Source organism: Skermania sp. ID1734 (assembly GCF_007489285.1).
In the GTDB taxonomy this organism is placed as follows: Bacteria; Actinomycetota; Actinomycetes; order Mycobacteriales; family Mycobacteriaceae; genus ID1734.
In genome coordinates, this window is the sequence record NZ_VLIY01000011.1 from 115344 (window position 1) to 172151 (window position 56808).

Here is a 56808-nt window from a genome sequence, read left to right on the forward strand (position 1 = left end):
ACCCGCGTTGCCGAGTCTCTCGGCGGCCGCCCGCAGGTCGATCAGTGGGAGATCGCGGCGCTGCACCGCAACCACCCGTCGCACAACGGCGCCTGTGTGCGGTCCACCTGGTTCCGCGTCGACCTGTCGACGCTCGACCGGGCCGTCGACATCTTCAAACTCGGATCGCTACCGGAACTCGAGAGACTCGACGGCTTCTGCAGCGCCAGCCTGCTCGTCGACCGAGACGAGGCCATCGCGGTGTCATCAGTGACCTACGACTCCCGCGCCGATATGGAACGCACCCGCGGCGAAGCCGGAACGATCCGCGAGGCCGGCACCGCCGATGCGGGCGCCGAAGTGCTGGAGGTCTGCGAGTTCGATTTGGTGCTTGCTCACCTGCACGTGCCCGAACTGGTCTGATCTCAGGCGCACGCCGGTGCCAGCGCGTCCTCCAGTAGAGGCTTGCCGACGGGCACCGCGTAGACAACGTCGAGTATCACCGGCTGCGTGCCCAGATTCTGGCCCATGTGCACGTAGCCGGTACCGCTCGGCTCCTCGATGAACTGCCCGGCGTGATAGACGACGGGCGCACAGTCGGGCCCTGGATGGTTGAGGATCCCGGCGCGGACGAATCCGAACACCGGTCCGTCGTGGTAATGCCAGCCGGTGGAACCGCCTGGCGCGATAGTGATTTCACGGACCACCGCGTGGACTCCCAGCGGAAGTAGCGGAATGAGCTCCGCCGGAATCTCACCCTCGATCACCGTAACCGCGCTGATCCCCGACGACGGCGTCGCGTGTGCCACCGGCACGGAAGCGAGAGATCCGATCACCATTGCGACGAACCACATTCTGCGCACCGTCAACGTATACGCCGAATGATGGCGCAAATCTCCCTTATGCGGCGATCGAGGCCAATTCCACCGCGTAATAGCGACGCACCAGCAGATCGACGACACCCTGGTGAGTGCCGATCGGCTCGGCGACGCCATCAGCGCCGATGTCGCGCAGTCGCTGCTGAAAAAGCCCGTGCGCCAAGAGGTACGACGCGACAAATACCCGAGCCGAGGTCAGCGACCGGATCCGGGACACCACATCGGCAACCCGAGGCTCGCCGGTAGCGACATAGCCGACGGCGACCGGGCCGCCTATCCGTTCGCCCAACAGTCCCGCGGCACGATGCACGTCGGCACGGGCGCGCCGATCCGAGGACCCCGCCGCCGCGAGCACCACGGCGTCTCCGCGGCGCCACCCGGCTTCGCGCAACCGCTGCTGCATGGCCCGCGCCAGCGCCGGATCCGGACCGATGGCCCGCGTCACGGTGGCTTGATCGAACCCGGCGACCTCACGTGGGATGTCGACGTGCACGTGGTAGCCCGAGGCCAGGAACGCCGGCACCACCGTTGCCGGTCCGTCGATGTCACGAAGCACCTCAGCGGGCGAGGGCCCGAGCACATCGACGAACGCGACCCGAGTAGAGATACCGCGCGCCGAGACCTGTTCTGCGAGTGCGGCAATCATGTCGACACCGCGTGCGTTGCGGGTGCCGTGTGCGACGAGGACCAGTGTCATGAGCGGAGCTCCTTCGTGAGCATCGCAGCGAGGCACGAGCGAGGAGCGGAGCGAAGGAGCGCAGCGACCAGAATCATCAGCGGAGCTCCTTCGTGAGCATCGCAGCGAGGCACGAGCGAGGAGCGGAGCGAAGGAGCGCAGCGACAAATATCATGCGGACTCCACGGGATTCACTGCCAAGCGATACCCGCGCTTGACCACGGTCTGAATCACTTTCGGCGCGCCCAACGCGGAACGCAGTCGGGCAATGGCGGTTTCGACGGCATGGCAGTCATCGCCACCGCCCGGCAGCGCGGCCAGCAGGTGTTCGCGGGAGACCACTCGGCCCGGCTGCCGCGCCAGCGCACGCATCAGGGCCATCGCCGCCGGGGGCAGGGTCTTCACCTCGCCATCGACCACGACGCAACTGCCGCGAACACTGATCACCCGGCCGCCGGCGCGAATGTTGCTGGCTCGCTGCGGCAACTCGTTGCCGATGTGCCGGGCCAGGGCACCGATCCTGGCTCGCTCGGGGATCGTGGTGGGCACACCAAGTTCCTCGAGTGGCGCGGCGGTTACCGGACCGACGCACGCGGCCAGCACGCGGGTGCGAAGCGCATACAACAGCGGCTCCAACTGGCCGGTCTCCTTGGCGCGGGTCAACATCGACGCGACCGCGGGCGCACTGGTAAACGTCAGGCAATCGAGTGAGCCGGCGGCAGTGAGATCGATGAGCCGGTCCATCGCGGCCGGGTCGGCCGGTGGAACCCACCGATACACCGGCACGGCCACGACTTGCGCACCGGCACAACGCAATTCGTCACAGAAGTCCGGAACGGGTTCCCATTCGGTGGTAGCCCCATGCAGCTGCACCGCGATGCGCAGGCCGTCGACGCCCTCATCGAGCAGGCGATCGAGCACCTCTGCAGATGATTCGGACGCCGGGGACCATTCCTCGCGAAGGTCGGCAGCGCGGATGGCGCCCATAGCCTTCGGCCCGCGAGCCAGCAAGCGGGTGGATCGCAGCGCGGCGCGCAGGTCCTCGGCCAACCCCCAGCCTTCTGCCCCCTCCATCCAGCCACGGAATCCGATTCCCGTTGTGGCAATGGCGATATCGGGAGGATCGGTGATGATGTCCTGCGTCGCCCGCGCCAGTTCACTGTCGTCGGCGAGCGGAATGATGCGGATTGCCGGCGCATGGATCACCGTGGCGCCACGGCGGGTAAGCAGCGCGGCAAACTCTTCGGCGCGGCGGGCCGCGGTGACGCCGATCGAAAAACCGGCGAGCTGACTCGGCTCCTCCGTCACGGGCTCGTCCCCGCACCTGCCGTCCGGAACGCACTGTGCACCTGCACGACTCCGCCCCAGACCCGTACGTCGTAGACCGGCAACCGCACCGAGGGATCATCGAGGCAGCGGCCGTCGACGAGCGAGAACACCTGCTTGAGCAGCGGCGAGGCTACCGTGGGTTCCCCGGCGCGGTCACCGACGATCCCGCGCGACATGACGGCCGCGTGACCGAACGGATCGATGTTGCCGACAGCGTGCAGGGTGCCGTCTTCCAGCAGGAACAGCGCGACTTGTTCGCCACTGCGCAAGAGCACCGCCACGCCGCAGCCGGGGATCAGGCGCCGCAGCGGGCAGGCGGAGGTCCATTCGAGGCGGCCATCGCTGACTGTGCTGCGCCGCGCCTGGCTGAACGCGTGCAGCTTGGTATCGATAACCTTGCGATTCGGCGCGGTGATGACAGTCATGACAGATACCTCCCTTTCGCAATCAATTTCTACGGGTGCTGCATTTCCCCGGCGTTACGGCTGTGTGCCACTGCATTACTTCTCCGCCGGCATTGCGGGCATCCCCATCAGGACGGGCACCTTGCGCGGACCGGATTCGTCGAACGTGACGGTCGGGTCGGCGACATCGGGGGCGTTGACGAAGGAGACGAAGCGGGAAAGTTTCTCCGGATCTTCGAGCACACCGGCCCACTCGTCTTTGTAGTTCTGCACGTGTCGCGCCATCGCCGCTTCGAGGTCGGCCGCGATGCCCAGGCTGTCCTCGCACACAACGGCTTTGAGGTGATCCAATCCGCCGTCCATGGCCTCGAGCCACGGCGCGGTGCGCTGCAGCCGGTCGGCCGTGCGGATGTAGAACATGAGGAAGCGGTCGATGTAGCGGACGAGCGTCTCGTCGTCGAGACCACCGGCCAGCAGGACGGCATGCTTGGGCGACTGCCCGCCGTTGCCGCACACGTAGAGGTTCCAACCGTTTTCGGTCGCGATCACGCCGACGTCCTTGCCGCGCGCCTCGGCGCATTCCCGCGCACACCCGGACACGCCGAACTTCAGCTTGTGTGGTGAACGCAAGCCGCGGTAACGCAATTCGAGGTTCACGGCCATGCCGACAGAGTCCTGCACGCCGTAACGGCACCAGGTCGATCCCACGCAGCTCTTGACCGTGCGCACCGACTTGCCGTATGCCTGACCGGATTCCATGCCGGCGTCGACCAACCGCTGCCAAATGGCGGGCAACTGCTCAACCCGCGCGCCGAACAGGTCGATGCGCTGCCCACCGGTCATCTTGACGTAAAGGCCGAAGTCGCGGGCGACCTCGCCGATGATGATCAGCTGTTCGGGCGTGCATTCGCCGCCCGGCATCCGCGGCACCACCGAGTAGGTGCCGTTCTTCTGGATGTTGGCCAGGAAGTGGTCGTTCGTGTCCTGCAGTGCCGCCTGCTGACGGTGCAGGACGTGGTCGGAGTCGGTGGAGGCCAGGATCGAGGCGACCACCGGTTTGCAGATGTCGCAGCCAGATCCCTTGCCGTACTTGGCGATCAGCGCCGAGAAGGTACGGGTGTTGGTGGCTTGGACGATCTGGAACAGCTCGGCGCGAGACTGTTCGAAGTGCTCGCACAGGGCCTTGGACAGCTCGACGCCGGACGAGGCGAGAAGCTGCTTGATGGTCGGCAAACAACCGCCGCAGGTGGTGCCGGCATTGGTGCACGCCTTCACCTGCGCGATGTCGCAGGCGCCTTCCTTGATGGCACCGCAAATGGCGCCCTTGGTGACGGCGTTGCAGGAACAGACCTCGGCCTCGTCGGGAAGTGCTGCGGCGCCGACCTTTTCGCCTGCAGGCGAGATGAGCGACGCGGGGTCACCCGGCAGCTCCCGGCCCACCAGCGGCCGCAGCGTGGCGTATGCCGAGGCATCGCCGACCAGGATGCCGCCGAGCAGGGTCTTCGCATCGTCGGAGACGACGAGCTTGGCGTAGGTGCCCTTGGCCGCGTCGTTGAGCACCACCGACAGCGCGCCGGGCGATTCAGCATGTGCATCACCGAAACTCGCGACATCGACGCCGAGCAGTTTCAGCTTGGTGGACAGGTCGGCGCCGGGGAACTCGCCCGCGCCGCCCAGGAGCCGATCGGCCACGATTTCGGCCGTCGTGTAGCCCGGGGCCACCAGGCCGTAGCAGCTGCCCTCGACCGCCGCGCACTCCCCGATTGCGTAGATGTGCGGATCGGAGCTCTGCATGGCCAGGTCGGTCAGTACGCCACCGCGCGGGCCGACGTCGAGACCGCAGTCGCGAGCCAACTGATCTTGCGGGCGAATGCCTGCCGAGAACACCACGAGCGAAGCGTCGATGACCGAGTCGTCGGACAGGGTGACCTGCAGCGCCCCGTCGGTGGCCGCGATCGACGAAGTGGCCACGCCGGTGTGCACATGCAGGCCGAGCTTGCTGACTAGGCGCTCGAGGATGGCGCCGCCACCCTCGTCGACCTGGACCGGCATGAGCCGCGGCGCAAACTCGACGACGTGCGGGGTCATGCCCAGCAACCGCAGCGCATTGGCCGCTTCGAGACCGAGCAGTCCCCCGCCGACGACGACGCCGACCGCGCCCGGACCGGCCGCCTCGGCCGCCGCCCGAATGCCGTCAAGATCCTCGATGGTGCGGTAGACGAAGCATTCCGGCAGGTCGTGGCCCGGTACCGGCGGCACGAACGCGTACGAACCGGTGGCCATGACGAGTGCGTCATAGCCGATGACCTCACCGACGGACGTGGTGACCTTGCGGGCGTCGCGGTCGATCGACTCCGCTCGCTGACCGAGCCGCAGATCCACCAGCGAGTCACCGGCGTACTCGTTGCCCGGTAGCGCCAGCGCGCCCGGATCCCAGGCACCGACGTACGAGGACAGACCGACTCGGTCGTACGCAGGGAGCGTCTCCTCGCCGAGGACGACGATGTTCCACTGGCCGGCCTCGTCGCGGGCGCGCAGCGCCTCGACGAACCGGTGGCCGACCATTCCGTGGCCGACAACGACAACTGTCTTGGTAGTCATGACTCTCCTCGTGTTGCTGCTGGGGCGGTCAGGCTGAGACCGTGACCGACTCGCCGGCAACTTCGTTGGAAACCACGGACTTGGGCGAGGGGGTGCGCAGGAAGACCGCCCAGGTGACCGCGGCGCACACCACGTAGAAGGCCAGGAAGACCCAGAACGCGCTGGTGGCCGAGTGTGCGGGGCCGGTGTAGGAGGCGCGCAGCACCAGGTTGATGAACACGCCACCCGTCGCTCCGATCGCGCCGGCCAGGCCGATGAGTGCGCCGGACATGTTGCGCGACCAGGCCGCCTTTTCCGCGTTGTCGAGGTGGTCCAGGCTCTTGGACTTGGCCTCGAAGATCGACGGGATCATCTTGTAGGTCGAGCCGTTACCCAGCCCGGACAGCACAAACAACGCGATGAAGCCGACGGCGTAGGCGGTCATGATGGCCCCGCTGGCACCACCGTGGTGGCGGTCGTCGATGGTGCCCGCAATCACCAGCACCGACGCGGCCAGCATCATGGCAAAGAACGTGTAGAGAGTGATCTTGCCGCCGCCGATCCGGTCGGCCAAGCGGCCGCCGAGTGGGCGCGCGATGGAACCGAGCAGTGGTCCGATGAACGCGATCTGCGCGGCGTGCAGTGCGGCCTGGGCCGGCGTGTCACCACCGGCGAGGTAGTTGATCTGCAACACCTGACCGAAGGCGAAGCTGAACCCGATAAACGATCCGAATGTGCCGATGTACAAGAAGCCCACCGCCCAGGTGTGCCCGTACCGCGTGGTCTTGAGCATGTAGGACAGGTCGGCCTTCTGATTACGCAGGTTGTCCATGAACAGCGCGCAACCCACAGCGGCGATGCCGATCAGGACCAGGTATACGGCGCAGACGATCGACGGCGCGGTGTTTCCGATGGTCGCGATGACGAACAGTCCGATCAACTGGATCACCGGCACGCCGATGTTGCCGCCGCCCGCGTTCATGCCCAGCGCGAAACCCTTCAGCCGCTGCGGATAGAACGCGTTGATGTTGGTCATCGACGACGCGAAGTTGCCGCCGCCGACGCCGGCGAACGCCGCCACCAACAGGAAGGTGGTGTACGACGTGCCGGGGTGGTTGACGAAGTACAGCGTCAGCAGCGTCGGTACAAGGAGCGCCAGCGCGCTGAAGACCGTCCAGTTGCGACCACCGAACTTGGCCGTGGCGACGGTGTAGGGAACCCGCAGCACGGCGCCGACCAGCGTGGGAACAGCGACTAGGAAGAACTTTCCGGCCGGGTCGATGCCGTAGACGTTCTGCGGCATGAACAAGACCATTACCGACCAGATCGACCACACCGAGAAACCGACATGCTCGGCGAAGATCGACCACACAAGGTTGCGGGTGGCAATTTTCTTGCCACCCGCTTCCCATGCAGCCACATCTTCGGCATCCCAGTGCTCGATGTCGCGGTTGCGCGTAAGCAGGTTCATGGCTGCAACGGTAAGGAACCGGTATTGCGCCGATGCTGCGTCAAATGACCACAGCGTCAACGCATTCTCACGAAATTGCGGTGGATCGGGTGAGGGATTACGAACGTGTTTCCGGCAGGTAATGCAGGGCGTTAAACCGTGTCCTCCAACACACGCGGCTTGCACGCGGCCCAGCCCGAGACGACCACGACGACAACGGCGGCGAGCAGTATGCCGAACGACGGCAGCCAGCTCCCGGTTTGATCACGCAGGATGCCGAACAACAGGGGTCCGAGGCAGGCCACCGTGTAGCCGACGCCCTGGGTGAAGCCGGACAGAGCGGACGAGCCCGACTGCGTGCGGGTGCGCAGGTTGATAAGCGTCAACGACATCGGGAACGTGCTCGGCCCGAGGCCCAGGATCACCACCCACACCACCGGTGCCGCCATCGGTGCCCACACCAGACCGGCGAAGGCCACCAGGTAGGCGACCGCGCAGGCTGCCACCACCGGGAACGGATTACGCATCCGCGCGCAGAAGATCGGCGCGGTCAGCGCGGAGAGCAAGCCAAGAAACGCGAACAGCGCGACCATCGTGCCGCCGAAGGCCCGGCTGGCGCCGGCGTCGACCAGTATCGCCGGCAGCCAGGTGAACATCGAGTACGTGATCAGCGACGTCATGCCGAACAACCCGGCCATCCCCCAGCCCAGCGACGATCGCCAGGGCCGGATGCGGTCCCGTCGCGCGGAAGTCGCCGTGCGGTCGAGCACATCATGGCCGCGCCGATCGGCGAGGACAAACAGCCACGGAAATGCGGCGGCGAAGCCCAACAACGCCCACATGCCGATCGAGATCCGCCAGCCCGCCGCGTCCGCAACCGGCACCGCGACCAAGGCCGGCAGCACGGTGCCCACCTGAACCATCGTGATGTACATCGAGCTGAGTAGCGCCAGTCGGTCGGAAAAATAGCGTTTGACCAGCGGCGGCAAGATCACGTTGCCGATGCCCATGCCGCCGAGCGCCATGCCGGTGAACACCACCATCGTGGCGGTGTCGCTCGTGAACGCGCGGGCCAGCATGCCGGCACCGGCCAACAGCATGGCCAGCAACGCAGTGCGTTCGAGACCTATTCGCGTCGCGATTGTGGGCGTGAGGAGCCCGAATGCAGCGAACATGGCCGTCGGCATCATGCCGAACACGCCGATCACTGCGTGCGAAAAACCGATGTCCGCCCCGATTTGCTCGGCGAGCGGCGTGAAAGCCGTGACCGCGACGCGCAGTGTGAGCGCGGAGGAGACGATGGCGAGGAAGACAAGTACCCGTCCGGCAACCAGCGACCGACGTTCGATGACGTGCTGGCGGGCGGGCATCGTTCGAGTGTCCTGGGCGACCGTCATAGTGAGAAATCATAGGATGACCGGATGATAGTGGCAATCCGGTGTAACCTGCCTCTCATGCAACACGTACGGCGCACGAGCTTGATTGCGCAGGTCACCGAACTGCTTCGGGAGGAGATTCGCGCCGGACGTTGGCCAGTCGGTTCACGGATACCCACCGAGCCGGAGTTGACCGAGCTGACCGGAACTGGCCGCAATACCGTCCGCGAGGCAGTGCAGGCCCTCGTCCACGCCGGGATGCTGGAGCGCCGGCAGGGGTCAGGAACCTATGTCATCGCAGCCAGCGGCCTCGGCGGGACGCTGAGCAGCTATTTCGCCGATGCCCACGAACGCGACGTGCTCGAACTGCGCCAGGCCCTCGACACCACGGCCGCCGCGCTCGCGGCCAAACGACGCGACGACGACGACATAGCTCGCCTGCGCGAACTGTTGGATCTGCGCAACCAGGGGTGGGACCGCCCGGAGGCCATTGACGCCGACGTCGCGCTCCACCGCGCGATCGTCGCGGCCAGCCACAATGCTGTTTATCTCGAGTTCTACGACTCACTGCTCCCGGTCATCGAACCGGACGTTCGCGAGCGGACCGCGAGAACGGGAGAATCGTTCGACGCCGAACACGCCGCCGTCGTCGAAGCCGTGATCGCGGGGGATGCCGAGGCGGCAGCCCGGGCGGCCCGCTGCTTCTTCAGCGAGTTGCTCGCGCAATACCCCGGTTAGGCGGGCGCGGGCGCGTCGGTGGTGCGTTCGAGCGCAACGGAAAACCGACGTAGTGGACACATTCCGCCGCCACGGAGTGCGAAACCACACGACACTCGGCATGCAGCGGATTTAATGTCGACGTGACTGGGACCGTTACCACTTCCGATCGCGGCCCAGCCGCAAAAGGCAAGCACCGCCGCACCGCCGTTGCGGTGAAACAACCCGTTACGGCGGAGCAGGCCAAGGACCGCCTCCTCGACGTTCCGGCCATCGACGGCCTGCGGGCCGTGGCCGCAATCATGGTCGTGGCAGTGCACGTCTGGGAGGTCACCGGCGGCCCGAAGTTCAACAACGGTGCCGCGCTCAACATGACCTTGGGATGTGTCGTCGCCGTCGATCTCCTCTTCATGATCAGCGGCTTCGTGCTGTTCCTGCCCACCGTGGTGACCCGCCGGTTCGGTGACGTGCGGCGCTTTGCGTTGCGCCGCGCTGCCCGCATCGTTCCGCTGTACTACGTAGTTGTCATTGCCGTCGTCGTAACGCTGCCGCTGCTCGCGGGCCCGATGGTGACGGCCTTCTCCGCCGGCGGCGGCTTCGCCTCTCTCGCGCTGCACCTGCTGTTCCTGCAACATTCCGTCGGACTCGAACTCGGATACCCCGAAGGTTGGGGAGCGGTCGCTGTCCTGTGGACGCTGCCGATCGAAGTGTGCTTCTACGTAGTGCTACCGATCATCGCCGTTCGCTTCTTGCGAAAACCCCTGCTCGGGCTGGCGATATCCGCCGCAATCTCACTCGCCTGGCGCTATCTCGCGGTGAGCCACATCGGCCCGCCGGGCCGCATCTATGACGTCACCAAAGTCATGGCACTCGAGCAGATTCCGAGCTTCGCCTTCCAATTCGGCATGGGCATGTATTGCGCGTACCTGTTTGTCTGGTTGATGAAGCGCCGGGCGCCGTGGATGAGATACGCCGCGATCCCTGTGGGCGCTGCCGGGCTCGCGACCGCACTGTGGCTGATGAACCGCTGGGGTGCGCACATGCTCGAACCCAATGCGGCATACTTCCGCGAACTCGTGGTGCTGCCCATCGCGGCACCCTTTGCCGCGATTCTGCTGTCGGTTTCGCTCGGCCCGCGCTGGATGCAGTGGCCGCTGACGAACGCACTGTCCCGCTGGCTGGGCCGGATCAGCTACGGAATCTACTTGTGGCACATGCCGATCGGATTTCTGATCGTCAGGAACTTCGGCGCCGCCCGAGAGCTGGGACGGGCGTCCTACTTCGTCGAGGTCTTCGCACTGGTGCTCGTCGTGACGATCGCCTTGAGTTCGGTCACGTATCTTGTCATCGAGCGGCCGGCTATCGACTGGGCCCGAACAACCGCCAAGCGCTGGTTCACCTAAGACCTAGGGCCTCAGAGCATCAGCCGCACCAGATCCGCGGTGCGCGCCAGCCCCGGAAACGCCTCTGCTGTCGAGCGCGGGTGCAGGGCATGGACGGCCAGCCGAAACATCAAGGCGCGCAGCACCATCTGCGGCCATTCCGGTAGGTCGTCCCAGCGTTGCAGCAATCCGTCATCGGCTCCGCCCCAGGCCAACGCGTCGACCACGGCAACCCCGGCGGCCCACGCCGGTGGGCGCCAGTAGGGCGTGATGTCGGCCAGACCCGGCGGCATCGACCCGGAGAACAACACCGTGCCGAACAGGTCGCCATGCACCAGCTGCGCAGGAGACTGCACGGGCTTGCGCAACGTCGCCAACTGCTTGATCAACTCGACACTGTGTTGCGCGTCGGGTGACGTTGCCTCGAAGCCGCCGGCCGCACGCACGCTGCGCAGCGGAACCGGTTCCCACGCCGCACGATCGGCGGCGACGAAGACGTCGACGTCCACCCACGGCGCCACCGGTGCCTGAGCCAGGAAACGCGGCCGCTCGAGCTGCGCTGTCGCGTTGTGCAGCCGCAACGACACCGACACCACCTCGTCGTGGCGCGGCTCCGGCGACCCCTCGACGTAGGTGTCGGCGCGCCATCCGGACACCACATACCGGCCGTCGGTGGCCCGCACCGGCCGAGCCAGGCGAACCCCGTCCACCATGAGCGTCTCGCGCACTTTCGCCGACCAGGCCGCGCGAGCGTGGTCGGCCACCGGCGAAAGCACCACGTCGCCGCAGCGCCAACCACCGTCCCACTCGGCACCGAGCGATACCGGTTGGACCGCCCGCAAACCGAAGGTCGACAGCACGTGTTCCGGAGGCTCAGCAGACGTCACGTGGTCAAACTACCGCCGGTAGTGCTGCGTTTCTTCCATCGACGCGCCACCGCGGCCGCTCGAGGTGTGAACGACCGTGCTGGTTGGTATGCCTCGCTTGACGAGTCTGTACGAGGAGGTCCAACACCGATGACGGTCGTCGCGCGCACCGTTGACAACTATCCGACAAGGTCCGCGGGAGCCACGGGGTTCAGATCCCGACGCGACAAGACGGTGTGGGGAAGCTCGGGCGGACCGCTCGACCAGTCAGCCATCTCGGCCTACGACGCGAACGGCTACGTCATCGAGCGCGCGTTGTTCTCGCCGTCCGAAATCGCAGGGCTCACCGACGCGCTCACCGACCTCAGTCGAGACCAGCGGATGCTCGATGACGACCGAACCGTCATCGAGCAAGCGTCGATGCAGGTGCGATCCATCTTCGAGGCGCACAAGATCAGCGCGGACGTAGACGCGGTGGTCCGCGACCCGCGCATTCTCGGTGCCGCCCAGCAGATTCTCGGCTCCGATGTGTACGTGCACCAGTGTCGAATCAACTACATGCCCGGCTTTCGGGGCACTGGCTTCTACTGGCACTCCGACTTCGAAACATGGCACGCCGAGGACGGAATGCCCGTGCCGCGCGCGGTGAGCGTCTCAATTGCATTGTGCGACAACTACCCCTTCAACGGCGGCCTCATGCTCATGCCCGGCTCGCATCGCACCTTTGTGCCGTGTCGTGGTGAGACCCCGCGCGACAATTACCGCACCTCGTTGCGGGAGCAGCGAATCGGCGTTCCTACCGAACCGGAAATCACCGAATTGGCGCGCCGCCACGGGATCTCACAATTCACCGGCAAGGCCGGCGACACCTTGCTGTTCGACTCCAATGTGATGCACGGCTCGGGCAACAACATCACGCCATTCCCGCGGTCGAACCTGTTCATCGTGTTCAACAGCGTGCACAACGCGCTGCAGGAGCCGTTCGCGGCACCGGCGGCGCGGCCCAACTACATCGCCAGCCGCGACTTCACACCGGTACGCCGTCAGTAGACGGGCAGGCTGTTGTCGATCTGGTTGGCCCAGGCGATGACTCCACCCTGCAGATGCGTCGCGTCGGAGAACCCTGCCTTCTTCAGCGCGGCCAACGCCTCCGCCGAACGCACACCGGTCTTGCAATGCAGCACGATCGGCTTGTTCTGTGGCAGTTCCGCCAGCGCCTCGCCGGACAGAATCCGGTCCTTCGGAATCAGCCGGGCGCCGGGCAAGTGCACGATGTCCCACTCGACCGGCTCCCGCACGTCGATGATCTCGATGTCCTTGCCGGCCTCGAGCATGTCGTGCAACTCGCGGGCGGTGATGGTCGAGCCAGCGGCCGCGGCACGTCCCTCATCGGACACCACACCGCAGAACTCTTCGTAGTCGATGAGTTCGGTGATCGGCTCGCGGTCCGGATCGCGGCGGAGCTTGATGGTGCGGTAGCTCATGTCGAGGGCGTCGTACACCATCAACCGGCCGAGCAGCGGTTCCCCGATCCCGGTGATCAGCTTGATTGCCTCGGTCACCATGACCGAACCGATGGAGGCACACAGGATGCCCAGCACGCCACCTTCCGCACACGACGGCACCATGCCGGGCGGCGGGGCTTCCGGGTAGAGGTCGCGGTAGTTCAGTCCGCGCCCGTCGGGCGCGTCCTCCCAGAACACCGAAACCTGGCCCTCGAAGCGGTAGATCGAACCCCACACGTACGGCTTGCCCGCGAGCACGGCGGCGTCATTGACGAGGTAGCGGGTGGCGAAGTTGTCGGTCCCGTCGAGGATGAGGTCGTACTGGCGAAACAGCTCGACGGCGTTGTCCGGCTCCAACCGGAACTCGTGCAGCCGCACGTCGATGCCGCTATTGATGTCGTGAATCGAGTCTCGGGCACTCTCGGCCTTCGGCCGCCCGACATCGGACTCACCGTGAATCACCTGGCGCTGCAGGTTGGAAGTATCGACCTCGTCGAACTCGACGATGCCGATGGTGCCCACCCCGGCGGCCGCCAAGTACAGCAGCGCCGGCGACCCCAAGCCACCGGCCCCGATGACCAGAACCTTCGCGTTCTTCAGCCGTTTCTGCCCGGTCACACCGACATCGGGGATGATCAAGTGCCGGCTGTAGCGCGCGACCTCGTCGCGGCTCAATTCGGCGGCCGGTTCGACCAGTGGCGGTAACGACACGTCGGCTCCTTCACGTATGTGCACTCTGCGCCAGCTACAACGCCGGGCACGCAATCAATCTTCCCGTTGGCGGTGTGCCTGCGCTAGCCGCGCGGCAGTGCCAACATATCCGCGCTAGCCGCGCGGATAGGGCCACGGGTTGTAGCGGCAGACCTTGCCGTCCATCGGAACGACGCCGGTCGGGTCCAGCTTGGCGATGTCGTCATTGGCCGTGCCGAAGGTCTGCTCCATCATCACCGGCGCCAACCCGCCATCCGTCTCGCACGGCTGATGCCCGTAGCCGATCGCGTGGCCCACCTCATGGTCGATCTCGTACTGCCGGTAGGACCCGATATCGCCCTCGAACGCGACCGCGCCCCGCACCCACCTGACTTCGTTGATCACCACCCGGCCGATTTGGCCGTTGTAGCAGGACGTGTCGACCGGGATGTCGTAACCGCAGGCTTGCTTGGTTGTGTTTTGCGACGTCAGCGACACCCGGAAGTCGGGGTTACCGGTGTCGATCCGACGGAACGCCACCCGATCGTCATGAATCCAGCTCTTGGGGTTCGCCAGCGTCTCATCGACCATCCGGGCAAACGCCTCGTCGCCGCCGAGACCGGTCATGTCGATGCCGTTTTCCACCTCGACGGTGTAGGTGAAGACGCGCACGGTACCGCGACCGACCTGACCCGTCGTTCCGGGCACGATGTGCCAGTTCCCGGCTCCCGACACGGTGAACGGACCGCCGCCGGGCAATGCCACCGACGCGATATCGGCGCCGAACTTGCCGTCGCCCTTGGGCGGTGCATCGAGGATGTCGGTGCTGTGCGTCTGCGCATTGAGCGAGCCGAGACCGGGCAACTCGTCGACCACCGAGTCCGATCCACCGCCGCCGCGGAGCGCGTCGATGACGACCAGCACGGTGACGACGAGCAACACCGGGATTGCGTAGGCGCGCCAGCCGTAGGCGGAGGCGAACCGGCCCAGGCGCGTCTGCCGTTTGGCGCGGCGCTCGGGGCGCTGCGAGCGGGCCCGAGCCTCTTCGCGGCTCGTCGGATCCCATTGCGCGCGCAGCGGTTGGTACGCCCGTTCCGCATTGGCCCTTCGCGACGCCGCGTCGCCGGGCGGCCACCGGTCCTCCTGATCCAGGGCACCCGAGGACCGCGCGCCTGCGCGTGGAACGCGCCGGTTGTCTCCGGTGTCCTCGGTCACGCTAAACAGAATCTCATAGTCGCGGCATCGACCGCTCCGGCGCGCCGGTTGCTGCGCCATGCCCTCAGCCTCGGCGAGTATCGTGCAGGCATGACCCAGATCGCAGCCCGGACGCCGTCGGAACGCCAGGCTGCGGCGCGTGCAGCCGCCGAGCGGCCAGCGTCACCCCGGCGCAGTCCGCGGTTGCCGCGCGACGAACGGCGTCAGCAATTGCTCGCCGCGGCAAGCGAGGTTTTTGTCACCCGCGGCTACCACGCCGCCGGGATGGACGAGATCTCGGAATGCGCGGGCGTGAGCAAACCTGTTCTGTACCAGCACTTTCCGAGCAAGCTCGAGCTGTACACGGCGGTGTTGCAGAACTATGTCGACATGCTCGTCGCGGCGGTGCGCCAAGCGTTGCGGTCAACCACCGACAACCGGCAGCGGGTGCGCGCGGCGGTGCAGGCGTTCTACGACTTCATCGACCATGAGGCACAAGGCTTCCGGCTGATCTTCGAGTCGGACGTGATGGGCGAACCGCAGGTCGAGCGCCGCATCGAGCAAGCCACCGAGGCCTGTGTCGACGCCGTCTTCGACTTGGTGAGCCAGGACTCCGGCCTGGACCCCTACCGGGCCCGGATCCTTGCCGTCGGCCTGGTCGGCGCGTCCCAGTGCACCGCCCGCTACTGGTTGGACGCCGACCGGCCGATCCTCAAGGAACAGGCGGTCGAAACGACGGTCTCGCTGATTTGGGGCGGCTTGTCGCACGTGCCGCTGCAGCACCCCTGAGTTCGTAGGCTCAGAGAGCCGCGAAGCCCACCCGGCCGCTCACGGACGCGCCGATCTCCACGTAGGCCACCTTGGCCGCCTGAATGATGAAGCGGCGACCTTTCTCGTCGGTCAGCGCCATGACGCCGTTGCCGGTGTTCAAGGCCTCGGTGACGATCGCCTCCACCTCTTCCGGTGACTGCGCGCTGCTGACCAGCAGTTCACGCGGGCTATCCACAATGCCGACCTTGACCTCCACGGCCAACCTCCGAACGTCATCGATCAATTGCTCACTTGGTGACAGCTCAAGGCTAGTCGAGCGCGATCGGGCCACCGGCCACCGCGGCTGCGCTGTGGGCGAACATCGCCCGATGAACCGGCTCAGACCAGACCCAGCACTGCCATGCGATCGGCATGACTGCGCTGCATGCGATCGAACAGGGCAATGATGTTGCTGAGGTCGCCCGTGGCGGTGATGACGAGGTCGGTCAACTCCTCGCGCTGTGCGAGCACGAACTGGGCCTGCGTGATGGCCTCGCCGAGCAGCCGCCGGCCCCACAGCATCAGCCGGTCCTTGGCCCGGCGGCTCGACGCCACCGCGTGACGCACCTCGTCCACCACGAACTGCGAGTGACCGGTTTCGGCAAGCACATCGCGAACGATCTCGGCCACTTCCGGCGCCAGCGCTCCCGCGATCTCACGGTAGAAGTCAGCGGCGATGCCGTCGCCCACGTACAGCTTCACCATCGACTCTTGCCAGGTCGAGGGGTTGGTCGAGGCGTGATAGGCGTCCAGCGCGCGCACATAGGGCGCCATCGAGTCGAAGACATCCAGCCCGCGTTCGGACAGCGCGCGCTCCAGGGTCGTGAAATGGCCCATTTCCGCGGCCGCCATCTTTGCCACCGCCACCTTGCCGCGCAGCGTCGGCGAAAGCTGCGCCTCCTCGGCCAGCCGGTAGAACGCCGAAATCTCGCCGTAGGCCAGCACGGCAAAAAGCTCCGGAACACCGGGGTGATCGGGGGCGATGGCGGGAGTCAGCGACGCGGACGGAGTGGCATCCATGACTATCAACACTAGCGGGTCGCGATGCGCGGGAACGCGCCGATCACAGGCCTCGTGAACGCGCCGATTCGCAGATCAACGGTACCAACCGGTAGCATTTACTTGGGTAGCTGTACACCGCTAGCTCGGGTGCTCTTCCAGTAGCTCGTCAGGCGCCAGATCGTCGGCTACCCGGACATTGTGCGCGCACTCTTGTCGCCTCGATCCGAGCCGCTGTCGAATGAACGGCCGGCCTGATACGGATTCGGGGCTGGACTTCCGTCGTGCGCGCGAGGACGAGGAAGGCCATTCCCCTGAGCAAGATAACTATCGACCAAGAGCCCGGCGTTGCTGAAACGTTTCTGGACGCCCAGCTCGACAGCACTCACTCTGCGCCGACATTCACCGAGCTCGGCGTTCACCCCGAAATTTCCCGCGCACTGAGCGAAATCGGCATTCACCGGACGTTTGCTATCCAGGAGCTGACGCTGCCGCTGGCGCTGGCCGGCGAAGACCTCATCGGCCAGGCGCGCACCGGGATGGGCAAAACTTTCGGATTCGGCGTGCCGCTGCTGCACCGCCTCGCCACGGAAGCGACGCCGGACCCGCGAACGCCGCGCGCGTTGGTCATCGTGCCGACTCGTGAGTTGTGCATCCAGGTAAGCGACGACCTGGTCAACGCGTCGAAGTACCTCGACATCAACGTCGTGTCCATCTACGGCGGCCGGCCGTACGAGGCCCAGATAGACGCGTTGCGCAGCGGCGTCGACGTCGTGGTCGGCACGCCCGGTCGGCTGCTGGATCTGGCCAATCAAGGCCACCTGGTCCTCGACCGGGTGGGCGTGCTGGTGCTCGACGAGGCCGACGAGATGCTTGATCTCGGCTTCCTACCGGACATCGAGCGCATCCTCGGGATGCTGAGAGAAAACACCGGCGACCAGCGCCGCCAGACCATGCTGTTCTCAGCCACGATGCCAGGACCGATCATCACGCTGGCGCGAACATTCCTGACCCGGCCCACGCACATCCGGGCCGAGGAGCCACACTCCTCCGCCGTTCACGAACGAACGACGCAGTTGATCTACCGGGCGCACGCCCTGGACAAGGCCGAACTGATCGCTCGCGCGCTGCAGGCACGCGACCGCGGCGCGACGATGATCTTCACCCGCACCAAGCGCACCGCGCAGAAGGTCGCCGACGATCTCAAGGAGCGCGGTTTCAAGGTCGGCGCCGTGCACGGCGACCTCGGTCAGGTGGCCCGTGAGAAGGCGCTGAACGGCTTCCGCAAGGGCAAGATCGACGTTCTGGTGGCCACCGACGTCGCGGCGCGGGGTATTGACATCGACGACGTCACCCACGTGATCAACTACCAGTGTCCGGAGGACGAAAAGACCTACGTCCACCGCATCGGGCGGACCGGTCGGGCCGGACGCACCGGTACCGCGGTCACGCTGGTCGACTGGGACGACCTGGCCCGGTGGGAGACCATCGACAAGGCTCTGGGCCTCGACAACCCGGAGCCGGTCGAGACGTACTCGAGTTCGCCGCACCTTTTCAGCGACCTCGACATCCCCGCCGACGCAACCGGAACGGTCCGGAAGCCGAAGCCGGCAACCGAGTCCGACGGCGAAACGGTCACGGCCGAGCGCACTCCGCGTAAGCGCAATCGCAAGCGCACCCGGGGCGGCAAGGCAGTCGAGCGGCCGGGCGATACCGCTGCCGACACCGGTGCGCCGAGTGCCGAGGCAACCCCGGACTCCGATGCCACGCAACGTCCAGCGCGGCGCCGTCGCCGACGCAAGCGCTCGAGCAGCACAAACGGGAGCGCGGAGAGCACGGCTACCGCACAGGTCGCGGTCGCCGAGTAACCTCGCAGGGTGCTTGCCCCCGAGCGCCGCACGCGCACCGACATCGCTGTGGCCGTGGCCATCGTCGTTGCTTTGGCCATTGCAGCCGTGACGATCTGGCTGCACAGCGACGCCCGGGGCACCACCTCGATCACCGCGTCGACACCCGCCAGCCCGCTCCCCTCGGCCGCGAGTGTCCCGACCTCGCTGACGCGCGCCTGGACCGCAACAAGTGGCGCCACCGAATCGCCGATCGCGGTCAACGGGGTGGTCGCCACCGCAGACGACGGCACGGTCACTGGCCGTGATCCGCGGACCGGCAAACAGTTGTGGAGCTACCAGCGCAACATGCCGCTGTGTGGGGCCATCTCCGCCTGGGCGACCGTCGTCGCGGTCTATCGCGACCGTCGCGGCTGCAGCCAGGTGACCGAACTCGCCGCATCGGACGGCTCCCGTCAGGCCTCACGCAACAGCGATGCCGACAACACGGTGCAGCTGTCCACCGACGGGACCTATGTGCTCGCATCCGGTCCGACCCGCCTGGAAATGTGGCGCTCGGACCTGGTCCGCACCGTCGAATACGGCCGGGTCGACGCACCGGTCAACCCCAAGTCGCAGCCGCGCACCGGTTGCAAGCACACCTCTGCCGCATCGAGCCCGAGCCGGCTGTGGGTGCTCGAGCAGTGCCCTAACGAGCCGGTCGAGCGGCTGACCGTTCTCAATCCGGCGCCCAAGGACGCCACCAAGCCGGAGGAATACACCTCAACGATGCTGGTGAACCTGTCACCTGGCGTGCCGGGAGCGCGCATCCTGGTCGCGTCGGAGGACCGCGTGGCGATCTACCTGCCCGGCGATGGCCACAGCGGCACACAGAGCATCGGCGTCTTCGACAGCACCGACAACGAGGTGGCGCAATATCCGGTCCCGCCGATGTCGGCCGACGCGACTGCCGCAACGGTAGGCACGGCCCAGACGCTGTGGACGGGCAACGCGGTAATCGCTTGGGACCCCACCCAGCTCGCCTCGGTGTGGACGTTCAACGGCGCACTGGGCCCCGGTGCGTTGATGGCGGGGCGGTTGCTGGTTCCCGTGGCGGCGGGCATTGCCGTGCTGGAGCCGGCGACAGGTCAGCAGATCGGCCTGATACCCCTGCACCGCGACAAGGCGTCGGGCCCGATCACCACAGCCGTTGCCGGTTCGATCGTCATCGAGCAGCAGGGCAACCAGGTCACCGCCTGGCGCCCGGCCAGCTGATCAGTTACTCAACGCCGCGAGTGGGCGAAGCTTGGCACCGTTGCGCCAGTGATCGACAAGCTGCTTGGCCAGATCGACATATGCTTCCCCGCCCTTGTTCTTCCGGCCGGCGAGCACGGTCGCGCCCGAGGCCGTCGCCTCGGCAAATCGAATGGTGCGGGGAATCGCCGGGGAGAGCAACGATAATCCGTACCTGTCCGAGACGTCCGCGAGCACATCGCGGGCATGCGTGGTACGCGCGTCGTAGAGGGTGGGCAGCGCGCCGAGCAACTGCAGGTCCGGATTGGTGATCTGCTGAACCTCTCGCACCGTGCGCAGCAGTTGGCCGACACCGCGGTGGGCCAGGGTCTCGCACTGCAGCGGCACCAGCACGGCGTCAGCGGCCGTGAGCCCGTTGAGCGTCATGATGCCCAGCGAAGGCGGGCAGTCGATCAGAATGACATCGAATTGCTCGCGCAGCGGCGCCAGCGCCCGCTTGAGCGCGAACTCGCGACCCGGCCGCATCAGCAACACCGCATCTGCGCCCGCCAGATCGATCGTGGCAGGCAGCAGGGTGACGCCGTCGGAGGTATCCAGCAGAACCTCTTTGGCGTGCATGTCGGACGTCAGAACGTCGAATACCGACTTCTCGAGGCGGTCCGGGTTGTGCCCTAACGAGAAGGTCAGACAGGCCTGCGGATCCAGATCAACCACCAGAACGCGCTGATCGAGGGCGGCCAGCGCCGCTCCGAGGGAGGCCACGGTGGTCGTCTTCGCGACCCCGCCCTTCTGATTCGCTACCGCGAGAACCCTTGTCACGGCCCCGATCCTCCCCCAAAAACCGCAATCCGGCGAGTGTTAGCTTTCAGCTAGCGATTCACCCCTCGGCGTTCACCCCGCACATGTGCACGACAGGCGTCATGATGGAGCGATGAACGAAGCGGCCCGACTGGTACTTATCCGGCATGGAGAAACCGAATGGGCGCGGTCCGGCCAGCACACCGGCCGCACCGATATTCCGCTTACCGCCCGCGGCGAGGAACAGGCCCACCTGACCGGCAAGGCCATCGCCCGACTCGGTTTGCGCAATCCGTTGGTGATCAGCAGTCCACGGCAGCGCGCGCTGCGCACTGCCGAACTCGCCGGCTTGACCGTGGACCGGGTCTGGGACGACCTCTGCGAATGGGACTACGGCGAATACGAGGGCCTGACCACTCCGCAGATTCGGGAAACGGTGCCGCACTGGACCGTGTTCACCCATCCGTGCCCCGGCGGTGAAACGGCCGACGCGGTGCAGGCCCGCGCGGACACGGTGCTCTCGGTCGTCGAACCGCAACTCGCCAACCGCGACGTGATCCTGATCGGCCACGGCCACTTCTCCCGGGTCCTCATCGCCCGCTGGAATCATCTGCCGGCCAATGAAGGGCGACGCTTCGCGATGGCTGCCGCGGCGATCACGGTGCTCGGATACGAACACGGCGCCAAGCAGATTCAGATGCTCAACTGCACGCCCGAGGGATGATCCGGCGCGCCACCCCGGCCGACGTGACCGCGATCGTCGGCCTCGTCGAAGAACTCGCCGAGTACGAGAAGGCCCGCGATCTTTGCCATGTGCGCGCTGAGCAACTGCGCGCCGCATTGTTCGGCCCCGAACCGAAGGTCTTCGCCCACGTCGTCGACATCGCCGGCGAGGTGGTGGGCACCGCGATCTGGTTCTTGAACTTCTCCACCTGGGACGGACTGCACGGGATCTACCTCGAGGACCTCTACGTCAAGCCCGCCTTCCGCGGCGCCGGTTATGGGACGGCACTGCTGCGGGTCCTCGCGCAGGAATGTGTCGAGCGGGGCTACAGCCGGTTGAGTTGGTCCGTGCTCGACTGGAACACGCCGTCGATCGCCTTTTATGAGTCGCTCGGCGCGCAACCGCAGGATGAGTGGACGGGATACCGGCTCAGCGGCGCGGAGCTGCGCAAACTCGGGTCGCGCTAACGGTCGCCCGGCTGGCCGGTGGTGTCGCTGGCGTATTGCTGCGCCATCCAGCGGGTGGCCGGCGGCGAAAACAACAGGACGAGAATGGCAATCACGGCCACGGCAAGGATCGCACCGAAAACCGGCTGATGGGAATCCGTCAGCAGCGCCCACGCGACCGGCAGCAGCAATATCTGGGCCACCACCGCGATCGTCCGGCCCCAACGGTGCGCCCGAAACAGCCCGACGCCGGCAGCGAGGACCGCACCGCCGAGCACGGCGAACCAGACGGCGGTGCCGTAACCGCTGATCTTTGATTCGTCGTGACCGAGCAGCCCCCTGATCACCAACACCACTGCGACCCCCACGGCGACGGCGCCCTCGGCAGCCACCAGCGCACCGGCCCACCGAACAGGTTTCGGGGCGGCGACGGACGATGTGGCGTCGTGGGTTGGCGACTGGGACACGTTCAACAGACTAGCTGCCAGCTACGCTGATGCCCCGTGCGTGCGCTGCTCATCGTCAATCCGAACGCGACCTCGACCACACCTGCGGCTCGAGACCTGCTCGCACATGCGCTCGAGAGCCGGTTGCGGCTTACCGTCGCGCACACGTTGCACCGCGGGCACGCCGGCGAACTCGCCGCCTGGGCCGCCGCCGAAGGCATCGATCTGATAGTCGTGCACGGCGGCGACGGCACGGTCAACGAGACGGTGAACGGATTCCTGCACGCCCCCGATTTCAGCGCCGACCATCCCGCCCCGACCGGCTGGGTGCCGCAGATAGCGGTGCTGCCAGGTGGTTCGGCCAACGTCTTCGCCCGTTCGCTCGGCATCGCGGCGGATCCGGTGGTCGCGACCAATCAGCTGATAGACCTGCTGGCCATGAACCAGCGCCGCCGCATCGGGCTCGGCTACGCCGACAACCGGTGGTTCATGTTCAACGCCGGCATGGGACTCGACGCGATGGTGTGCGAGGCGATCGACCACGGCCGCAACGCCGGCCGCACCGCCACCCCGACGCGGTACGTGGCCACCGCTGTGCGCACCTTCTTCCAGACCAAACGCCACGAACCGACTCTGACGGTTGCGCTACCCGACCGCGAACCCGTCAACGGCGTGCACTACGCCTTCGTGTCCAACGCGAGCCCGTGGACCTATCTCAATTCCCGGCCCGTGCACACGAACCCGGGCACGAGCTACGACAGCGGCCTCGGCGTCTTTGCCATGCGCACCATGGCGGTGCTGCCGAGCCTGCGCGTCTCGGGTCAGTTGCTGAGAGTTGGCGCACAACCCTCCGGCCGCCGACTGCTCCGGATCGACGACACCGACCGCGTTGTCATTCGGTCCGCAACGCCGATCGCGCTGCAGATCGACGGCGACTACCTGGGACAACGCGAAGAAATGACGTTCCGCTCGGTGCCGAACGCGCTCGAGGTGATGGCCCCGCCGACGCCCGAACCGGCGCAGCCAAAACCATGAAATCTCGCCAGAGGTAGTGCAAAAGCGCCGTGGACAGAGTAAAAAGGACGACGGACTTCAGCAGGGGAGCCTAACAAAGTGAGTTTCCCCACGGTGCACCGAATATCTATTGACATCTACTGTGTTCGTGAAAGCATTCACAAGCAATAGTGCGGAAACCTTGGGTCCGCGCAGGTAAACGCTTGCGTACATGATGGTGCCTTCTTGGCACCCGGTTAGGAGCAGAAGGAATGGACTGGCGCCACAAAGCAATCTGTCGCGACGAAGATCCGGAACTGTTCTTCCCGGTGGGGAACAGCGGACCCGCGCTCGCGCAGATCGCCGATGCCAAGCTGGTCTGCAACCGCTGCCCGGTGACCGCCGAGTGCCTGTCCTGGGCTTTGAAGTCCGGCCAGGACGCCGGAGTCTGGGGCGGTATGAGCGAAGACGAGCGCCGCGCCCTCAAGCGCCGCAACGCTCGCACGCGGGCGCGCAGCACGGTCTGACGGAAGCATCCGCAAGGCCCGGCGCGATCGAGTGCCGGGCCTTTTTCATGCACGGGCCTCGCTCGTCGACCGCGCTACGCGCGGCCTCCTCGTCGGCTCGTGTCCAATTTTCGGCCTCGCTCGTCGACCGCGCTACGCGCGCCCTCCTCGTCGGCCGAGCGGCACGCGGAGAATGGCGTCCGTTCCGCCGTCCTCCCCCGGATGCAGGCCGACCGAACCATTGAGTTCGGCGTTGACCAGCGTGCGCACGATCTGCAGACCGAGCCGATCGGACTGCTCGAGGCTGAACCCGCTCGGCAACCCGCGGCCATCGTCGTGGATCACCACGTCGAGCCAGCGCGCCGACCGCTGCGCCTTCATGGTTACCGTGCCATCCTCGCCCGGGTTGAAGGCGTGCTCGATGGCGTTCTGAACCAGCTCGGTCAGCACCATCACCAGCGGCGTCGCCCGCTCGGCCGAGAAGACGCCGAGACTGCCCTCGCGGCGGATCTTAACCGGCGTGTTGACCACGGCAATGTCGGCCATCATCGGCACCAGCGCATCTACCACGCTGTCGAGATCGACCTCCTCGTCAACCGACAGCGACAGCATTTCGTGCACCACCGCGATCGAGGACACCCGGCGCACCGACTCGGTCAGCGCCACCCGCGCTTCCTCATTCTCGGTGCGGCGGGCCTGCAGCCGCAGCAGCGCGGCGACCGTCTGCAGGTTGTTCTTCACGCGGTGGTGGATCTCGCGGATCGTGGCGTCCTTACTCAGCAACGCCCGGTCACGCCGTTTGACCTCGGTGACGTCGCGGACGAGGATTGCGGCGCCGTCCAGCTTGCCGTGCGGCCGCAGCACCAAGGTGCGTAGCAGCACCGTCGCCCCGTGCGCGTCGACCTCCATCCGCCTGCCGCTGCGCCCCGCCAGCGCCTCCCGGATGTCGGCGGCGACCTCCTGTGCGTCGAAGGGATCGGTCATGAGCGAGCGCGTAGTCTCGGCCAGATCCTGGCCCGCAAGGTCACTCGTCAGGCCCATCCGGTGATAGGCGGACTGCGCATTCGGACTCGCATACACCACGCGGCCATCGGTATCGAGCCGGATGAAACCGTCACCGGGACGCGGGCTCGAATGGGTGGCCGCGCGGTCCTCTGGCATCGGAAAACTGCCGTCGCAGATCATTTGGCACAGGTCGTCCGCACACGCCATGTACGCGTGTTCCAGCGTGCCCTTCACCCGCACCCGCTCGGCTTCGGTGTCGCGGCTGAGCACGGCGATGACGTCATCGCCGCAGCGGACCGGAATCGCGTTACGCACGAGCGGAATTTCGGCGCCCAAGTTCGCCGGGGATGGGCCACCGACGATGTCGCCGTCGATAAGCGCCTTGATCACCTGCGGATGTTCCGAATGCGAGGCGAGCGTGCCGACCATGTCCGGGACGATGACGGTCGGCGAAGTCGTCGGCCGACACTGTGCCACGCAGACCACGGGATTGCCCTCGCCGACTGGCCCGGAGCCGACCCAGAGCAGAAGGTCGGCGAAAGACAGATCGGCGAGCATCTGCCAGTCCCCCACGAGCCGCTGCAGGTGGTCCACCGCGGCGCCCGGGAGGTCGGTGTGATCGGCGAGCAGTTCGCTCAGCGTCGACATGCCAGCGCCTCCGGACTAGCTGATGACCGCAATCAGGTCGCCTTCGTTGATGACATCGCCGGGTTTGACGTCGACGGACGACACCGTGCCGGCCACCTCGGCGAGCACCGGAATCTCCATCTTCATCGACTCCAGGATCACCAGGGTGTCTCCGATCCGAACGGCATCGCCGACGTTCACGCTCACCTGATAAACCGTCGACACCATCTCGGCGCGTACGTCCTCAGCCATCGAGCCGCCTACCCTCTTTCGAACACGCAGCCACTGTCTCCTACAGCCAACCACACGTGAAAGAATGGCTCGCAACAGAAGGGAGACTTACGTATGGGTAAGCGCGGTCGTAAGAAGCGTTCGCGTCGCAAGAACGCAGCCAATCACGGCAAGCGTCCAAACGCATGACGCGAAATCGCCCCGCACCCTCGAGGAGTGCGGGGCGATTTTTTTCGCCTAGGCGTTGGGCTCGGTGCGACGAATCACCGTCGATTGCCGAATCTGGAGAGTCAGTCGTTGCCGCAACCGTTCCGGTGCGCGATCGCCCCCGCACTTGCGGCTGAGCAGCTGCTTGATCTGCTCCTCGATTCCGTAGCGCTCGAGGCAACTGCCGCACTTGTCCAAGTGCTGCTGGAGTCGCTGCCGAGTCGCGTGGTCACACTCGTTGTCGAGGACGAGCCAGACATCGGCGATTACGGCCGAACAGTCGAGCTCGAGCTCGTACTCTTCCTGCTCGAATCCGTCGTTAGTCGAGCTCACCGCGAAACCTCCTGGGTCGCAACACTTTCCGTTCCACGGTTGAAACCGCGCTCGCGCGCAACATCGGCGAGCAGCCCGCGCAACTGCTTACGGCCACGGTGCAACCGCGACATGACGGTGCCGATCGGGGTACCCATGATCTCGGCGATTTCCTTGTACGGGAAGCCCTCCACGTCGGCGTAGTACACGGCCATCCGAAACTCCTCGGGGAGTTCTTGCAGCGCCGCCTTGATGTCGTCATCGGGCAATGCGTCCAGGGCTTCCACCTCGGCCGAGCGCAGGCCGGTCGAGGAATGCTCGGCGTTGGCCGCGAGCTGCCAGTCGGTGATTTCGTCGGTCGGGTACTGCGCCGGCTGACGCTGCCGCTTGCGGTAGGAGTTGATGTAGGTGTTGGTCAGAATCCGGTACAACCAGGCCCGCAGATTGGTGCCCTCCTGGAAGGACCCGAACGCGGAAAACGCCTTGGCGTAGGTTTCTTGCACCAGGTCCTCGGCATCCGCCGGATTGCGGGTCATCCGCAACGCAGCACCGTACAGCTGGTCCAACAACGGCAGCGCATCCCGCTCGAACCTCGACGCCATCTCGGCCGCGGTCTCGGACCCGTTGCGTTCGGATGGTCCATCGGATGGCTCTGCCGGACTCTGCTCGCCGCGCACACTCGTCCCTTCGGTTGCCGTAATCACCAAATCTACGCCGAACAGCTTCCTAGCCTGTTCGGCTGGGGGTTCGAGAGTGAGCACTGGCACCGACGGGCTCCCTTGTGTTGTATGCGGACGATTGCTGCAACACCCATGCGCGCGCGGCTGTTCCCGCTGACCTACGGTCGCAGCGTGTCCACTCCCGCGATTCGGTTGCTGGTTAGCGCGAAGATTGCCCATCAGGTGCACTCCTACGAGCACCACCGGTCGACCAGGTCGTTCGGTGCGGAAGCGGTGGAAGCGCTCGCCGCCTTCGACCCCCGTCGGATTTTCAAGACGTTGGTGCTCGAGCTGTCTGACGGCCGCCTGGCCGTGGCCGTTCTCCCCGTCCCTGAGACGTTGTCACTCAAGTCCGCGGCAGCCCACTTCGCCGTGTCCAAGGCTCGGCTCGCAGACTCAACCCGTGCGGAAAAAGCGACCGGCTACGTGGCCGGCGGTATTTCACCGCTCGGCCAGCGCAAGAGGCTGCCGACCGTGATCGACACCAGCGCGCTCGATTGGGACACGGTGCTGTGCAGCGCCGGCCGGCGTGGACTGGAGATCGAACTGTCGCCGCAGAATTTGATCCGGTGCAGCGGGGCAGAGCTGTGCGATCTGACCAGATAGTCCGCTCGTCGGTCAATCGACCGATACCACAGCGGTACTGACGGTCGGTAGCGTCCCGGCGCGTGCGACTTGGCTGGATGCGTTATCCCCTGATGGTCCTGACTTTCCTTTTCGTGGCGGTCGTGAGCGCGTGTTCTGGCACCTCGACTGACGGCGCGTCGCTTTCCAGGACGGGATACGGAGACATCAATATCGGCGAATCAATTGGTGCCATCCGCGCGGCACACCCGGACTTCCCGAACGTCGCGGTCACGGACATCGTCACGGTGACGTGGCAGGACTGCAACTACGGGTTTACCAAAGGCTTCCTGAGCTCGATCACCCCCAACAGCGGCGGACGCACTGCCGATGGTGTCGGTCCGGGAACACCCCTGTCGCGCGCGACCGAGCTCTACGGCGCGCCCTTGGACATCTCGGTGAATTCGTCCGGAACCACACTGACTTACGCAGCGAATCAGGCACAAGGCACCGCGTACCGGATGGGGGTGCGCGACTACTCGACCAGCGGCAGCAACGCTAACGGGACCGTCACAAACGTCGGGCTCTGCCGCTGCCTACCGCACGGAAAGTGGGACGAGCCCGTCGTCGTGGTCACTACCGACTCGATCGGCGCCGCGACCGTCGGAATGAGCGCTTCCGAAGTCGAGCGTGCGGCCGGGGTTTCGTTAGCCGAGATGGGCGACGGCGAATACGTCTTCAACACCACGAGGCAGCCGGCGTATGCCCAAATTTGGGCACATCCCTACTTCGGCTCGCTCGGGATTGGCCCCGTCGACGGCCAGATACAAACGGTTGTCACAGACGAGGGCTACCGACTCGGCGAGGACGCGGAGGCGTTCTTGAAGATCTACGGCACGCGCGCGAAACCGGTCCAGTACTCGGGTGGCGAACACCCCGGCCACTACTACGTCGTGACCGGTTTACATGGGTCACTGGTCGCCGCACTCGATTACGCAGACGGCAACAAGATCGCAATGCTTTGCGTCGGCCGTGATGGCACGAACGTCAATGCGTGGTGCTGACACTCACAGAAAGCTGATCTGTCCCGCTGGCTCCGCCTCCTCCGCTGGACGCACCAATTCCGGTGAGTTGTTCTTGACACTGTTGACCAGCGGTGCGACGCGCCGCACCTCCAGCGCACCTACGATCTCGGGATCCGGTGGCTCGAGCAGTTCAGCCGGTGCCCGATGATCCGGATCCAACCAGGCATCCCACCGCTGCGCTGGCATGACCAGCGGCATCCGGTCGTGGATGCGCTGCAGCTCACCCACGGCATCGGTGGTCAGAATCGTGCAGCTCAGCAGCGGCGGAACCGACCGATCCGCGTCCGGATCGCGCCACACCGACCACAAACCCGCCATGTATACCCGCGAGCCGTCGCGTGGCGTCATGAAGTAGGGCACCTTCGCCGGCTTGCCTGACCCGTCGGGCTCGGTCAGCCACTCGTACCAGCCGTCCATCGGAACAAGGCAGCGCTTGGAGCGCAGCGCGTCGCGGAACGCTGGGGTGGTCGCGGCCTTGTCCGCGCGGGCGTTGAACAGCGGTTTGCCCTTCGCCGGCACCCCCGGCTCGGCCGGCACCGTCCAGTGCGGCACCAGGCCCCACCTCATGCGGCGAATACGCAGCGTCGGTGTGTCTCTCGGGTGGTCATGATCGTGCCGTTTCACCACGGTCAGCACCTTCGTGGTCGGGGCCACGTTGTAGTTAGGGCCGGCCTCCTCGGGTAGGAGTTCCTCTTTGGGGTCGGTTTCATCGATCGCGTCGAGCTCGGTCGCCAATAGCGCCGGATCGACGGTGGTCGCGTATCTGCCGCACATAACTCCATGCTGGCACGGCGGTACGACAACGCTCGACTGCTCTGCGCGCGCGGGATAGGGAAAGATGGGCACAGTGAACGTCTGGTCCGCACCCACCGCCGATGCGCCGATCCGTGCCGTCGTGCCGCTGCCCGGATCCAAGTCGATCACCAACCGGGCGCTGGTTCTCGCCGCCCTGGCCGACGGGCCGTCGACTATTCGCGGCGCACTGCGCAGCCGGGACACCAACCTCATGATCGACGCCCTGCGCGGCCTCGGCACTGCCATCGCCTCCGACGCCGAAGAAACAACGCTGCACGTCACGCCCGGCGCTCTCGCGGGCGCGGACGTCGACTGCGGTCTGGCCGGAACGGTCATGCGGTTCCTGCCCCCGCTGGCGACGCTCGCGCAGGGCAAGGTCGGTTTCGATGGCGACGAGCAGGCATACGCCCGTCCGTTGGACACCATCCTCGACGCTTTGCGTGTCCTCGGCGCCGACATCGACGGCGCTGCGCTGCCCTTCGTTGTCAACGGCCACGGGTCGCTGCGCGGCGGCGAAGTCACCATCGACGCGTCGAGTTCGTCGCAATTCGTCTCCGGTCTGCTGCTCTCGGCCGCGCGCTTCGACGAGGGCGTCACCGTCCGTCACAATGGCAAGGCGGTGCCGTCGATGCCGCACATCGAAATGACCGTGCAGATGCTGCGCACCGCCGGCGTGACCGTGCAGACGCCCGCCGACTCCGGCGACGCCGACACCTGGTCGGTAAAGCCGGGACCGATCGCGGCCGTCGACTGGGACGTCGAACCCGACCTGTCCAATGCGACCCCGTTCTTGGCGGCGGCCGCCGTGACCGGCGGTGCGGTGACGGTCCCGCGCTGGCCCGCGCAAACCACGCAGGCCGGTGACGCGATTCGCGACATCCTGAACCGCATGGGGGTCGAGACCGAGCTCGACGCAGCGGGTCTCACCGTCCGCGGCCCCGGCCGACTCACCGGCATCGACGTCGACCTGCACGACGTCGGCGAGCTCGCCCCCACCGTCGCCGCGCTCGCGGCGCTCGCGGATTCGCCGTCCTGGCTGCGTGGCATCGCTCATCTGCGCGGCCACGAAACGGATCGTTTGGCCGCGTTGCGCACCGAAATCAACGCGCTCGGCGGCAACGTCGACGAAACCGCCGACGGACTCCACATAACGCCGCGAACCCTGCACGGCGGCCGCTGGCACTCCTATGCCGACCACCGGATGGCCACCGCCGGCGCCATCCTCGGGCTGCGCGTGGACGGCATCGACGTGGAAGACGTGGAAACCACCGCCAAGACGCTGCCCGGCTTCGTTTCGCTCTGGCGGCGGATGCTCGCGGGGTCCGGCAACTGAGGCGCCGCGAGTACGACGAGTCCGATGTCCGGATCCGACCGGGCAGGGGCTCGCGTCCACGCACCAAGAACCGGCCACAGCACGCCGATGCCGAGGGCGCGATGGTGGTCTCGGTGGACAGGGGCCGGTGGGGTTGCGTGCTCGGCCGTGACCCGGACCGGCCGGTCGTGGCCATGCGCGCCCGCGAGCTGGGCCGCACGCCGATCGTCGTGGGCGACAACGTCGATCTGGTCGGCGACCTCTCCGGCAAGCCGGACACGTTGGCCCGCATCGTTCGCGTCGCCGAGCGCAGCACCGTCCTGCGTCGCACCGCCGACGACACCGATCCCTTCGAACGCATCGTGGTCGCCAACGCGCAGCAGTTGCTCATCGTGGTGGCGCTGGCCGATCCCCCGCCGCGCACCGGCTTGGTCGAGCGCGCGCTCATCGCGGCCTATGCCGGCGGGCTCGAGCCCATTCTGTGCCTGACCAAAAGTGATCTGGCCGATCCGGCGGCGTTCGTCTCGGCGTTCGAGGGTCTCGACCTGCGGGTGGTCATCGCGGGTGTGGAAGATCCGTTGGATTCGGTGCACGAGCTACTGGAGGGCAAGCTCACCGCACTCATCGGGCATTCGGGGGTCGGCAAGTCGACACTGGTGAATCGGCTGATTCCCGACGCCGACCGGGCCGTGGGCACGGTGTCCGGCGTGGGCAAGGGCCGGCACACCTCGACTCAGTCGATCGCGTTTCCGTTGCCCGGCGATGACGGGTGGGTGGTCGACACGCCCGGCATCCGTTCGTTCGGCCTGGCCCACATCTCCCCGGACGACGTGATCGGCGCCTTCGCGGACCTCGCGGTAGCGATCGAGGACTGTCCCCGCGGCTGCACACACCTCGGTCCACCGGCCGACCCGGAATGCGCGTTGGACGAGCTACCCGTCCCGCATGAAAGGGTGGCCGCCGTGCGGCGACTACTCACCGCCCTCGCGTCGAACGATCCCTACTGACCTCAGCGACGGCGCAACTTGCTCAGCAGCCCGCGGCGGCGGCCGGTCACCGGATCGATGATCGCGGTGGTGTCGCCGCCGAACTTGCGCTCCGAGGCGGTCTCCGGTGCGTCGTCGGAGGTGGCCTTGAGGTACTTGTTGGGCAGCGACAGCTTGAGAATCGTCCGCCATGACTTGGCGTACTGCACGGGCAGCGAACCGCTCGTGTAGGGCAGGTCGTATTTCTCCGCGAGTTGGCGCACCCGCACCGAGATCTCACGCAGCCGGTTGCTGGGCAGGTCCGGGAACAGGTGGTGCTCGATCTGGTAACTCAGGTTGCCGGTCATGAAGTCCATGACCGGGCCGCCGTCAATGTTGGCGCTGCCAAGCATCTGACGCAGGTACCACTCGCCCTGCGTCTCGTTCTCGAGGTCGGCCTTGGTGAACTTCTCCGCACCGTCCGGAAAGTGCCCGCAGAAAATAACGGCGTTGGTCCACACATTGCGGATCACGTTCGCGGCGATATTGGCGGTGAGCGTCGACAAGAACGCCGGGCCGGTGAGCAGCGGAAAGATCACGTAGTCCTTGAGGACCTGGCGCCGGACCTTGGTGAGCACCTCATCGCGCTTTATTTCGAACTCGGCGCGGTCGGCACGGCCGGCGACGACCTTGCCCAGTTCGAGGTGCTGGATGGCCACGCCGTATTCGAACAGCATCTGCAGGATGACGTTGTAGACCGCGTTGCCCAGGTAGAACGGCTTCCAGCGCTGGTCCCGGGTGACGCGCAGCAGGCCGTAGCCCACGTCGTCGTCCATGCCCAGCACGTTGGTGAACTTGTGGTGGATGAAGTTGTGGGTCTGCTTCCAGTGCTTGGACGGCCCCGCGTTGTCCCACTCCCAGGTGGTCGAGTGGATCTCCGGATCGTTCATCCAGTCCCACTGGCCGTGCATGACGTTGTGGCCGATCTCCATGTTCTCGATGATCTTGGAGAGGCCGAGCAGGGTCGCGCCGGCCAGCCAGGCCGGCGGCAGGAACGAAGCGAACAGCGTTGCGCGACCGGCGATCTCGAGGCCGCGCTGCAGCCGGATGGTGTTGCGGATGTACCGCGCGTCACGCTCGCCGCGCGCAGCCTCGATGTCGCGGCGGATCGCGTCGAACTCGATTCCGAGCGCTTCGACGTCCGCCTCGGTGAGGTGGGCGTACTCCTTGACATCCGAAATTGCCATGGCGGCTACGGTACCGTAGGTTACTGCACCGTAGGTTGTGCTTGTGAGTCACTTCACACGCGGTTGCGACGATCCTTGAACTTGCCCTTCGCATCGTTGATCGCCGAGCGCAGCCCGCGCCGTTTTCCGGTTTCCGGGTCGACGCGCCGCGCCGACAGCCCCGCGAAACGCCGCTCAGAGGACGTTTCCGGCGCATCGTCGGACGTGCGCTTGAGGAAGCGGTCCGGCAGGGCGAGCTTGTGGATGGTCCGGAACGCGAGCAGGTACTGCTTACCGAGCGAGCCGGTGGTGTAGGGCAGGTCGTACTTGTCGCACAGCTCCTGCACCCGCACCGAGATCTCGGCGTAGCGGTTGCTGGGCAGATCCGGGAAAAGGTGGTGCTCGATCTGGAAGCTGAGGTTGCCGCTCATGAACGCCATCGCCGGGCCGGCCTTGAAGTTGGCGCTGCCGAGCATCTGCCGCAGATACCACTCGGCGCGAGTCTCGTTCTCGAACTGGGAAACGGTGAACTTCTCCGAACCGTCCGGGAAGTGCCCGCAGAAGATCACCGCGTACGCCCACAGGTTGCGGATCAGATTCGCCGTGGCGTTGGCCTTGAGCGTGCTCTTCCACGCCGGCCCGCTCAGCGCCGGGTAGAAAACGAAGTCCTTGCCCACTTGCCGGGCAATCTTGCGGAAGAACAGCTTGTTCGGCTCGGAGTTCAGTTGCCAGCGCGGGACTCCCCGAGTCTCCTTGTCGATCGTCCAGTCATGCAGCGCGATGCCCCACTCGAACAGCGCGGCCAGGATCAGGTTGTTGATCGGCTGCGCCAGGTTGATGGGACGCCATTCCTCGTCGCGGGTCATCCGCAGGATGCCGAAACCGAGGTCCTCGTCCATGCCGACGATGTTGGTGTACGTGTGGTGGGAGTAGTTGTGGGCACGTTTCCACTGCGCCGACGGCCCGGTCATGTCCCACTCCCACGTGGTGGAGTGAATCTCCGGATCGTTCATCCAGTCCCACTGGCCGTGGCTGACGTTGTGACCCAGTTCCATGTTTTCGATGATCTTGGCCACCGTCAGCAACGCCGTCCCGGCCAACCAGGCGGGCCGATATTTGCTCGCCATCAACGTTGCCCGGCCCGCGACCTCCAGCATGCGCTGCGCGCGGATCGTCCGGCGGATGTAGCGGGCATCGCGGATCCCTCGCGACTCCTCTACGTCGCGACGGATAGCGTCCAGCTCCCGGCCGAGCGATTCGATATCGGCCTCGGTCAAATGAGCGAACGCCTTGATGTCCGTGATTGCCACCGGACTCCTTCACCTGTGTCTATGTGTTCAAAGATCTAGTGTGCAGTCCCCGGCGGCCGCCGCGATGCAGGTTTGCACCTTGTCGCCGGCATGGCGTTCCACTCCGGAACGCAGGTCGCGGACGATGCCTGCGGTCAGCGGAGCCACACACGTTTGGCAAATGCCCATTCGGCAGCCGAAGGGCATCTGTACGCCGGCCTGTTCACCGGCTTGCAGCAATGTGGTAGCGCCATCGACCACAATGGATCGACCCGTTTTGGCGAAGGTGACCGTTCCCCCCTCGGTAACCGCCGAGCGCGCAATCTCGAACCGCTCGAGGTGCAGCCGGTCGCTGATTCCGGCCGCCTTCCAGGTTCGCTCTATCTCATCGAGCATGTCAAGCGGTCCGCACGCCCATGTCTGCCGTTCCCGCCAGTCCGGATGCAGTTCATCCAGTGACGACAGCGCGAATTTTCCGCTGCTCCGGGTGAGTTGCACGTGACTGGTGAAGCTCGGATGTGCCTGGTGGAGTTCGGCGAGCTCAGCGGCGAACATCACGTCCGACTCCGTGGGGGCGGAGTGGATGTGCACGACGTCGGGCATGCTGCCGCGGTGATGCATGGTGCGCAGCATCGAGATGACCGGGGTGATGCCGCTGCCTGCGGTGAGAAAGAGGATCTTCGCCGGTGGCGGATCCGGCAGCGTGAAGTTTCCCTGCGGCGCCGCCAGTCGCACGATCGTGCCTTCCGGAACACCGTTGACGATGTGGCTGGACAGGAAGCCCTCGGGCATCGCCTTGACCGCGATCGAGATCTGCTTGGTGTGCCGACCGTGGTGAACCGAGGAGTCGGAGACGGCTGGCGAGGTCAGTGAGTACGACCGCCACTGCCAGCGACCGTCGATGTGCACTCCGATGCCGATGTATTGGCCCGGCTGGTAGTTGAAGTCGAAGCCCCACCCCGGCTTGATCACGAGCGTCGCCGAATCGGCCGTTTCCTTGCGGACCTCGATGATCCGGCCGCGCAGTTCCCGCGCCGACCACAACGGATTTGCCAGGTGCAGATAGTCGTCAGGCAGCAGCGGGGTGGTGATCCGCGCTACCGCGCCGCGCAGCATATTCAGCCGTGGCTGCCGCGGGGCCGATACCCCGGCCGCTGGCGCCTCGAGCCATTGTTTCAAGCCCATCGGCTCTTCCATCCCATCGTTCCCGAGAGGACCGGCGGGGTCGCCGCCCTACTTACTCGCAAGTACAGGTTACGGGACCGTAGGTTGTGGCTACAAAAGCTCCAACAGGAACGGCAGCTCCTGCGTGGCGTACCACGCGAGCTGGTGATCCTCGGCGTCGCCGAGCAAAAACTCGGCGTCCGGATCGCCCAGATCCGCTGCATCGACCACCTCGGCCGCTTTGGCCACCGTAGGTTCGGCATCGGCCAGATCGACGTGCACCGACGCGACAGCGTCCAGTGGTACCGGACCGGACAATCGCACGACCGCGTCGTCGAGATCCGGCCGTGGCTTCGCGCCGGTGACGTCGGCGGCGACCACGGCCCGTCGCCAGATCGGATCGCCGTCCCCATCGTGGGACTGCCTGCCGTCCAGCGCTTCGCTGGCGATCAACCGCAACGACGCACGCGCGGCCTCGGCCATGGCGACCTCGGCCAGTTCCTCGTCGTCACCGGACGCATAGGCCTCCCGTAGCGTCGGGGTGACGGCGAACGCAGTGCCGTTGACCGGAGAAAACTGCCGGTCATCGATGAGTTCGCGCAGCATCCGGACCGTTGCCGGGATGTAGACGCGGGTTGCTTCCTCACGCGCAGGCATCGAGCAACTCCTCGAGCGACTCGTACAGCATGGTCGAAATCAGGTCCACATCGGCCATCGCATCGCGATCGGCATGGAAGCCGTAGAAGACACTGCCGTCGTAGGACGTCAGCCCGATGCTGAGCGCCTGGTTCTTGAGCAACGGGGAAACCGGATACATCTCGAGCATGCGGGCACCGGCGATGAACATCGGCGACTGCGGCCCGGGCGCGTTGGTGATCATCAGGTTGAAGGCACGTTCGGCGTACTCGAACGCCGAGCGAACACTCATCGCGTGCAGACTGGCCGGGGCAAAACCGCTGAGCCGCACCAATGTTCGCGCACGCACCCCCCGGCGCTGCCGACCGTGCGCGGCGTTCGCGTGCGACACGTGCGAGAGCCTGATCACCGGATTCGGTTCGCCCACCGGTAGGTCGACCAGGAACGAGGACACCTCGCTGGACTGGTCCGCCGCGGATTCGGAGACGTACACCGACATCGGCACCAACGCGCGCACGGTCGAGGATTCGGTGATGGGCTCGCCGCGTGAGAACAGCCAATTCCGCAGCGCGCCAGTCAAAACCGTCAAGATGGCGTCGTTGATGGTGCAGCCGAAGCGGGCGCGGATCTTGCGGTAATCGGCGAGATTCGTTCGGGCAGCAGCAAATCGGCGATGATGGGAGATATCGGTGTTCAACGGGCTGGACGGGGTGGCCCGGGTCGCCGTGTGCAGCGCGGACACGAAGCGGCTCAGCGACCGTTCGACCGTGCGCGCCGTCTCCCCGACACCACCGGCCGTGCGGCGCAGGAATTCCATACCCTGACCCGGGTTGGTGAGCAGCTCCGCGACCGCCGTCATGGCGAGCGCCGACTCCGTAGGCCCGTCCATCGGCATCCACAGGTCGTCGGCCAATTCCTGCGGCTGGCGGGAGGCATCCAAGATGACGTGACCGATTTCCAGCGCGTCGGCGCCGTCGACGAGCGCAGAGTGCGACTTGGTGAAGATCGCCACCCGGTTGTCGCTCAGGCCCTCGACCAGGTAGATCTCCCACAGCGGCCGGGAGGTGTCCAGCGGGCGCGACGACAGCCGCGCGACCAGTTCGAAAAGCTGCTCGTCGGTGCCCGGGTTCGGGAGCGCGGAGCGCCGGATGTGGTAGGAGACGTCGAAATCCGCGTCATCGACCCAGACCGGCCGGGCCAGCCCGAACGGCACCTGGCGAACCTTCTGGCGGTACCGCGGGACCAGGCAGAGGCGCTGGCTGACGATGTCGACGAGGTTCTCATACGTCAGCGCACCCGAGGTGTTGTCGGCAATGGCGAGCGACCCGATGTGCACCGGCGAGCTACTCGATTCCAGCTCGAGGAACGAGGCGTCGTCCGGGGTCAGTCGTGTCACCACGATCACAGCCTATTGCGCTGCGCTCGCACGTGTGCGGCGTATCCCACCTCGGCGCGGGGCGGCCGGGGCATGAAAAGGTGTGCTGGTGAAGCGCGTGCCGCAGTTCCTGTCGAAGCCACCTGCCTACGAACCGCCATTACGCGACGCGTCGAGCGGCCTTGCCACGCCGTGTCACACACCGAATCCGATACGCGCAGTGCGCCGAACGCCGCACGACGGTCGTTCCGGCCGCCAATTCGCGCCGGCCAATCTGGAACTTGCCGCCGGGGCGCGACAGTTCACCGAGATGTCGTTCCGGCTGATCCTCGAGGTGCTCGACCGGCGCCGCCAGCCGCGACTGCTGCGCGGCGTGCTCAGCCCCGGGCTCATCGACATGGTGCGCGTGCTCAGCGCGGGCGTGCTCCCCGGTCGCGATCTCGGGGTCGCCGCGCTGAACCGCGTGCACGTGCGCATGACCGATGCCACGACCGCCGAGGTGTTCGGCAGCTACCAGCGCGGGCCGCGACACTTCGCCGTGGCCGGGCGCGTGCAGTACCTACCCGACACCGGATGGCGGGTGACGGCGCTGCGGATCGCCTGACAGCTCAGCGCTTGCGCTTCGACTTCGGCGCGCGCTTTGGCTTCGATTGCTGCCGGGCCGCCTCGCGACGCTCGCGACGCGTCGCGGTTGCGCCAGCTCCTGCGGTCTCGGCGGTCGCTCGGCGTACCGACTTGCTGCCGTCCTCGGCCGGTCCGGAATAGGTCAGCCCGCTCGGCTCGGCCTCGTTCAGGCCCTTCGCCCGCAGCGCGGCCGGCGCCTCGGATTCGGCGGTGCCGTTGCTGGCCGGCGCCGCTCCGACCGGTGACCGCAGCCCGTCCGAGACGGCCATCGCGGGTGGCTCGGGCTGAGCCACCTCGACCTGCAGGTTGAACAGGAACCCGACGGACTCCTCCTTCAAGCCGTCGAGCATCGCGCTGAACATGTCGAAGCCCTCGCGCTGGTACTCCACCAGCGGGTCGCGCTGCGCCATCGCCCGCAGCCCGATGCCCTCCTTGAGGTAGTCCATCTCGTAGAGGTGCTCACGCCACTTGCGGTCCAGCACGCTCAGTAGCACCTGACGTTCCAGGTTGCGCATGCCGCCTTCGCCGGCGATCTCGTCGATCTGCTTCTCCCGGCGGGCATAGGCCTCGTGTGCGTCTTTGAGGATCGCCTCACGCAACTCGTCGCGGCTGAGGTCGTCGAACTCGCCGTCCTCGTTCTGGCGGGCCAGTTCCTTGTGGTCCAGGCTGATCGGGTACAGCGTCCGCAGCGCCGTCCACAGCGTCTCGAGATCCCAGTCCTCGACGTAACCCTCGGCGGTCGCGCCGTCCACGTAGGCCGAGATCACGTCGGTGATCATCTTCTCGACCTGGCCCTCCATGTTCTCCCCGGCCAGGATCCGGCGGCGCTCGTCGTAAATGACCTTGCGCTGCTGGTTCATCACCTCGTCGTACTTGAGGACGTTCTTGCGGATCTCGAAGTTCTGCTGCTCGACCTGCGTTTGCGCGCTCTTGATGGCCTTGGACACCATCTTGGCTTCGATCGGCACGTCGTCGGGCAGGTTGAGCCGGGTCATGATGGCCTCGAGGGTGGCGCCGTTGAAGCGCCGCATCAGCTCATCACCTAGGGACAGGTAGAAGCGCGACTCGCCCGGGTCGCCCTGGCGCCCGGAACGACCGCGCAACTGGTTGTCGATGCGGCGGGACTCGTGGCGCTCGGTGCCGAGCACGTACAGGCCGCCGGCCTCGATCACCTTCTTGGCGTCCTCGGTGACCTCCGCCTTGACCTTCTCCAGCGTCGGTTCCCAGGCAGCCTGGTACTCCTCGGGCGTGTGCACCGGGTCGAGGCCCTGCTTGCGCAGTGCGATGTCGGCGATGATGTCCGGGTTACCGCCCAGCACGACGTCGGTACCGCGGCCGGCCATGTTCGTCGCGACCGTGACCGCGCCGGAGCGGCCGGCCTGCGCGATGATCTCGGCCTCTTTTTCGTGATACTTCGCGTTCAGCACGTTGTGCGGGACTCCGCGCTTGGTGAGCAGCTTGGACAGGTACTCGGAGCGCTCGACGCTCGTGGTGCCGATCAGGACCGGCTGGCCCTTCTCGTGGCGTTCCTGGATGTCGTCGGCGACCGCGTCGAACTTCGCCGGCTCGGTCTTGTAGATAAGGTCGGACTGGTCGGCCCGGATCATCGGCTTGTTGGTGGGAATCGGCACCACACCGAGCTTGTAGATCTCGTGCAGCTCCGACGCCTCTGTTTCGGCGGTACCGGTCATGCCGGCCAGCTTGTCGTAGAGCCGGAAGTAGTTCTGCAGCGTGATCGTGGCCAGCGTCTGGTTCTCGGCCTTGATCTCGACCTTCTCCTTGGCCTCGATCGCCTGGTGCATGCCCTCGTTGTAGCGCCGGCCCAGCAGGATGCGGCCGGTGAACTCGTCGACGATGAGCACCTCACCGTCGCGGACGATGTAGTCCTTGTCGCGCTGGTAGAGCTCCTTGGCCTTGATGGCGTTGTTCAGGTAGCTGACCAGCGGCGAGTTGGCCGCCTCGTACAGGTTGTCGATCCCGAGCTGGTCTTCCACGAACTCGACGCCGGCTTCGTGCACGCCGATGGTGCGCTTCTTGATGTCCACCTCGTAGTGGACGTCCTTCTTCAGCAGCGGCGCGATTCGGGCGAACTCCGCATACCACTTGCTCGACGCGTCAGCGGGACCGGAGATGATCAGCGGGGTACGGGCCTCGTCGATGAGGATCGAGTCGACCTCGTCGACGATCGCGTAGTTGTGCCCGCGCTGCACCAGATCGTCCAGCGAATGGGTCATGTTGTCGCGCAGGTAGTCGAAGCCGAACTCGTTGTTGGTGCCGTAGGTGATGTCGGCGTTGTAGGCCTCGCGCCGCTCCTCCGGGGTCATGCCGGCCAGGATCACCCCGACCTCGAGGCCGAGGAACCGGTGCACGCGGCCCATCCACTCCGAGTCGCGACGAGCCAGGTAGTCGTTCACCGTGACGACGTGCACGCCCTTGCCGCCGATCGCGTTCAGGTAGGCCGGCAGCACACAGGTCAGAGTCTTGCCCTCACCGGTCTTCATCTCGGCGATGTTGCCGATATGCAGCGCCGCACCACCCATGACCTGCACGTCGAAGTGTTTCTGGGAAAGCACCCGCCAGGATGCTTCGCGGGCCACGGCGAACGCCTCGAGCAGCAGTTCATCCAGCGATTCGCCGTTCTCGTGGCGCTTGCGGAACTCGTCGGTCTTGGCCCGGAGTTCGGCATCGCTGAGACGTTCCATTTCCGGGCCGAGCGCCGTCACCTCGTTGGCGAGGTGGGCCAGCCGCTTGACGGTGCGACCCTCCCCGATCCGGAGCAATTTCGTCAGTGTCAGCGTCGGCACGGTTGTCTTTGTCCTCTATCGTCGGCGGCTGTCGACCCAACATGGGCCTCGATCCATGGTAGGCGTGGTCGATCCTATGTGGTGCGTTGCGCGTCGTCGCATATGAACGCCGGCCGGGACCTGCTGGTCCCGGCCGGCGTAGTTCGGTCTGTCAAGGCCGCCGGCTACGCGAGCCGGATCAACCCGTAGTCGAATGCGTGTCGCCGATAGACCACCGAGGGCCGGTCGGAGGCACTGTCGTGGAACAAGAAGAAGTCGTGCCCCACCAACTCCATTTGGTACAGCGCGTCGTCCACCGTCATCGGCGCGGCCGAGTGCACCTTGGTGCGCACGATTCGGCCCGGTCCGGAATCCGGCGCAGGGGTCTCCGGCGTCTCCTCGGCAGCGGCGCTTGCGGCGTTTTTGGATACTTCGTTGATTTCAGCGAGCGCGGCCGTGGCCTGCGCTACGGAAACTGGGGTTTTCTCGCCATAGTGAACTTTTCGACGATCTTTGGTACGACGCAGTCGATTCTCGAGCTTTGCTGTCGCCGACTCGAGTGCAGCGTAGAAACTGTCCGCGCATGCCTCCGCGCGCACGACCGGGCCTTTGCCGCGCGCGGTGATTTCCACCCGCTGGCAGTTCTTGCGTTGTCGGCGATTGCGTTCATGAAAGAGTTCGACGTCGAAGAGGTAGATAGTCGGATCGAAGCGCTCTAATCGAAACAGCTTCTCGGATACATAGATTCGAAAGTGGTCCGGCACCTCGACGTTACGGCCCTTGACTACCACCTCGGCATGAGCCGAGTCGGCGCCATCGGGCGAGACGGCGGTGCTGCCAGTACCTTCATCGAATACCGCGGATTGCGAAACGGTCGTCACACGTACCTCCCGAATACGGCCGCGCCAGCATCACAGGGCTGAGGCGGCAAAAGAAATCCGTGCCGAGAGGGGAACCGCCCGGCACCAGGTTACTGAGGCATCACCTCCTACCTGATCCTTCGGGTGTGTTCGCGACGGTAGTACGTCCACACCGACAGTGCCAGCAAATACGTCCAGTATTCGGCCGCTAATTTTGGATTCACAGCTCTATTTCAGGCTGCCGCCACAACCAGGACCGCGGACACCGCCACGCCAGCCACCGCGAGCGCGCGGACCGAGGCCGCGGCGGTGGCACCCGTTGTCAGCACGTCGTCGACGAGCACCACGTTGGTGTCTTTTCGGCGCGGGATATCACCCCGAACGCCCACTCGCCCAGCGAGATTCGCCGTTCGCTGTGCCGCCGAGAGTCCGACCGAGTCGCGAACGCCCCAGCCGAGCCGCAGCAGTCGAGTAACCGTGCAGCCACCGTCGGTCGTGCGGTCTACGGCCGACTGCGCCATCCGCGCGACGGGGTCGCCACCGCGCCGGCGTGCCGCCCGCGCGCGCGTCGGCGCCGGGACGAAGACCAGCGGAGCCAGTTGTGGCGGATCGAGCTCGCCGGCCGTGCGCAGCCAGTCGACCGCGTGCGCCAGACCCGCGCCCAACGGTCCCGCCAGATCACGCCGGCCCTGTTCCTTCGCGGCGATCACCGCCTGGCGCAACGGGCCCGAGTACGGTCCGATCGCCCAGCACGCAGCGTCCACGTCGACGCGCGGACGAACGATGACGGGCGGCACGGTAAGAGCCGCAAGACAGTTCGCACATATCCGGATTCCGGGAGCACCGCACCCACCACACTCGAGCGGCAGGATCAGATCCAGCAGGGTTCGCATGGGCAGAGTGTGCCCGATAAGTACGACAATTCCGGCACGGGAACTTTCGGCCGCGTCGCCGCATCCAATGTGCGCACGTTCGATTCGGGTTAAGGCAGAGGTTGGAGGAAACGAAATGATCATCTGGGGTTTGCGCACGGTGATGGTGCAGCTTGGCGTGGCATGGCTGGTGTGCCCGAACTGCCGAAACCACTGCGCGCAGGTCTATCGCGAGCATCAACGCAAGTTCACGCTGTTTTTCATTCCACTGTTCACCACCAGCAGGACGACGGTTCGGCAGTGCTCCATGTGCGGCGCGTCGTATCGGGTCGGTCCGGACGAGCTGCGGTGGGCCGCTGCTCAGGCAGTCGGCACGGCATACCCGCCGCGGGTCGGTTAGCCGGGCAACACCGGAATCGCCTGCACCCCAGCGAGTCCCGGCACTTCACGCCACAGCCGATCAGCGGCCGGGTCGTTGTTGTTCAGCTGGAAGACCGCGCGGGAATCCGCGACGAATTCGGTGGTCGACGACGCTTCGACGCTGGTCACCGGCGGGGTCAGATTGCGGCTGGGCAACGAGTCCATCCGCGACCCGTCGACGGTGATCATGACGACCGGAATATCGGACGCGCTGCGCGCCACCACCAGCGTCTCGCCCGTGATCCAGTCCAGCGACTGCGCGGGCGAACCCAACCCGATGGCCACGGGCCGCGGATTGACCAGCGATACCTTGCCGTCCGAGCCAGTCACCACGATGGCCACATACACCTTGCCGCCGACGATCAGCGCCACCCGAACCCCGTCGCGCGACAGCCGCAATTCGGTAATCGGGCCGCCGAGCGCGTTGATCGCGTCCGCGTTCACCGTGGTCAGCGAGACCTGGCCGGTCTGCCGATCGCGGACGGCACTGATCACGTTCGTCCCGTCGATCACCGCCCACGCCGAGCCGTCGTCGGCCGCCCACGTCGGCCGCGTGATCGTATTGCCGTCCGCGACCGGGAATGCGCTGCCGTCGGCCGAGCCCATCATCAACGCGCGAGCGGCATCCGGCGGTTTGCGGCCGGTGTCGGCGACGGCCGCAATGAAACTGCCATCCCGCGACAGCGCCGCCGACTGCAGGTTGTGCACGGCACCGAAGTATCCCGGCACCGGCGTGACCGCACCGGCGTCCACCTTCACGAGGCCACCGTCGCGCACCGCGTGCAACGGCACATTGGTGCCCGCGTTGGCAATCGGGTTCAGGGTGTTGACATCGGCGGTGGTCCATCCGTTGGCCAAATTCTCGTTCAGCGGTTTGCCGTCGGCTTCGAGCACGTACGGGCCGGAGATCTCAGCACTGGCTAGCGTCCAGATCACCTGCGCCGCAAGCAGTTCTCGATTGTGTTTGTCCATGCCGTCGACGCCGTTGAAGTCGATCCGGATGCCGCCGAGGCCCACCCCCACCGAGCTGGTCCGGCCGTCGGCCTTGGTGATCGGGCCGGCCAGCGTGATGCCCGGCGAGAACTGCGTGCGCACGGCCATCTTGATGCGATCCTTCGGCCCACGCATCAACATGTCGATGAGCTGCGCGGCCAACTGATCCTGGCTCGCGGAGATCCAGCGCGGATCCGCGACGGTCGTGGTGCCGGTCGGGTCGAGGAAGTACAGCGACTTGCGCTGATAGGTGTTCAAGAACTGCGGCCGGTCCATGATCACTCCGGGCGGTACTTGGTCCACCCGCCATTCACCGTTGACCCGCCTCAGGCTGATCTTGGTCTCGAAGTTTCCTTCCTCAGCCTGATAATCGCCGCCCGGCGCCAGTTGGCCGACGCGGTTGGCTCGCACGACGTAGGTCGCCTGGTCGCTCGTGCGCGAATCCGGCAACACGTCGACCTTGTCGACGATCGTGGCGCTCGCGGCGTCGTCCCACGCTTTCGACGCATCGGGAGTGAGGAACTGCCGGGCCGCGGCATGGTGATCGCTCGGATCGGTGCTGGCCTTGAAGAAGTCGCGGAGCAGCAGATCCGGCTCGCGGCCGGGCGTCGGTTTCGGCACGGTGGGCGAAACCGGCTCGCGGGCAATGGTTCCGATGGCCTCCGGCGTGGAGGTGTCGGGCAGGCTGGCACAGCCGGTGACGGTCAACACGATGGCGGCCAGGACCGCACCGATCCAGCTCGTGCTTCCACGGAGTCTTCGCGTCATGCCTCGGCTCCCGCGCCCCGGGCCGCACCGCCCGCCGCTGCGGGTGACGCGGAATTGCGGCCGGACCGCTTGCGGTCGTTCGGTTTCAACTGCAGCGGACTGCCGAACACCTTGCGGCCCCGCTTGAGCGGGACCGTCAGCCGGAAGCACGAACCCTCGCCCGGCTCGCCCCACGCCTCGAGCTTGCCGCCGTGCAGGTGGGCGTCCTCCACGCTGATGGCCAGGCCCAGTCCGGTGCCGCCGGAGCGACGCACGCGGGACGGATCGGAGCGCCAAAAGCGGTTGAACACCAGCTTTTCCTCGCCGGGGCGCAGACCGATGCCGTGGTCGCGCACGATGATGGCGGCCGCGTCCTGGTCGGCCCGCAGCTTGATCAGTACCGGCTTGCCCTCGCCATGGTCGATGGCGTTGGCCAACAGGTTTCGCAGGATCCGCTCCACGCGACGCGGATCCACTTCAGCGATCACCGGTTGCTCCGGCAGATCGACCACCAGCTCGGTCTCGGATTCGGTGGCCAGGTGCCGCACGGTCGACACGGCGGCGCGGGCACAGAGGCGCAGATCGAGTTGCTCGACCGCCAGCTCGGCGACACCGGCGTCGTGCCGGCTGATCTCGAGCAGGTCGTTGAGCAGGGACTCGAACCGGTCGAGTTCGGTGACCAGCAGCTCCGACGCCCGGCGCAGCGAGGGGCTCAGTTCGTCGCTGCCGTCGTGAATGAGGTCGGCCGCCATTCGGACCGTCGTCAACGGCGTGCGCAGTTCGTGGCTGACGTCGGAGGTGAACCGCTTCTGCAGATTGCCGAACTCCTCGAGCTGGGTGATCTGCTTGGACAGGCTCTCGGCCATCTCGTTGAACGACATGGCCAGCCGGGCCATGTCGTCCTCACCGCGCACGGGCATCCGCTCCTTGAGCCGGCCGTCGGCGAAGCGCACGGCGATGCGCGAGGCGGACCGGATCGGCAGCACCACCTGCCGCGCCACCAACATCGAGATGGCCGCGAGCAGCACGAGCAGCACCGCACCGCCGATCAGCATGGTGCCGCGCATCAGCGACAGGCTGCGTTCCTCGCTGGCCAGCGGAAATACCAGGTACAGCTCCAGCGTGGAGATGTCCGACGACGTCGGGCTGCCCACGATCAGCGCCGGTCCGTGATATCCGTCCGGATCGGCGACGGTGGCGAACTGGTAGCTCACCTGACCGGCCTGGACGAACGAACGCAGGCTCTGCGGGATCTGGTCGGCGGGGCCGCTGGACGTTGTCTGTCGCGGGCCGTCGCCGGGGACGATCAGCACCGAATCGAAGGTACCGGCGGCGCCGGCGGTTTGACCGGCGTCGCCCTCCTGGTTGGACAGCGCCGAACGCGCGTTCTCCAAGCGGCTCTGCAGGGACGTGCTGTCGTCACCGGAGAGCTGGCTCTGCACGGTGTTGCGGGCACGCTCCATCTCTTCGGTGGCCGCACTGACCTTGGCCTCGAGCAGCCGGTCGGTGATCTGACTCGTCAAGACCACACCAAGGATGGTGATGACGATCAACGACAGCGTCAACGTCGAAACGACCACGCGCAGCTGCAACGAGCGTCGCCACGCGTGGCCGAGTGAGTTCCCGATCGAGCGGAACCAGCGCAGCAGCGGGGCGAAGGTGCGATCGACCCGCCGCCGCGTGCGGGGAAGGATCACCCCTCCCCCGTGAAGTTGAGTGTTTCGATCACGGCGGTCCGGCCTTGTAGCCGACCCCCCTCACAGTGAGGACGACCTCCGGGTTTTCCGGATCCTTCTCCACCTTCGCGCGCAACCGCTGGACGTGCACGTTCACCAGGCGCGTGTCGGCGGCATGCCGGTATCCCCAGACCTGTTCGAGCAGCACCTCGCGGGTGAAGACCTGCCGCGGTTTGCGCGCGAGCGCCACCAGCAGGTCGAACTCCAGCGGGGTCAGTGAAATCAGCTGGTTGTCCCGGCTGACCTTGTGCGCCGGCACGTCGATGTCGATGTCGGCGATGGACAGCATCTCGGCCGGCTCTTCCTCGGTGCGACGCAGCCGGGCGCGCACGCGAGCGACCAGCTCCTTCGGCTTGAACGGCTTCATGATGTAGTCGTCGGCGCCGGATTCGAGGCCGAGCACCACGTCGACGGTGTCGGTCTTGGCGGTCAGCATGACGATCGGCACCCCGGAGTCGGCACGCAGCACCCGGCACACGTCGATGCCGTTCATGCCGGGCAGCATCAGATCCAGGAGCACCAGATCAGGACGGGTCTCGCGAACGGCCGCCAAGGCCTGCGTTCCGTCCCCAACGACGTAAGGGTCGAAACCCTCTCCGCGCAGCACGATTGTCAGCATCTCAGCGAGAGCCGTGTCGTCGTCGACAACCAGAATCCGTGGCTTCATGGCTCTATGGTGTCACCTGTCGGCCTGGTAACAGTTGATTGATCAGGTCAGCGGCGAGTTGTGCCGGATCTTCGGTCCCGTCGAGGACTTTCCAGTCCGAAATCCAGCGCTGCTCGGCCAGTTGGGCGTAGACCTCGGCGGTGCGCCGTTGCAGGTCACCGTCGCGTTCGTAGCTGTCCCGCGCCCGCGTTGCATCGTTTCGTTCCCGCTGCCGCGCGCGCTTGTCGGCGACCTCCGCAGGCACCTGCAGCAGGATCTGGAACGTGGGCGGCGGAACCGCGAGCCGATCGATCTCGAGCTCGCGGATCCACTTCACCACCGGACCGTCGCCCGGCTCACCGAGCCGCGCCGCGCCGTAGGCGGCGTTCGACGCGACATAGCGGTCCAGCAGCACCACGTCGTGCCGGTTGACCATGCGGTGCAAATCGGTTGCCGCGCCGTGCCGGTCGAGCGCGAACAGGGTGGCCATCCCATACACGCTCGCGGCCAGGTCACCGTGTTCACCGTGCAGCGCCTCGGCGGCCAGATCGGCGTGCGCCGACTCGCCGTACCGCGGAAACCCCATGCGCAGCACGTCGATGCCAGCGGACTCCCACGCCCTGGTGAGAGCCCGCGACAACGTCTGCTTGCCGGCGCCGTCGACGCCTTCGATCGCTATCAGTACGCCCATGGAACTTCTCAGTACCGGTAGTGCTCCGGCTTGTACGGACCCTCGACGTCGACGCCGATGTACTCCGCCTGGTCCTTGGTGAGCTTCGTCAGGCGGCCACCGAGGGCTTCGACGTGGATGCGGGCGACCTTCTCATCGAGGTGCTTGGGCAGCCGGTAAACCTCGTTGTTGTACTGCTCCGGCTTGGTCCACAGCTCGATTTGCGCGATCACCTGGTTGGAGAAGCTGTTGCTCATCACGAACGACGGGTGGCCGGTGGCGTTGCCGAGGTTGAGCAGGCGACCCTCCGACAGCACGATGATCGAGCGGCCGGTGTCACCGAAGCTCCACTGGTCCACCTGCGGCTTGATGTTCAGGCGGACGGCGCCGGAGCGCTCCAGTGCGGCCATCTGGATCTCGTCGTCGAAGTGACCGATGTTGCCCAGGATCGCCTTGTCCTTCATCGCCCGCATGTGGTCGAGGGTGACGATGTCGCGGTTGCCGGTCGCGGTGATGACGATGTCGGCGTCGCCGATCGCCTGATCCACGGTGACCACGTCGAAGCCGTCCATCAGCGCCTGCAGTGCGTTGATCGGGTCGATTTCGGTGACCTGTACCCGGGCACCCTGTCCGGCAAGCGATTCCGCACAGCCCTTGCCAACGTCGCCGTAACCGCAGATCAGCACCTTCTTGCCCCCGATCAGCACGTCGGTGCCGCGGTTGATGCCGTCGATGAGTGAGTGGCGGGTGCCGTACTTATTGTCGAACTTGCTCTTGGTGACCGAGTCGTTGACGTTGATGGCCGGGAACACCAGCTCGCCTGCGGCCGCGAACTGGTAGAGCCGCAGCACGCCGGTGGTGGTCTCCTCGGTGACGCCGCGAACGCTTTCGGCGATGGTGGTCCACTTGTTTTTGTCGGTCTCGAACCGGCTGCGGAGCAGGTCCAGGAACACGTTGTATTCCACCGAGTACTCGTCGTCGTGCGGCGGCACCACGCCGGCCTTCTCGAACTGGGCGCCACGCAGCACCAGCATGGTGGCGTCACCACCGTCGTCGAGAATCATGTTCGCCGGCTGGTCTGGCCAGGTGAGCATCTGCTCCGCGGCCCACCAGTACTCCTCGAGCGTCTCGCCCTTCCAGGCGAACACCGGCACGCCCTGGGGTTCCTCCGGCGTGCCGTTGAGGCCAACCACTACGGCCGCCGCCGCATGATCCTGGGTGGAAAAGATGTTGCACGACGCCCATCGAACTTCAGCACCGAGGCTCGTCAGCGTTTCGATCAGCACCGCGGTCTGGATGGTCATGTGCAGGGAACCCGAAATCCGGGCGCCCTTCAGGGGCAGCACCTCCGCGTACTCACGACGAAGCGCCATCAACCCGGGCATCTCGTGCTCGGCCAGCTGAATCTCCTTGCGGCCGAACTCTGCCAGTGACAGATCGGCGACCTTGAAGTCGATTCCGTTGCGACGATCCGGTTGCAATGCGGTCATGTACGCCTCTCCTGGTCGGGTGTCGACAGCCAGGCTAGTCGCGACAGCGCGCGCCGTACGCGTCGGCACCCTGCGGAGACGATTCAGGACCGCGACCCCTGCGCCGCCAGCACCCGGTCGCGTTTGCGCGGCGCGATGTTGGCCTGGCTGAGGTCACCGCGGTAGTGGGCACGCACCCGCTTGTCCATGATGTGGCGCCACAGCGGCGGGAACATGGCATAGATGATCATCGTCGCGTAACCGGCCGGCAGCTGCGGAGCCTCCGACGCGCTGCGCAGCGTCTGATAACGGCGGCCCGGGTGCGCGTGGTGGTCGCTGTGCCGCTGCAAATGGAACAGGAAAACGTTGGTGATCAGCCGGTCACTGTTCCAGCTGTGCTCGGGGGCGATGCGCTCGTAGACGCCGTTACGCAGCGATTTGCGGCGCAGGCCGTAGTGCTCGACGTAATTGACGGTCTCGAGCAGCATGATCGCGATCGCCGCCTGCAGCACAAGGTACGGCAGGATACCCACCCCGAACACGGCGACGAGCACGACGAACAACACCAGGCTCATCGACCACGCCTGCAGGTTGTCGTTTTCCACGGACCACGTGCGCAGACCCTTGCGCGAGAGCCGTTCACGCTCGAGCTGCCATGCCGAGCGCAGACCACCGATGATGCTGCGCGGCAGGAACTCCCACAGCGACTCACCGAGCCGGGCCGAGGCCGGATCCTCGGGCGTCGCGACCCGGGCATGGTGGCCGCGATTGTGCTCGACGAAGAAATGCCCATAGCACGATTGAGCGAGCGCGACCTTGGCCAGCCAGCGCTCGTGCTTCTCGACACGGTGGCCGAGTTCGTGCGCGGCATTGATGCCGATTCCGCTCACCACGCCGACGGTGACCGCGAGGCCGATCTTGTCGGTGAGATTGAGACTGTCCTGGGCCCACATATAGCTGGCCACCAACAAGCCGGCAAAGAGCACCGGCAGGAACATGTACGTGCACCACCGGTAGTACCGGTCGGCGGACAGCTGCTTGTAGACCTCGTCGGGCGGATTCTGCCCATCCTCACCGACGACCGCGTCGACCACGGGAATGATCACAAAGACCAACACCGGGCCGATCCACCACATGACCTCCAGCCCAGTGAGCCGGACCAAGGTAGACGGCAACAGCGCAGATGCCGGCGCGATGAGCCCCAGCATCCACAGATACCGCTTACGGTCGCGCCATTGCCCAGCACTCACGCCAGCCACGGCCTCTCCCCTTGACGACCAATCTCGACACTTATATGAAGTTCATCCGCCTAATTCCGCCAGCCGTTACGGGGTATTCCAACCCTTGGACGCGACACGCAGAAAAGCGACCAAAATGTAACCCGCAAACAGAGTTTTCTCCGAATCGCGGGGTCGGTGATTGGTCTAATCGACAGCGCCGGGGGCGGGCTGAAGCTGCTGAGCAGCGATGATGGCCTCGACATACGGCGCAAGGACCTCGGCCAGCTCCTCGGGAACAGTTAGCACCGAGTTCGCCGGGATGCCGATGTAGCTGAGCGCCAACCGGACGAAGACGCTGGCGAGCGCGGTGGCCTGCTCGGTGGTCGCGCGCACCCAGCTGCCCCGGAAGGCGGCAGCCAGCCGCTCGGTGGCGTGTTCGACCAAGGGCAGCCCGTCGATAGTGATCAGGCGCAACAGGTCCGGCTTCACCTCGCCGGTGAGCAACGATTGGATCAGTGGGTCCGAAGCACTGTCGAGAAAGAAGGTCTCCAGCCCTTGCCGCATGGCGGCGCGGGCATCGCCGACGTTCGCCCACAACGCCCGGTCCACATGCGACACCAGTTCGTCGGCCAACCGCACGGCGTAGGCCTGGGCCAGTCCGGTGCGGGAGCCGAACTCGTTGTACAAAGTTTGTCGGCTCAGGCCGGCGCTGCGGGCCACGTCGGCGAGGGTGACCTTCGACCAGTCCCGCTGCATGAGCAACTCGCGCAGCGCGTCGAGCACCGAATCGCGCAGCAGCCCGCGTGCCGCAGTTTGATACGGAACGCGGGCGTGCGGCGGCTCGTGCGACGAATTCATCGCGGGTTGGCGACTGCTGTCACGAACGCTCGACTTCCACCATGAAGAAGTCGGCCTTGGCGGCGCCGCAGTCCGGGCAGGTCCAGTCGTCGGGAATGTCGTCCCAGCGGGTACCGGGCTCGATACCGTCCTCCGGCCAGCCCTTGGCCTCGTCGTACTCGAAACCGCACTGGGCACACTGATAGAGCTTGTAGTCGTTCATTTCTCGTCTTACCTTCCCGAGCCCGCGGACGCCTCCACCGGCTCGAAATCGATCTTCTCGCGGACCCCGCAGTCCGGGCAGCACCAGTCGTCCGGCACCTTGTCCCAGGTCGTTCCCGCGGGGAACCCTTCGCGTGGTGCGCCGGTCGCCTCGTCGTAGACGTAGTCGCAGACCGGACACTTGTAGGCGCTCACTAGACCCGTGCCTCCTCCGTCTCGGATTTACCGTAACGGGCAAGCACCTGCTCCCGCTTGGGCGGGTGAATATTGGCCTTGGTGATGTCGCCGCCGTAGTGCGCGAGAACCCGCTTGTCCATGACCTTGCGCCAGATCGGCGGGAAGTAGCCGATCAGAATCATGCTGGCGTAACCGCTCGGCAGGTTCGGCGCGCCGTCCCAGCTGCGCAGCGTCTGGTAGCGCCGCGTCGGGTAGGCGTGGTGGTCGCTGTGCCGCTGCAGGTGGTACAGGAAGATGTTGGTGACGATGTGGTCGCTGTTCCAGCTGTGCACCGGCGCCGGGCGCTCGTAACGACCCGAGGCGGTCTTCTGCCGGACCAGCCCGTAGTGCTCGAGGTAGTTCACCGATTCCAGCAGGCTGAAGCCCATGATCGCCTGGATGACCAGCAGCGGCAGGACCTGCCAGCCGAAGATCGCGGTGAGCGCGGCGAACAGCACGGCCGACATCAACCAGGCCGAAAGCACCTCGTTCTGCAGCGTCCATGGCCCCTTGCCCAAGCGCTGTAGCCGGGCCTTCTCCAGGTTCCACGCCGAGCGCAGGCTACCGATGACGGTGCGCGGGAAGAACGCCCAGAACGTTTCGCCGACTCGCGAGCTGGCCGGGTCTTCCGGCGTCGCAACGCGCACGTGGTGGCCGCGGTTGTGCTCGATGTAGAAGTGGCCGTAGAAGGTCTGCGCCAACGCGATCCGGGACAGCCAGCGCTCGAGGTCGACCTTCTTGTGGCCCAGTTCGTGGGCGGTGTTGATGCCGATGCCGCCGATTATGCCGACCGTGATGAACAGCCCGATCTTGTTGATCAGGTGCAGACCTTGACCGTCCTCGAAGCCCAGCCAGGTCAGGTTGTCCGAGGTGGCCAGGTAGCAGGCGAAGATCAGGGTGGCGTACTGGAACGGCAGGTACAGGTAGGTGAGGTAGCGGTAGTACTTGTCGTTCTCGAGGTACTCCATGACCTCGTCGGGCGGGTTGTTGCCGTCCGGGCCGAAGAATATGTCCGCGAGCGGAATGATGATGTAAACCAGGATCGGACCCAGCCAGACCGGGATCTGTGCGACGTCATGCCAGCCGAGCTGGTTCAGCCCCCAGATCAGCGGAAGTCCGATCAGGAAAAGGCCGGTCGGGGCGAACAGGCCCCACAGCCACATGTACCGCTTGGTGTCTCGCCAGTTTGCCGCAACCGGGTTCGTAGGCACGGACTCAGCGTGCGTGGACATCGTTGTCTCCAATCGACAGACGCATATGCAGTGCATATCTACAGGTGGATGCCCGCTCGACGGTGAGCCACACCACCCATGTCTTTACATTACATATCGCTATGTCGGCTGTCTAGACAAATCAATCCATTTGTAAATCGCGGCTCGGCGGGCCGGTGTGCACTCCTTCAGCGCGGTTGAGGGCCGAGTGGCGGTACCCGTACGCGAAGTAGACGACGAAGCCAACCGCCATCCAGATGATGAACCGCAGCCACGTTTCCACCGACAGGTTGAGCATGAGCCACAGGCACGCGAGCACCGACAGGATCGGCACGAGCGGGACGAGCGGAACCTTGAAGCTGCGCTCGAGGTCGGGCCGAGTCCGGCGCAGGATCACCACGCCGATCGACACCAGCACGAACGCGAACAACGTGCCGATGTTGACCATTTCTTCCAGGGTCCCGATGGGCACCAGCCCGGCAACGACCGCGCAGACCACACCGACCAGCACGGTGATACGGACGGGAGTGCCCCGTTTTCCGGTGCGGGCCAGCGGTCGCGGCAGCAACCCGTCACGGCACATGGCGAACAGCACCCGCGCCTGGCCCAGCATCAAGACCATCACCACGGTGGTCAGGCCGGCCAGCGCGCCGAAGGAGATCACGTTCTTGGCCCAGGTGACGCCGTTGAGGGCGAACGCGGTGGCCAGCGTCGACTTGTCGCCGGAGAGCTTGTCGTAGTGCACCATCCCGGTCAGTACCAGCGTCACCGCCACGTACAGCACGGTCACGATCGCCAGCGAGCCGAGAATGCCGCGCGGCAGCGCGCGCTGCGGATCGCGGGTCTCCTCGGCCGTGGTGGCGACGATGTCGAAGCCGATGAACGCGAAGAACACCAGGCTGGCCGCGGCCAGCAATCCGTACCAGCCGAAGGTGCTGTTGCCGGCGCCGGTGACGAACGAGAACAGCGACTGGTGCAGGCCTTCCTTGCCGGCTCCGCCGTGGGATGGCGGAATGTACGGCGAGTAGTTGTCGACCTTGATGTATGCGGCGCCGACGATGATCACCAGCAGCACGACCGCGATCTTGATAGCGGTGATCACTGCCGACACTCGCGACGAGAGCTTCGTTCCGGTTGCCAGCAGCACGGTCAGGATGGCGATGATCAGCACCGCCCCCCAGTCGATGGTCACCCCGCCGAGGTGCACTGACGTCGCCGACGTGCCGATGACCTCGCCGAGATACAGCGACCAGCCCTTTGCCACCACCGACACGCCCAGCGCGAACTCGAGGGTGAGGTCCCACCCGATGATCCACGCGATCAACTCGCCGAACGTTGCGTAAGAGAACGTGTAGGCGCTGCCGGCCACCGGCACGGTGGAGGCGAACTCGGCATAGCAGAGCGCGGCGAGCGCACAGGCGATGGCCGCGATGACGAAGGCGACCGACACGGCCGGTCCCGCCACGTTGCCGGCCACATTCGCGGTCAGCGTGAAGATGCCGGCGCCGATGACCACGGCCACGCCGAAGATGGTCAGGTCCCAGGCCGTCAGATCGCGACGCAGTTTGGTATCCGGCTCATCGGTGTCGCGAATCGACTGCTCCACCGACTTGGCGCGGAACAGACCGGTGCGGACACTGGCCTGCTCACCTACGGTACGGGTCATTCCAGTGTCCTCCGGCGTTGAAGGTTGGGGTGCGTCTCGCGACATTACGGCTCACACGGTCGCCTGTCGCTGCGATCGGTACAGATCGGGCTCTAAGTAGATGAGTCGGGCGGCCGGCAGCGCGGCCCGGACGCGCGCCTCGGCCTCATCGATGGCGGCCGCGACCGCCGAAATGTCAAGGCCGGGAACCATCGCGATCTTCGCCGCCACAAGGATTTCCTCCGGACCCAGGTACTGCGTCTTGAGGTGGATGACCCGCTCGATCTGCGCGCCTTCGGTGAGGCCGGTACGAATGCGGCGTTCGTCGTCCGGCGTGACGCCCTCACCGATGAGCAGGCTCTTCATCTCGACGATGAGGATGATCGCGATGACGCCGAGCAGAGTCCCGATGCACAGGGTGCCAATCCCGTCCCACACCGGGTCGTCGGTGAGAATCGTCAGTCCGACCCCGAAGAGGGCGAGCACCAGGCCCACCAGTGCGCCGGTGTCTTCCAGCAGCACCACCGGCAACTCCGGGCTGCGCGAGTTGCGGATGAATCGCCACCAACTGCCGTCGCCCTTGAGTGGGCGCGACTCCCGCGCCGCGGTGATGAAGCTGTAGGCCTCGAGGCAGACGGCGATGACCAAGATGACCACGGCCACCACCGCCGAGCTGAGCTCCTCGGGATGGCGGATCTTATGAATGCCCTCATAGATGGCGAACACCGAGCCGAGCGTGAACAGCACCAGCGCAACGACAAAGGAATAGAAGTAGCGGTTGCGGCCGTAGCCGAACGGGTGCAGGGAGTCGGCTTCCTGTTCAGCGCGGTTCTGCCCCAACAGGAGCAACCCCTGGTTGGAGGTGTCGGCTACCGAGTGCACCGATTCGGCGAGCATCGATGACGACCCGGTGACGAGAAAACCGACGAACTTTGCTGCCGCGATGCCCGCGTTGGCGCTCAGCGCCGCAATGATCGCCTTCTTACCGCCGCCTGCTGACATGTCCGATCCCTCACCCTCGCTGGTCGTGCGGCGCTAAGGCTACACAGGCATTTCGGACAACGTCGGGCCCGACCACAGGGTCGATGAACCACACCGCGTCAGCGAACCAACTGCCCGACAGACGCGCAGAACAGCTGCGCTGATTCCGCAGTGGTCGACACCGTTATTTCCGGGTCGGCCGCCGACACCCAGCCCGCCGCGCCCGGACGCAAAATGAGCTCTTCGCCGCCGCAGCGGATCTGTACGTCCGCCGCGGTGCACAGCGCGATCGCCGGCCCGTCGACGGCAACGCTCACCGGACCGGTCGCTGCTGACAGGTCGACCCGCAGCAGCGCGAACTCCGGCGCTGGCGTCCGGTAGCGGACCACGCCATCGGCGCCATAAGGAACCGGGCGGAGCACCGGGACGTCGACCGGGGTGAAGTCGAGCACGCGTAACAACTCGGGCACGTCGACATGCTTGGGCGTCAATCCGCCGCGCAGAACATTGTCGGAGTTGGCCATGATTTCGACCGCGACACCGCGCAGGTAGGCGTGCAGGTTGCCGGCATCGAGGTAAAGCCCCTCCCCTGGTTCCAGGGTCACTCGATTGAGCAGCAGGGCGGCGAGAATCCCGGCATCGCCCGGATAGGTCTCGGCGAGCTCGAGGGCGCTGCGCACCTCGGGCCCGAACCGCCGATCGCATCCGGCGCACCGGGAATGGTTGGCCAGATACCGCACGCAGCCGTCCAACACTTCCGGCAGCAGCGCCCCGAGCACCGGCTGCGGCAACGTGATCCAGGTGGTGAACAACGTGCGCAAGCCGATCGCGTTCGGTTGCTCGATGAGCAGGCTCGCGTACTTGTCCAGCGCCGCAACCTCGAGCGCCTGCAAGAGTTCGATCGTCACCCGCGGATCGCGGAATCCGGCGAGGGCCTCGAACGGTTCCAGCGCGACAACGAGTTCGGGCTTGTGGCTGTCGTCGCGGTAATTGCGCACCGGCGAGTCGATCGGGATCCGGGCCCGGTTCTCCCGCTCGAAACCCTCCCGCGCCTGCGCGGCGCTCGGATGCGCCTGTAGCGACAAGGGCTCCTCGGCGGCGAGGATTTTCAACAGGAACGGCAGCCGGGTACCGAACTGGCGCACCACTTTTCCGCCCAACTCGGTTTCCGGATCCGCGTGCAGGGCCTCGAGCAACGACCGGCGCTGACCGTCGAGAACCAGCAGTGCCGGATCGGCCGGGTGCGCACCGAACCAGAGTTCGGCTTCCGGATGCGGCGAGGGCACCTGGCGCCCACACAGTTCGGCCAGCGCAGT

Annotated in this window: 58 protein-coding genes (2 of these 58 running past the window's edge); 18 read left to right on the forward strand and 40 right to left on the reverse strand. The window is 66.0% G+C overall.

Annotated elements, in window-relative coordinates:
- Positions 1-402 carry the 3' portion of a hypothetical protein gene (locus tag FOS14_RS15085; protein WP_143771627.1) on the forward strand. 219 nt of this gene lie to the left of the window's left edge, so the window shows 402 of its 621 coding nt (coding positions 220-621); its start codon lies off the left edge, out of view; the stop codon is at positions 400-402.
- Between the two features lie 2 nt (positions 403-404).
- Here FOS14_RS15085 and FOS14_RS15090 read toward each other — a convergent pair whose 3' ends face one another.
- The 7 genes from FOS14_RS15090 to FOS14_RS15120 form a co-directional block, all read right to left on the reverse strand.
- Positions 405-833, reverse strand: coding sequence for a cupin domain-containing protein (locus tag FOS14_RS15090; protein ID WP_143771628.1), 429 nt, complete (start codon positions 831-833; stop codon positions 405-407).
- A gap of 46 nt (positions 834-879) precedes the next feature.
- Positions 880-1554, reverse strand: a complete 675-nt coding sequence (locus FOS14_RS15095) for a sirohydrochlorin chelatase (protein WP_143771629.1) — start codon at positions 1552-1554, stop codon at positions 880-882.
- A gap of 150 nt (positions 1555-1704) precedes the next feature.
- On the reverse strand, positions 1705-2841 hold the full coding sequence (locus tag FOS14_RS15100) for a uroporphyrinogen-III synthase (protein ID WP_143771630.1): 1137 nt from the start codon (positions 2839-2841) through the stop codon (positions 1705-1707).
- Positions 2838-3287, reverse strand: a complete 450-nt coding sequence (nirD, locus tag FOS14_RS15105) for a nitrite reductase small subunit NirD (protein WP_143771631.1) — start codon at positions 3285-3287, stop codon at positions 2838-2840. The genes FOS14_RS15100 and nirD overlap by 4 nt, the downstream gene beginning before the upstream one ends.
- Before the next feature lie 75 nt (positions 3288-3362).
- The gene (nirB, locus tag FOS14_RS15110) at positions 3363-5867 is read right to left on the reverse strand and encodes a nitrite reductase large subunit NirB (protein ID WP_143771632.1); all 2505 of its coding nucleotides are present in this window, start codon (positions 5865-5867) and stop codon (positions 3363-3365) included.
- 28 nt (positions 5868-5895) lie between these two features.
- The gene (locus FOS14_RS15115; RefSeq protein ID WP_143771633.1) at positions 5896-7317 is read right to left on the reverse strand and encodes a NarK/NasA family nitrate transporter; all 1422 of its coding nucleotides are present in this window, start codon (positions 7315-7317) and stop codon (positions 5896-5898) included.
- Positions 7318-7448: 131 nt separating this feature from the next.
- Positions 7449-8666, reverse strand: a complete 1218-nt coding sequence (locus FOS14_RS15120; protein WP_143771731.1) for an MFS transporter — start codon at positions 8664-8666, stop codon at positions 7449-7451.
- Positions 8667-8750: 84 nt separating this feature from the next.
- Between FOS14_RS15120 and FOS14_RS15125 the strand changes: the two genes are divergently transcribed.
- Together FOS14_RS15125 and FOS14_RS15130 are read left to right on the forward strand one after the other, a co-directional pair.
- Positions 8751-9410 (forward strand): FadR/GntR family transcriptional regulator, encoded by a 660-nt coding sequence (locus FOS14_RS15125; protein WP_143771634.1) that lies wholly within the window; start codon positions 8751-8753, stop codon positions 9408-9410.
- Positions 9411-9532: 122 nt separating this feature from the next.
- Positions 9533-10792, forward strand: coding sequence for an acyltransferase (locus FOS14_RS15130; protein ID WP_143771635.1), 1260 nt, complete (start codon positions 9533-9535; stop codon positions 10790-10792).
- An 11-nt stretch (positions 10793-10803) separates the two neighbouring features.
- On the opposite strand, the gene FOS14_RS15135 is transcribed toward FOS14_RS15130, so the two are convergent.
- On the reverse strand, positions 10804-11658 hold the full coding sequence (locus FOS14_RS15135; protein ID WP_143771636.1) for a TIGR02569 family protein: 855 nt from the start codon (positions 11656-11658) through the stop codon (positions 10804-10806).
- A 129-nt stretch (positions 11659-11787) separates the two neighbouring features.
- Between FOS14_RS15135 and thpD the strand changes: the two genes are divergently transcribed.
- Positions 11788-12687, forward strand: coding sequence for an ectoine hydroxylase (thpD, locus tag FOS14_RS15140; RefSeq protein WP_143771637.1), 900 nt, complete (start codon positions 11788-11790; stop codon positions 12685-12687).
- Here the strand turns inward: thpD and moeZ are convergent.
- Complete coding sequence (moeZ, locus tag FOS14_RS15145) at positions 12681-13853, reverse strand: adenylyltransferase/sulfurtransferase MoeZ (RefSeq protein ID WP_143771638.1); 1173 nt, start codon at positions 13851-13853, stop codon at positions 12681-12683. The two genes, thpD and moeZ, sit on opposite strands and share 7 nt — an antisense overlap.
- A 114-nt stretch (positions 13854-13967) precedes the next feature.
- Positions 13968-15107 (reverse strand): DUF3152 domain-containing protein, encoded by a 1140-nt coding sequence (locus FOS14_RS15150; protein WP_143771639.1) that lies wholly within the window; start codon positions 15105-15107, stop codon positions 13968-13970.
- Between the two features lie 30 nt (positions 15108-15137).
- Between FOS14_RS15150 and FOS14_RS15155 the strand changes: the two genes are divergently transcribed.
- Positions 15138-15815 (forward strand): TetR/AcrR family transcriptional regulator, encoded by a 678-nt coding sequence (locus tag FOS14_RS15155; RefSeq protein ID WP_143771640.1) that lies wholly within the window; start codon positions 15138-15140, stop codon positions 15813-15815.
- Between the two features lie 10 nt (positions 15816-15825).
- Here FOS14_RS15155 and FOS14_RS15160 read toward each other — a convergent pair whose 3' ends face one another.
- Positions 15826-16053: a DUF3107 domain-containing protein gene (locus FOS14_RS15160; RefSeq protein WP_143771641.1), complete on the reverse strand. Its 228-nt coding sequence runs from the start codon at positions 16051-16053 to the stop codon at positions 15826-15828.
- 122 nt (positions 16054-16175) lie between these two features.
- Complete coding sequence (locus FOS14_RS15165) at positions 16176-16856, reverse strand: ferritin-like fold-containing protein (RefSeq protein ID WP_143771642.1); 681 nt, start codon at positions 16854-16856, stop codon at positions 16176-16178.
- 263 nt (positions 16857-17119) lie between these two features.
- Here FOS14_RS15165 and FOS14_RS15170 point away from each other — a divergent pair, with 263 nt between their 5' ends.
- Positions 17120-18703: a DEAD/DEAH box helicase gene (locus FOS14_RS15170; RefSeq protein ID WP_143771643.1), complete on the forward strand. Its 1584-nt coding sequence runs from the start codon at positions 17120-17122 to the stop codon at positions 18701-18703.
- A gap of 9 nt (positions 18704-18712) precedes the next feature.
- A complete protein-coding gene (locus FOS14_RS15175) occupies positions 18713-19936 on the forward strand; it encodes a PQQ-binding-like beta-propeller repeat protein (RefSeq protein WP_143771644.1) in 1224 nt (407 codons plus the stop codon).
- Here the strand turns inward: FOS14_RS15175 and FOS14_RS15180 are convergent, their stop codons facing one another.
- On the reverse strand, positions 19937-20734 hold the full coding sequence (locus tag FOS14_RS15180) for a ParA family protein (protein ID WP_143771645.1): 798 nt from the start codon (positions 20732-20734) through the stop codon (positions 19937-19939).
- A 112-nt stretch (positions 20735-20846) separates the two neighbouring features.
- On the opposite strand from FOS14_RS15180, the gene FOS14_RS15185 reads away from it, so the two are divergent.
- Entirely contained in the window at positions 20847-21437 is a 591-nt protein-coding gene (locus FOS14_RS15185) for an acid phosphatase (protein WP_143771646.1), read from the forward strand.
- Positions 21434-21904 (forward strand): GNAT family N-acetyltransferase, encoded by a 471-nt coding sequence (locus FOS14_RS15190; RefSeq protein ID WP_143771647.1) that lies wholly within the window; start codon positions 21434-21436, stop codon positions 21902-21904. The genes FOS14_RS15185 and FOS14_RS15190 overlap by 4 nt, the downstream gene beginning before the upstream one ends.
- On the opposite strand, the gene FOS14_RS15195 is transcribed toward FOS14_RS15190, so the two are convergent.
- Positions 21901-22350: a hypothetical protein gene (locus FOS14_RS15195; protein ID WP_143771648.1), complete on the reverse strand. Its 450-nt coding sequence runs from the start codon at positions 22348-22350 to the stop codon at positions 21901-21903. The genes FOS14_RS15190 and FOS14_RS15195 overlap by 4 nt on opposite strands.
- A gap of 36 nt (positions 22351-22386) precedes the next feature.
- Here FOS14_RS15195 and FOS14_RS15200 point away from each other — a divergent pair, with 36 nt between their 5' ends.
- Positions 22387-23364 (forward strand): diacylglycerol kinase family protein, encoded by a 978-nt coding sequence (locus FOS14_RS15200; RefSeq protein ID WP_143771649.1) that lies wholly within the window; start codon positions 22387-22389, stop codon positions 23362-23364.
- A 230-nt stretch (positions 23365-23594) separates the two neighbouring features.
- Positions 23595-23849: a WhiB family transcriptional regulator gene (locus FOS14_RS15205; protein ID WP_143771650.1), complete on the forward strand. Its 255-nt coding sequence runs from the start codon at positions 23595-23597 to the stop codon at positions 23847-23849.
- Positions 23850-23981: 132 nt separating this feature from the next.
- On the opposite strand, the gene FOS14_RS15210 is transcribed toward FOS14_RS15205, so the two are convergent.
- Together FOS14_RS15210 and FOS14_RS15215 are read right to left on the reverse strand one after the other, a co-directional pair.
- Positions 23982-25481, reverse strand: a complete 1500-nt coding sequence (locus FOS14_RS15210; RefSeq protein WP_143771651.1) for a sensor histidine kinase — start codon at positions 25479-25481, stop codon at positions 23982-23984.
- A gap of 15 nt (positions 25482-25496) precedes the next feature.
- Complete coding sequence (locus FOS14_RS15215; protein ID WP_143771652.1) at positions 25497-25712, reverse strand: biotin/lipoyl-binding carrier protein; 216 nt, start codon at positions 25710-25712, stop codon at positions 25497-25499.
- 93 nt (positions 25713-25805) lie between these two features.
- On the opposite strand from FOS14_RS15215, the gene FOS14_RS25515 reads away from it, so the two are divergent.
- Positions 25806-25880, forward strand: coding sequence for a 50S ribosomal protein bL37 (locus tag FOS14_RS25515; protein WP_370512239.1), 75 nt, complete (start codon positions 25806-25808; stop codon positions 25878-25880).
- 48 nt (positions 25881-25928) lie between these two features.
- Here the strand turns inward: FOS14_RS25515 and rsrA are convergent, their stop codons facing one another.
- Together rsrA and FOS14_RS15225 are read right to left on the reverse strand one after the other, a co-directional pair.
- Positions 25929-26231: a mycothiol system anti-sigma-R factor gene (gene rsrA / locus FOS14_RS15220; protein WP_143771653.1), complete on the reverse strand. Its 303-nt coding sequence runs from the start codon at positions 26229-26231 to the stop codon at positions 25929-25931.
- Positions 26228-26887, reverse strand: a complete 660-nt coding sequence (locus tag FOS14_RS15225; RefSeq protein WP_185981793.1) for a sigma-70 family RNA polymerase sigma factor — start codon at positions 26885-26887, stop codon at positions 26228-26230. Before FOS14_RS15225 ends, rsrA begins: the two co-directional genes overlap by 4 nt.
- 135 nt (positions 26888-27022) lie before the next feature.
- Here FOS14_RS15225 and ybaK point away from each other — a divergent pair, with 135 nt between their 5' ends.
- Both ybaK and FOS14_RS15235 read left to right on the forward strand, forming a co-directional pair.
- Complete coding sequence (gene ybaK / locus FOS14_RS15230; protein ID WP_143771733.1) at positions 27023-27535, forward strand: Cys-tRNA(Pro) deacylase; 513 nt, start codon at positions 27023-27025, stop codon at positions 27533-27535.
- A 122-nt stretch (positions 27536-27657) separates the two neighbouring features.
- Complete coding sequence (locus tag FOS14_RS15235; RefSeq protein WP_143771654.1) at positions 27658-28557, forward strand: hypothetical protein; 900 nt, start codon at positions 27658-27660, stop codon at positions 28555-28557.
- 3 nt (positions 28558-28560) lie between these two features.
- On the opposite strand, the gene FOS14_RS15240 is transcribed toward FOS14_RS15235, so the two are convergent.
- Entirely contained in the window at positions 28561-29352 is a 792-nt protein-coding gene (locus FOS14_RS15240) for an SOS response-associated peptidase (RefSeq protein ID WP_143771655.1), read from the reverse strand.
- A gap of 64 nt (positions 29353-29416) precedes the next feature.
- Between FOS14_RS15240 and aroA the strand changes: the two genes are divergently transcribed.
- Both aroA and rsgA read left to right on the forward strand, forming a co-directional pair.
- Positions 29417-30706 (forward strand): 3-phosphoshikimate 1-carboxyvinyltransferase, encoded by a 1290-nt coding sequence (aroA, locus tag FOS14_RS15245; protein ID WP_143771656.1) that lies wholly within the window; start codon positions 29417-29419, stop codon positions 30704-30706.
- On the forward strand, positions 30673-31692 hold the full coding sequence (gene rsgA, locus FOS14_RS15250; protein ID WP_370512240.1) for a ribosome small subunit-dependent GTPase A: 1020 nt from the start codon (positions 30673-30675) through the stop codon (positions 31690-31692). Before aroA ends, rsgA begins: the two co-directional genes overlap by 34 nt.
- Before the next feature lie 2 nt (positions 31693-31694).
- Here rsgA and FOS14_RS15255 read toward each other — a convergent pair whose 3' ends face one another.
- The 5 genes from FOS14_RS15255 to FOS14_RS15275 form a co-directional block, all read right to left on the reverse strand.
- A complete protein-coding gene (locus tag FOS14_RS15255; RefSeq protein ID WP_143771658.1) occupies positions 31695-32897 on the reverse strand; it encodes a fatty acid desaturase in 1203 nt (400 codons plus the stop codon).
- 53 nt (positions 32898-32950) lie between these two features.
- A complete protein-coding gene (locus tag FOS14_RS15260; protein ID WP_143771659.1) occupies positions 32951-34186 on the reverse strand; it encodes a fatty acid desaturase in 1236 nt (411 codons plus the stop codon).
- Between the two features lie 27 nt (positions 34187-34213).
- Positions 34214-35350 carry a ferredoxin reductase gene (locus FOS14_RS15265; protein WP_143771660.1) on the reverse strand — a complete coding sequence of 379 codons (1137 nt, stop codon included), beginning with the start codon at positions 35348-35350 and terminating at the stop codon, positions 34214-34216.
- A 90-nt stretch (positions 35351-35440) separates the two neighbouring features.
- Complete coding sequence (locus FOS14_RS15270) at positions 35441-35986, reverse strand: hypothetical protein (RefSeq protein WP_143771661.1); 546 nt, start codon at positions 35984-35986, stop codon at positions 35441-35443.
- Positions 35973-37364, reverse strand: coding sequence for a wax ester/triacylglycerol synthase family O-acyltransferase (locus FOS14_RS15275; protein ID WP_143771662.1), 1392 nt, complete (start codon positions 37362-37364; stop codon positions 35973-35975). The genes FOS14_RS15270 and FOS14_RS15275 overlap by 14 nt, the downstream gene beginning before the upstream one ends.
- Positions 37365-37449: 85 nt before the next feature.
- On the opposite strand from FOS14_RS15275, the gene FOS14_RS15280 reads away from it, so the two are divergent.
- The gene (locus tag FOS14_RS15280) at positions 37450-37944 is read left to right on the forward strand and encodes an Rv3235 family protein (RefSeq protein ID WP_143771663.1); all 495 of its coding nucleotides are present in this window, start codon (positions 37450-37452) and stop codon (positions 37942-37944) included.
- Between the two features lie 4 nt (positions 37945-37948).
- Here the strand turns inward: FOS14_RS15280 and secA are convergent, their stop codons facing one another.
- The 3 genes from secA to FOS14_RS15295 all read right to left on the reverse strand — a co-directional run bounded on the left by secA (position 37949) and on the right by FOS14_RS15295 (position 42500).
- The gene (gene secA / locus FOS14_RS15285) at positions 37949-40768 is read right to left on the reverse strand and encodes a preprotein translocase subunit SecA (protein WP_143771664.1); all 2820 of its coding nucleotides are present in this window, start codon (positions 40766-40768) and stop codon (positions 37949-37951) included.
- A 164-nt stretch (positions 40769-40932) separates the two neighbouring features.
- The gene (gene hpf, locus FOS14_RS15290; protein WP_143771665.1) at positions 40933-41628 is read right to left on the reverse strand and encodes a ribosome hibernation-promoting factor, HPF/YfiA family; all 696 of its coding nucleotides are present in this window, start codon (positions 41626-41628) and stop codon (positions 40933-40935) included.
- Between the two features lie 212 nt (positions 41629-41840).
- A complete protein-coding gene (locus FOS14_RS15295) occupies positions 41841-42500 on the reverse strand; it encodes a ComF family protein (protein WP_143771666.1) in 660 nt (219 codons plus the stop codon).
- 115 nt (positions 42501-42615) lie between these two features.
- Between FOS14_RS15295 and FOS14_RS15300 the strand changes: the two genes are divergently transcribed.
- Positions 42616-42879 carry a zinc-ribbon domain-containing protein gene (locus FOS14_RS15300; protein WP_185981787.1) on the forward strand — a complete coding sequence of 88 codons (264 nt, stop codon included), beginning with the start codon at positions 42616-42618 and terminating at the stop codon, positions 42877-42879.
- On the opposite strand, the gene lpqB is transcribed toward FOS14_RS15300, so the two are convergent.
- The 13 genes from lpqB to manA all read right to left on the reverse strand — a co-directional run.
- Entirely contained in the window at positions 42876-44660 is a 1785-nt protein-coding gene (gene lpqB, locus FOS14_RS15305) for an MtrAB system accessory lipoprotein LpqB (protein ID WP_143771668.1), read from the reverse strand. The genes FOS14_RS15300 and lpqB overlap by 4 nt on opposite strands.
- Positions 44657-46336 carry an MtrAB system histidine kinase MtrB gene (mtrB, locus tag FOS14_RS15310; protein WP_143771669.1) on the reverse strand — a complete coding sequence of 560 codons (1680 nt, stop codon included), beginning with the start codon at positions 46334-46336 and terminating at the stop codon, positions 44657-44659. The genes lpqB and mtrB overlap by 4 nt, the downstream gene beginning before the upstream one ends.
- Positions 46337-46364: 28 nt before the next feature.
- A complete protein-coding gene (gene mtrA / locus FOS14_RS15315) occupies positions 46365-47042 on the reverse strand; it encodes an MtrAB system response regulator MtrA (protein ID WP_143771670.1) in 678 nt (225 codons plus the stop codon).
- Between the two features lie 4 nt (positions 47043-47046).
- The gene (locus FOS14_RS15320) at positions 47047-47712 is read right to left on the reverse strand and encodes a dTMP kinase (RefSeq protein ID WP_143771671.1); all 666 of its coding nucleotides are present in this window, start codon (positions 47710-47712) and stop codon (positions 47047-47049) included.
- Between the two features lie 8 nt (positions 47713-47720).
- Positions 47721-49181, reverse strand: coding sequence for an adenosylhomocysteinase (gene ahcY / locus FOS14_RS15325; RefSeq protein WP_143771672.1), 1461 nt, complete (start codon positions 49179-49181; stop codon positions 47721-47723).
- 83 nt (positions 49182-49264) lie between these two features.
- Positions 49265-50368, reverse strand: a complete 1104-nt coding sequence (locus tag FOS14_RS15330; protein WP_143771734.1) for an alkane 1-monooxygenase — start codon at positions 50366-50368, stop codon at positions 49265-49267.
- Positions 50369-50584: 216 nt separating this feature from the next.
- On the reverse strand, positions 50585-51238 hold the full coding sequence (locus FOS14_RS15335; RefSeq protein WP_143771673.1) for a TetR family transcriptional regulator: 654 nt from the start codon (positions 51236-51238) through the stop codon (positions 50585-50587).
- Between the two features lie 19 nt (positions 51239-51257).
- Positions 51258-51440, reverse strand: coding sequence for a rubredoxin (locus tag FOS14_RS15340; protein ID WP_143771674.1), 183 nt, complete (start codon positions 51438-51440; stop codon positions 51258-51260).
- Between the two features lie 8 nt (positions 51441-51448).
- Entirely contained in the window at positions 51449-51634 is a 186-nt protein-coding gene (locus FOS14_RS15345; protein WP_143771675.1) for a rubredoxin, read from the reverse strand.
- Positions 51634-52887, reverse strand: a complete 1254-nt coding sequence (locus FOS14_RS15350; RefSeq protein WP_143771676.1) for an alkane 1-monooxygenase — start codon at positions 52885-52887, stop codon at positions 51634-51636. Before FOS14_RS15350 ends, FOS14_RS15345 begins: the two co-directional genes overlap by 1 nt.
- A 121-nt stretch (positions 52888-53008) precedes the next feature.
- Positions 53009-54532 (reverse strand): amino acid permease, encoded by a 1524-nt coding sequence (locus tag FOS14_RS15355; RefSeq protein WP_143771677.1) that lies wholly within the window; start codon positions 54530-54532, stop codon positions 53009-53011.
- Between the two features lie 51 nt (positions 54533-54583).
- On the reverse strand, positions 54584-55513 hold the full coding sequence (locus FOS14_RS15360) for a cation diffusion facilitator family transporter (protein ID WP_143771678.1): 930 nt from the start codon (positions 55511-55513) through the stop codon (positions 54584-54586).
- Between the two features lie 98 nt (positions 55514-55611).
- Positions 55612-56808 carry the 3' portion of a mannose-6-phosphate isomerase, class I gene (gene manA / locus FOS14_RS15365; protein WP_143771679.1) on the reverse strand. The gene runs 48 nt beyond the window's last position, so the window shows 1197 of its 1245 coding nt (coding positions 49-1245); its start codon lies beyond the right edge, outside the window; its stop codon occupies positions 55612-55614.

What these genes read in the sequence shown, in the direction of transcription:
- FOS14_RS15090 (WP_143771628.1), bottom strand. Translation starts at nt 833, where the DNA reads ATGTGGTTCGTCGCAATGGTGATCGGATCTCTCGCTTCCGTGCCGGTG.
- FOS14_RS15095 (WP_143771629.1), bottom strand. Translation starts at nt 1,554, where the DNA reads ATGACACTGGTCCTCGTCGCACACGGCACCCGCAACGCACGCGGTGTC.
- nirD (WP_143771631.1), bottom strand. Translation starts at nt 3,287, where the DNA reads ATGACTGTCATCACCGCGCCGAATCGCAAGGTTATCGATACCAAGCTG.
- nirB (WP_143771632.1), bottom strand. Translation starts at nt 5,867, where the DNA reads ATGACTACCAAGACAGTTGTCGTTGTCGGCCACGGAATGGTCGGCCAC.
- FOS14_RS15115 (WP_143771633.1), bottom strand. Translation starts at nt 7,317, where the DNA reads ATGAACCTGCTTACGCGCAACCGCGACATCGAGCACTGGGATGCCGAA.
- FOS14_RS15120 (WP_143771731.1), bottom strand. Translation starts at nt 8,666, where the DNA reads ATGCCCGCCCGCCAGCACGTCATCGAACGTCGGTCGCTGGTTGCCGGA.
- FOS14_RS15125 (WP_143771634.1), top strand. Translation starts at nt 8,751, where the DNA reads ATGCAACACGTACGGCGCACGAGCTTGATTGCGCAGGTCACCGAACTG.
- thpD (WP_143771637.1), top strand. Translation starts at nt 11,788, where the DNA reads ATGACGGTCGTCGCGCGCACCGTTGACAACTATCCGACAAGGTCCGCG.
- FOS14_RS15150 (WP_143771639.1), bottom strand. Translation starts at nt 15,107, where the DNA reads ATGGCGCAGCAACCGGCGCGCCGGAGCGGTCGATGCCGCGACTATGAG.
- FOS14_RS15155 (WP_143771640.1), top strand. Translation starts at nt 15,138, where the DNA reads ATGACCCAGATCGCAGCCCGGACGCCGTCGGAACGCCAGGCTGCGGCG.
- FOS14_RS15165 (WP_143771642.1), bottom strand. Translation starts at nt 16,856, where the DNA reads ATGGATGCCACTCCGTCCGCGTCGCTGACTCCCGCCATCGCCCCCGAT.
- FOS14_RS15185 (WP_143771646.1), top strand. Translation starts at nt 20,847, where the DNA reads ATGAACGAAGCGGCCCGACTGGTACTTATCCGGCATGGAGAAACCGAA.
- FOS14_RS15190 (WP_143771647.1), top strand. Translation starts at nt 21,434, where the DNA reads ATGATCCGGCGCGCCACCCCGGCCGACGTGACCGCGATCGTCGGCCTC.
- FOS14_RS15205 (WP_143771650.1), top strand. Translation starts at nt 23,595, where the DNA reads ATGGACTGGCGCCACAAAGCAATCTGTCGCGACGAAGATCCGGAACTG.
- FOS14_RS15210 (WP_143771651.1), bottom strand. Translation starts at nt 25,481, where the DNA reads ATGTCGACGCTGAGCGAACTGCTCGCCGATCACACCGACCTCCCGGGC.
- FOS14_RS15215 (WP_143771652.1), bottom strand. Translation starts at nt 25,712, where the DNA reads ATGGCTGAGGACGTACGCGCCGAGATGGTGTCGACGGTTTATCAGGTG.
- ybaK (WP_143771733.1), top strand. Translation starts at nt 27,023, where the DNA reads ATGCGCGCGCGGCTGTTCCCGCTGACCTACGGTCGCAGCGTGTCCACT.
- FOS14_RS15240 (WP_143771655.1), bottom strand. Translation starts at nt 29,352, where the DNA reads ATGTGCGGCAGATACGCGACCACCGTCGATCCGGCGCTATTGGCGACC.
- aroA (WP_143771656.1), top strand. Translation starts at nt 29,417, where the DNA reads ATGGGCACAGTGAACGTCTGGTCCGCACCCACCGCCGATGCGCCGATC.
- FOS14_RS15255 (WP_143771658.1), bottom strand. Translation starts at nt 32,897, where the DNA reads ATGGCAATTTCGGATGTCAAGGAGTACGCCCACCTCACCGAGGCGGAC.
- FOS14_RS15265 (WP_143771660.1), bottom strand. Translation starts at nt 35,350, where the DNA reads ATGGGCTTGAAACAATGGCTCGAGGCGCCAGCGGCCGGGGTATCGGCC.
- FOS14_RS15270 (WP_143771661.1), bottom strand. Translation starts at nt 35,986, where the DNA reads ATGCCTGCGCGTGAGGAAGCAACCCGCGTCTACATCCCGGCAACGGTC.
- FOS14_RS15295 (WP_143771666.1), bottom strand. Translation starts at nt 42,500, where the DNA reads ATGCGAACCCTGCTGGATCTGATCCTGCCGCTCGAGTGTGGTGGGTGC.
- FOS14_RS15300 (WP_185981787.1), top strand. Translation starts at nt 42,616, where the DNA reads ATGATCATCTGGGGTTTGCGCACGGTGATGGTGCAGCTTGGCGTGGCA.
- lpqB (WP_143771668.1), bottom strand. Translation starts at nt 44,660, where the DNA reads ATGACGCGAAGACTCCGTGGAAGCACGAGCTGGATCGGTGCGGTCCTG.
- mtrA (WP_143771670.1), bottom strand. Translation starts at nt 47,042, where the DNA reads ATGAAGCCACGGATTCTGGTTGTCGACGACGACACGGCTCTCGCTGAG.
- FOS14_RS15320 (WP_143771671.1), bottom strand. Translation starts at nt 47,712, where the DNA reads ATGGGCGTACTGATAGCGATCGAAGGCGTCGACGGCGCCGGCAAGCAG.
- ahcY (WP_143771672.1), bottom strand. Translation starts at nt 49,181, where the DNA reads ATGACCGCATTGCAACCGGATCGTCGCAACGGAATCGACTTCAAGGTC.
- FOS14_RS15330 (WP_143771734.1), bottom strand. Translation starts at nt 50,368, where the DNA reads ATGCTGGGGCTCATCGCGCCGGCATCTGCGCTGTTGCCGTCTACCTTG.
- FOS14_RS15335 (WP_143771673.1), bottom strand. Translation starts at nt 51,238, where the DNA reads ATGAATTCGTCGCACGAGCCGCCGCACGCCCGCGTTCCGTATCAAACT.
- FOS14_RS15340 (WP_143771674.1), bottom strand. Translation starts at nt 51,440, where the DNA reads ATGAACGACTACAAGCTCTATCAGTGTGCCCAGTGCGGTTTCGAGTAC.
- FOS14_RS15350 (WP_143771676.1), bottom strand. Translation starts at nt 52,887, where the DNA reads ATGTCCACGCACGCTGAGTCCGTGCCTACGAACCCGGTTGCGGCAAAC.
- FOS14_RS15355 (WP_143771677.1), bottom strand. Translation starts at nt 54,532, where the DNA reads ATGACCCGTACCGTAGGTGAGCAGGCCAGTGTCCGCACCGGTCTGTTC.
- FOS14_RS15360 (WP_143771678.1), bottom strand. Translation starts at nt 55,513, where the DNA reads ATGTCAGCAGGCGGCGGTAAGAAGGCGATCATTGCGGCGCTGAGCGCC.